Source organism: Staphylococcus sp. FSL W8-0056, assembly GCF_037963075.1.
Taxonomy (GTDB): domain Bacteria; phylum Bacillota; class Bacilli; order Staphylococcales; family Staphylococcaceae; genus Staphylococcus; species Staphylococcus aureus.
In genome coordinates, this window is sequence record NZ_CP150142.1 from 57672 (window position 1) to 115342 (window position 57671).

Sequence of the window (57671 nt, forward strand, 5' to 3'; positions counted from 1 at the left end):
TGTAGTGAACGATTGATTGCTGTAGTAATTTCTTCTTTTGTTGGAATACGTGGACTATGAATATCATATACACCTAGACCGATACCTAAATCATAATTAATATCTTCAAAGTCTTTAATTAAATCACCATGGCTACGAGATGTTTCAATTGAAATAACATCAGCATCTAAGTCATGAATAGCATGAATGATTTGACCGAATTGAGAATAACACATATGTGTATGGATTTGAGTTTCATCACGAACTGAAGACGTTGCAAGTTTAAATGATAAAACAGCATCTTTAAGATATTGTTCGTGATATTCAGAGCGTAATGGTAAGCCTTCACGTAATGCAGGTTCGTCAACTTGGATAACTTTGATTCCTGCAGCTTCAAGTGCTAATACTTCTTCGTTGATTGCTAAAGCAATTTGATCTTGAACGACTTTACGTGGTAAATCAACACGTTCAAATGACCAGTTTAGAATTGTTACAGGTCCAGTTAACATACCTTTAACTGGTTTATCTGTTAAGCTTTGTGCATAAACTGTTTCATCAACAGTTAAAGGCGCTGTCCATTTTACATCACCATAAATGATTGGTGGTTTTACGGCGCGTGAACCATATGATTGCACCCAACCGAATTTAGTTACTAAGAAACCTTGTAATTTTTCTCCGAAGAATTCAACCATGTCATTACGTTCAAATTCACCGTGAACTAATACATCTAAGCCGATGTCTTCTTGAATTTTAATCCATCGAGCAATTTCATTTTTTAAGAATGTTTCATATGTTTCGTCTGTAATGCGTTTGTTCTTCCAATCTGCACGGTATTTTCGAACTTCTCGGCTTTGTGGGAATGATCCAATAGTTGTTGTTGGTAAATCCGGTAAGTTCAAACGTTTTTGTTGTTGTTCAATACGTTGCGCGAATGGTGATTGTCTTGAAGTACGCACGCTTTCGAAATCATAATCTAAGTTTTTGAATGATTGATTTTGGAAACGCTCATAACGTGCTTTTAATTTATCATATTTAACACTATCGTTTTGATTCAATAGGCGACGCAATGCATCTAATTCGTCTAATTTTTCAGTTGCAAAGCTTAAGCCTTCGCCAACACTTGTATCTAATGTTTCATCATCTAAAGATACTGGAACATGTAATAATGAAGATGATGGTTGAATGACAAGCTCATTAGTGTGTGCTAACAATTTGTCGATTAAGACTTTTTTAGCTTCAATATCACTTGCCCATACATTACGACCATCAATAATTCCAGCGTATAATGTTTTTGATTTATCAAAATCTCCTGCTTCAATTTGTTTAAGGTTATAGCCATTATCATGGACAAAGTCTAAACCTAAACCACCAACAGGTAAAGAACTTAAGAATTTAAGATGTGCACGTTCAAAGTATGTTTGAATGACTAATTTTTTAGCAACACCAGCTTTTTCGAAATAGTCATAAGCTTCACGTGTAATATTTTCATAGCTTTCGCTGTCGTCTGTAACTAAGATTGGCTCATCAACTTGAATGTACTCAGCACCTGCATCAATTAATGATTCAAACACTTCTTTATAAAGTGGTAATAACGTTTTAACTTTTTCTTCAAAAGTTTGGTGACCGCCTTTTGATAATTTAACAAAAGTAATCGGACCAACAATGACAGGGTGAGCGTTAACGTTTAAAGATTGGGCATATTTAAAGCGATCTAATAATACATTGCGACTCACTTTAGGCTCAACATTGTCCCATTCAGGTACGATGTAATGATAGTTAGTGTTAAACCATTTTATAAGTGCACTTGCAACATGGTCTTTATTACCGCGAGCAATATCAAATAATAAATCATCATCAATAGTTCTTCCTTGGAAACGTTCAGGGATGATGTTGAATAATAATGACGTATCTAATATATGGTCATATAAAGAGAAATCACCAACTGGGATGCTATCTAAGTGATAGTACTTTTGTAATAATAAATTTTCTTTATGTAGATCAGTTAATGTTTGATCTAATTCTTCTTTAGAAATCTTCTTTGCCCAATAACTTTCGATGGCTTTTTTCCATTCTCTTTTTCTACCTAATCTTGGGAATCCTAAGTTTGATGTTTTAATTGTTGTCATAATATTGCCTCCTTGTGAGCAGTAATAGATTTTGAGTATGCTGCAAGTTCTAATGAATCTTCGACATTTTGAAACGGTGTGATAATGTATAAACCATTAAAATATTCATGAACAGTATCGATTAAATCCTTTGAAAGCTTAAGACTTAGTTCTCGTGTTTTGGCTTTATCATCTTTAACTGCTTCAAATTGTTGTAAAATTTCATCTGACATCTTGATTCCTGGCACTTCATTATGCAAAAAGAGTGCGTTTTTGTAACTTGCGATAGGCATAATGCCTATGAAAAATGGTTTGTTCAAGTGCTTAGTGGCATGGTAAATTTCAATGATTTTCTCTTTGCTGTACACGGGTTGTGTTATAAAATAAGACATTCCGCTTTCTATCTTTTTCTCTAATCTTTTGACGGCACCATCTAATTTACGAACATTAGGGTTAAAGGCGCCAGCGATGTTGAAGTGTGTACGTTTCTTCAGCGCATCACCGTCAGTGTTAATACCTTGATTAAATCTTAGAGCGAGTTCAGTTAATCCTTTAGAATTAACATCATAGACATTGGTTGCACCTGGTAAGTGACCAACTTTTGAAGGATCACCAGTTATGGCTAATATTTCGTTAACGCCAATGAGCGATAATCCAAGTAAATGGGACTGCAAGCCGATTAAGTTTCGGTCTCGACATGTAATATGTACGAGTGGTTCAATATTGTAATATTGCTTAATTAAGCTAGCAGCAGCAATATTGCTAATTCTGACAGTTGCCAATGAATTATCTGCGAGTGTTACCGCATCTACATTAGCTTTATCAAGTTTAGCGATATTTTCAAAAAATCTATCCGTGTCTAAATGTTTCGGTGTATCCAATTCGATAATAACGGTTGGACGTTCTTGAACCTTAGATGTTAATGATTGTCTAACTTTATTTTGAGATGGATTGAAAAGTGCTTTCGTTGGTATCGGAATCACTTTTTTGTCATTAACAGGTTTAAGTGTCTGAATAGATTCTTTAATAAATTTGATGTGCTCTGGCGTTGTACCACAGCAACCACCAATTAAACGAACACCTTCGCGAATTAGATTTTGAGCAACTTGACCGAAATATTGTGCATTGTCACTATACTTAAATTCACTATTTTCAATATCTAATAAGCTGGCATTTGGATAACAAGATAAGAATGCGTGCTCTGGTAATTCAATATGTGTGAAAGACTCTTGCATATGGTGCGGACCATGATGACAATTGAGTCCCACGATGTTTGCACCACATTGAACGAGTTGTTTTAATCCTTCATTGATTGCCTGACCATTAACTAAGTAATTTGTGTTTGAAGCGGTTAATTGAGCAATGATTGGAATGTCGTATTTCTTTCTCGTTCGTGAAATGACATTTGTTAACTCTTCTAGGTCGTAATACGTTTCGAAAAGTAGCGCGTCAACGCCTTCTTCAATTAAGGTGTCTATTTGAATTTCAGTATGATAAAGAATAGTTTGTAAGCTGATATCCTCTTGTTTGATACCTCTAAACCCACCAACTGTGCCTAATATATACGTATCTTTATTTGCTGCTTTTTTTGCGATGCGAACGGCGGCTTGATGTATTGCTTTAACTTTATCTTCAAGACCGAATCGTTTTAACTTTTCAAAATTTGCACCATAAGTATTGGTTTGAATGACATCAGCACCGGCTTCAATATATGAACGATGGATGCGTTCAACTTTATCTGGATGGCTAAGATTATATGCTTCTGGACAGGTGTCTAATCCTTCAGAGTATAAAATGGTTCCAATAGCGCCATCAGCTACTAAAACATTATCTTTCAATTGTGTGAGGAATTGACTCATTGAATGCCTCCTTTAATGCGTATTTGATGTCTGCAATGAGTTCATCAGGATCTTCGAGACCAACACTTAATCGGAATAGACCGAAAGTGATACCACGTTCTTGTCTCACTTCTTCAGGTAGTGCAGCGTGAGACATTGTTGCTGGATGTGAAAGGATCGTTTCAACACCACCCAGACTCACTGAAACGAGTGGTAATGTCAGTGCATCGACAAATTGTTGTGCTTTAGACTCATCAGCTAAACGAAAGCCAATAACGGCACCGCCATTTTTAGCTTGTTCTAAATGAGCAGTAGTGAGTCCCGGATAATAAACTTCTGAAATTTCATCTTGCTTTATTAAAAATGACACGATTTTTTGCGCGTTTTCGACAGATTGTTTAAATCTGATTGGAAATGTTTTTAAATGTTTAGCAAGTGTCCAGCTATCTTGAGCAGATAACATATTGCCTGTACCATTTTGTATTAAATAAAGAGCTTCACTAATTGCCTCATTATTAGTAATGACAGCACCAGCAATTAAATCGCTATGTCCACTTAAAAATTTTGTAGCACTATGAATGACAATATCAGCGCCAAGTAATAAAGGTGATTGGCCTAACGGTGTCATAAATGTATTGTCCACAGCTACCAGTAGTTCATGCTTTTCGGCTATTTTAGAAACAGCTTTGATATCAGTAATTTTAAAACAGGGATTCGATGGTGTTTCGATATAAATTAATTTTGTGTTTGATTGAATGGCACCCTCGATTTGTTCGAGCTTGGTAGTATCTACGGTTGTAAATTCAATATTAAATCGATTCAAAATTTGCTCAGTGAGGCGAAAAGTACCGCCATATACATCATCGGGTAAGATGACATGATCACCAGATTTGAAAGTCAAAAGTACTGCTGAAATAGCAGCAATACCTGATGCAAAAGCAAAAGCGAATTTTCCCTGTTCTAATCGTGCTAACTTCTCTTCTAAAAGTTCACGGTTAGGGTTGCCACTTCGTGCATAATCATATTTAACATCGCCACCAAGACTTGTTTGATGGAATGTTGAAGAATCATAGAGTGGTGGGTTAGCTGAATGATATTCCACACCTCTACGCCAATCGAATATCACTTCTGTCTCTTTTGAAAGTGTCATACAATCTCTCCAATCTGAGCTTTATCTAATGCTTGGATGATATCGCGTTCGATGTCTTCATAATTTTCAACACCTAGTGATAAGCGGATTAAATACTCATCAATGCCACGTTTATCTTTTTCAGCATCTGGCATATCAACATGTGTTTGGGTGTAAGGGAAGGTCACTAATGTTTCAGTACCTCCTAAACTTTCTGCAAAAATACAAATGTCTAAATTTTCTAATAATTTAGCGACGCTATAGGCCTTGTTAAGTCTTAAACTAAGCATGCCAGTTTGCCCGCTATATAGTACTTCGTCAATTGCTTGAAGTGACTGACATTTTTTAGCAAGTTTTCTAGCGTTTGATTGCGCACGCTCAATGCGTAAATGCAAAGTTTTAAGTCCACGTAACAACAAATAACTATCTATTGGTGAAAGTGTTGCGCCAGTCATGTTGTGAAAATCAAACAACTGTTGCGCGAGTGATTCATCTTTGACGGTTACGACACCTGCTAGTACATCGTTATGTCCACCAATATATTTCGTAGCTGAATGTAAGACTATATCAGCACCTTCTGCTAATGGTGTTGAAAGATAAGGTGTTAAAAAAGTATTGTCGATAATTGACAATAAGCCTTTAGCTTTACAAAGTTGATAGTACGGCTTTACATCAATAGCAATCATTTGTGGGTTAGATATTGGTTCAATGAATAATGCAACTGTTTTATCAGTGATTTCTTTTTCAACTTGTTCATAATCTGTAAAATCAACGTACTTAAATTTGATATCGTATTGTTGCTCGTAAAATTCAAATAATCTAAATGTGCCACCATATAAATCGAATGAAACTAAAATTTCATCATGAGGTTTAAATAGATTACATATTAATTGAATGGCTGACATTCCACTTGATGTAGCGAATGATGCAATACCATGCTCAAGTTTGGCAAAACAGGTTTCAAATGTTGAGCGTGTAGGATTTTTAGTACGTGTATAATCAAATCCTGTCGATTGTCCTAGTTTTGGATGTTTGTAGGCAGTAGATAAATGGATTGGATTCGCTATAGCACCGGTTGAATCATCAGTTAATGTGATTTGGGCTAACTGTGTATCCTTCATATTAAGACCCTCCTATAAGAAAAAATAAAAAGCTTCCGTCCTTCGTACCCGAATGAATCGGATAAAAAGGACGAAAGCTTATGTTTCGCGGTACCACCTTTATTTGTTATTCCATCGCTGAAATAACCTTATTCAGTACGCATTAAAAGTAAATATGCTTACTGAACAATTATCACAATTAAAGTCAGTAAGTAAGGATATAGTAATGTGCTATCCCATACTTATTAACAAAAAATCGTGCGTAAAGAATCCAGTACGCCATTTAACATCAATGTTAATACTGTATCGCTATAACGGGCGAACCCGTAGACACCTCATATTGGCATCAACACTCCAAGGCCATTTTCAAACACGCTTTCAAAATCTTCTCTCAGCTACTAAAGACTCTCTGTATAAGCAGGGTGTGTTTTACTTTCCTCTTTATTGTGTTTACGTTTCATTAAACTATTATAAGATATTAATTAGCTTACAGAGTAAAAAAAGATTTGTCAACAATTATTCAGAAAATTTTGATTTAAAAGTTAATTTGTTTGTGAAATTGTAATTGGTATCTTGAAGTTGAAAAATGAATTATTTTTTAAATAAAGTGTGGTTAATGGTTGTCTGACTCATTTAGAATACATAAAATATATTTAACTGTTGTTATCAAATAAAAAGTGATGTGAGTGAATTGTCAAAAAGTGAAGATCAACGTATTACTAAAACAAAAGATGAACAAATTAAGCAAATAGATATATCGGATATCAAACCGAATCCGTATCAGCCCCGAAAAACTTTCGATGAAAATCATTTAAATGATTTGGCAGATTCAATTAAGCAATATGGAATTTTGCAACCAATTGTGCTTAGAAAAACAGTTCAAGGTTATTACATTGTAGTTGGTGAAAGAAGGTTTAGAGCTTCGAAAATTGCTGGTCTAAAATACGTATCAGCGATTATCAAAGATGTAACAGATGAAGATATGATGGAACTGGCGGTCATCGAAAATTTACAACGAGAAGACTTAAATGCGATTGAAGAAGCTGAAAGTTATCAACGTTTGATGACAGATTTGAAAATTACACAACAAGAAGTAGCGAAGCGATTGAGTAAGTCGCGCCCGTATATAGCGAATATGTTGAGGTTATTACATTTGCCGAAAAAGATTGCTGACATGGTAAAAGATGGGCGACTGACAAGTGCACATGGACGAACGTTATTGGCAATTAAAGATGAACAACAAATGCTTAGGTTAGCGAAACGGGTTGTTAAAGAAAAGTGGAGTGTTAGATATTTAGAAAACCATGTTAATGAATTAAAAAATGTTTCGTCAAAGTCGGAAACAGACAAAGTAGATATAACTAAGCCTAAATTTATAAAGCAACAAGAACGACAGTTGCGAGAACAGTATGGTACCAAAGTAGATATATCAATAAAAAAATCGGTTGGTAAAATCTCATTTGAGTTTGATTCACAAGATGACTTTGTGAGAATAATTGAACAATTAAATCGTAGGTATGGTAAATAGTTACACAATTTTATATAATAACTCTTTGTGAATCTATAGATATATTGATAGTTATCTATATTCTTTGAAGATGATGCGACTTCAGTAGGTTGGAAGAATACAACAATATTAATAAAATTATTTGAGACTATATAGAAGGGAGTAACGCTAATTATGGATCAAGTTATGAGTATTATTTCATCGCTATTCGAACCATTAACTAAAATTGAAACATATGAAAATATTGCAACTAAAATCGCTATGATTGTTATTTATATTATCGTAGCCCTCATAGTTATTAAAATACTGAATAAAATGATTGAACAGGGATTTAAGATTCAAAATAAAAGTAAAAAGAGTAACAAAAAGCGCTCTAAAACTTTAATATCTCTTGTTCAAAATGTAGTGAAGTATATCGTTTGGTTTATAGTTATTACGACGATTTTAAGTAAATTTGGCATTAGTGTTGAAGGTGTTATTGCAAGTGCTGGTGTCGTAGGTTTAGCAGTAGGTTTTGGTGCGCAGACCATTGTTAAAGACGTTATTACTGGATTTTTCATTATATTTGAAAGCCAATTTGATGTAGGTGATTATGTTAAGATAAACAACGGTGGTACAACTGTAGCAGAGGGAACAGTTAAATCAATTGGACTCCGTTCAACACGTATTAATACAATATCTGGAGAACTTACAATCTTGCCAAATAGTAGCATGGGTGAAATAACGAATTACTCAATTACGAATGGAACAGCAATTGTTAAAATTCCAGTATCTGTAGATGAAAATATTGATAATGTTGAGAAGAAATTAAACAAATTATTTACATCTCTGCGTAGTAAATATTATTTATTTGTAAGTGATCCTGTTGTGATTGGTATTGATGCCTTTGAAGATACTAGAGTAATATTAAGGGTTTCAGCAGAAACAATACCAGGTGAAGGTTTCTCTGGTGCGCGTATTATTCGTAAAGAAGTACAAAAAATGTTTTTACAAGAAGGTATCAAGACACCACAACCAATAATGACACCTTTTAATCATAGTGAAAACGGTGTTTAGTAGTTTATAATACATGGAGGTCATATTTAATGGCGTCAAAATATGGAATAAATGATATAGTAGAAATGAAAAAACAACATGCGTGTGGAACCAATCGTTTTAAAATTATTAGAATGGGTGCTGACATTAGAATTAAGTGTGAAAATTGTCAACGAAGCATTATGATTCCACGTCAAACGTTTGATAAAAAACTAAAAAAAATCATCGTATCTCAGGATGATACACAAAGATAGGAGAATGATTCATGGCTTTAACAGCAGGTATCGTTGGCTTACCAAACGTTGGTAAATCAACATTATTTAATGCAATTACAAAGGCGGGTGCCTTGGCAGCAAACTATCCGTTCGCAACTATAGACCCAAATGTGGGTATTGTAGAAGTGCCAGATGCAAGACTACTTAAATTAGAAGAAATGGTTCAACCTAAAAAAACATTACCTACTACATTTGAATTTACAGATATTGCCGGAATTGTTAAAGGTGCTTCTAAAGGTGAAGGTTTAGGTAATAAATTCTTATCACATATTAGAGAAGTAGATGCAATTTGTCAGGTTGTTCGTGCTTTTGACGATGATAATGTAACACATGTAGCTGGTCGAGTTGATCCAATTGATGACATCGAAGTTATCAATATGGAATTAGTACTTGCAGACTTAGAATCAGTTGAAAAACGCTTACCTAGAATTGAAAAATTGGCACGTCAAAAAGATAAGACTGCTGAAATGGAAGTGCGTATTTTAACAACTATTAAAGAAGCTTTAGAAAATGGTAAACCCGCTCGTAGTATTGACTTTAATGAAGAAGACCAAAAATGGGTGAATCAAGCGCAATTACTGACTTCTAAAAAAATGCTTTATATCGCTAATGTTGGTGAAGATGAAATTGGTGATGATGATAATGATAAAGTAAAAGCGATTCGTGAATATGCAGCGCAAGAAGACTCTGAAGTGATTGTTATTAGTGCAAAAATTGAAGAAGAAATTGCTACATTAGATGATGAAGATAAAGAAATGTTCTTAGAAGATTTAGGTATCGAAGAACCAGGATTAGATCGATTAATTAGAACAACTTATGAATTATTAGGATTATCAACATATTTTACTGCTGGTGTGCAAGAAGTACGTGCTTGGACATTTAAACAAGGTATGACTGCACCTCAATGTGCTGGTATCATTCATACTGATTTTGAACGTGGATTTATCCGTGCCGAAGTAACAAGTTATGATGACTATGTACAATATGGCGGCGAAAGTGGCGCTAAAGAAGCGGGCAGACAACGATTAGAAGGTAAAGAATATATTATGCAAGATGGCGATATCGTTCATTTCAGGTTTAATGTATAAACGATAGAGTGAAGTTAATTAAATAGTATATATGTAGAAGAGGCGGAATCAATTGTTCGCCTCTTTTAATTATGCGTATAATTTATTAAAAGAATGGAATGATTTTACTCGCGTAAATAATATCTTGAGTGCTGAAAAATTGTTTGCCTTCGCCAGTATAAGCAGGCTCTAAAACAAGATTAGCCTTTGCACAATAAAGCCATTCAGGATGAATGCCACTATTAAGTATCTCTTGGAATTCTTGAAAATCTTTAGACCAATCAATATTTAAATTCATTCCTTACCACCTCACAACCATTATAGAACATGCGTTCGCTTTTGTGAAGTGTATTTTTAAAAATATCATAGAAAATTTCAAATGAATTAATGTCAAAAATGATATGAAGAGTAGTTTGAATTATTATTGTAAAAAGTAATGGCGCATGATATAATTCTTTATTGTGAGTAATGAAAATTATTCCTTGCTTATCTGTTTTAAGATTGATAAGCCGTATAGACCACAAGGAGGTGCAAATATAAAATGAGAACATATGAAGTTATGTACATCGTACGCCCAAACATTGAGGAAGATGCTAAAAAAGCGTTAGTTGAACGTTTCAACGGTATCTTAGCTACTGAAGGTGCAGAAGTTTTAGAAGCAAAAGACTGGGGTAAACGTCGCCTAGCTTATGAAATCAATGATTTCAAAGATGGCTTCTACAACATCGTACGTGTTAAATCTGATAACAACAAAGCTACTGACGAATTCCAACGTCTAGCTAAAATCAGTGACGATATCATTCGTTACATGGTTATTCGTGAAGACGAAGACAAGTAATAATTAGAGGGGGCGTTTAAATGCTAAATAGAGTTGTATTAGTAGGTCGTTTAACGAAAGATCCGGAATACAGAACCACTCCCTCAGGTGTGAGTGTAGCGACATTCACTCTTGCAGTAAATCGTACGTTCACGAATGCTCAAGGGGAGCGCGAAGCAGATTTTATTAACTGTGTTGTTTTTAGAAGACAAGCAGATAATGTAAATAACTATTTATCTAAAGGTAGTTTAGCTGGTGTAGATGGTCGCTTACAATCCCGTAATTATGAAAATCAAGAAGGTCGTCGTGTGTTTGTTACTGAAGTTGTGTGTGATAGCGTTCAATTCCTTGAACCTAAAAATGCGCAACAAAATGGTGGCCAACGTCAACAAAATGAATTCCAAGATTACGGTCAAGGATTCGGTGGTCAACAATCAGGACAAAACAATTCGTACAATAATTCATCAAACACGAAACAATCTGATAATCCATTTGCAAATGCAAACGGACCGATTGATATAAGTGATGATGACTTACCATTCTAATAAAAATTAACGAAATTAAAGCGAAAAAATTATCAAAGGAGGCACACAATCATGGCAGGTGGACCAAGAAGAGGCGGACGTCGTCGTAAAAAAGTATGCTATTTCACAGCAAATGGTATTACACATATCGACTACAAAGACACTGAATTATTAAAACGTTTTATCTCAGAACGCGGTAAAATTTTACCACGTCGTGTAACTGGTACTTCAGCTAAATATCAACGTATGTTGACTACAGCTATCAAACGTTCTCGTCATATGGCATTATTACCATATGTTAAAGAAGAACAATAATATTTAATATATTATAACCCTCGTAGGCATAGGCTTATGGGGGATTTTTTTATGTTTGGGATATAGAAAAGGGACAGAAAAGGGCAAAAAAGGATGATGTGAATGTTTTGTGTTCGGAATTTGCACAAAGATATGTTTATATTGCAAAAATAATATGAATTTAGATGCATAAAAAAAGAACTACGCATTTTAAATAAAATGCATAGCTCTTCTTTTTCTTGCATACGAATTAAAATAACTCGCGAGACCTATAAGTCTCTTTCCTCACTAGATAGTTTATACTTTTGGTCTGTTGAAGTCAATAATTTTATCTAAAGCTATAAAAAATCTTTTGATAGCTAATGCATTATTATAATAGCTTTCGTTTCTTTTATATCGCTTTTGAAGTTGGTCCAAATCGTGATATCTTGCTTGGATAATTGCATTACTACAAACTTGATTATGTAATTCTAGCGTAGCGAAAGTATCTATGAAATTTTTTATTCCGAACATGTTTCTAGATATGCCTATATTATTCCCTTTTTCAAATAAATATTGAGGAGATCTACTGTCATAATTTAGATTTGCTATGATGGGTTGGTTATGAGCTGATTTGTTTCTTATATTTTTAACTAAAGGCATTAAAATATTAGCAACTCTCAATTCTTCGTCATTGTACTTCTTGTAATAGAAGTTGAGAAACGAAACGAATTGACCTAGTTGCATGAATTCAATGCAAACCCATGCGGGTGGATTTTGATAGTATTTATTCAACTTCTCGGGTAGTTGTCCTCGTTTATTCATATGCTTGAATATTTCGTTTTTATTTTTGATTTTGGTTTCCATAACTTCTTCTGGTGTTCTTGAATTTGTGTCAAAATTTGAATTGCTATATGATTTATCAATACATAAGAACTCATCTATTATTTTATAACCATCTTCTTGGTTATTTTCTGTTATTAGTTTTAAGACTAGACACTTTAAACTATGTTCAATATCTAAAGTTAAATGCAACATTGTGTATCTTAATTTCATATCTATAGTTGCTAAATCTGATAAATAAGCAAATTCTATGAAATAGCCGCCATTCTTTTTTTCGAAATTTTTTCGGAAATAAGCTAGTTTGAAGAAGTAATTATTTTTTCTAAGAATTTCATTTGCTTTTTCGGTGTCAATAATATTAAAAAATATATTCATCTGTTTTAATTTCGCTATTTGCTCATCAAAATTGAGCATAGGCTTAATTTCTGCTAGTATATCATCTTTTTCCAATTTTAACTCCCCAATCGTTCAAATTTATTCATCATATCTTTCGCCATCTGATTAGTAACATGTGTGTATATCTCTAGATTTTTTATAATCTGAATGACCTACATGCTCTTGCATTGCTTTTAAGTTAATTCCTAATTGAGCAAGTGTAGATATATGCGAATGATGTAATGTATGCGTCGTTACAGGTTTCTTAATAGAACTAATCTCAGTTGTCTCTTTGATAGTGCCCCCTTTAATAATGTTGCTAATTTTGTTCGAGTCGATAGGGCCACCAGCTGCATTTGTGAATATGTACCCTATATTAATAAACTTATCATTACAAGCATAAGTGTTCTTAGTAAGTCGATGCTATGGATAGTGAGGCCTATAGCCCTATAGCTGTTACTTGTTCTAGTTGTCTCTTTTACTCCGGATGCTCCCGTCATTTTTCAGTTATCCAATTAACTTTACCGTCGATATCTAGCGTTTTATCTTCATAGTTTATATTTACTCTCTTTATTGCAAGTAGCTCACCGATACGCATGTCATTAGCAATTTGAAACTGTACCATAGCTTTTACCATTTTATAATTACGTTTTGTCGTTGGATATTTTTATACTTAATTACATAGTCGAAACAATCCAGTAACTCCTTAACTTCATTATCTTCTAATGTGTTACTATGTTTAGCTAGTAACGCATCACTATAGGGATATCTATTTTATCTATTACACATATAACTTTGAATTGCTTGCTATTTTAAATTAACAAATTTTATTCTCTTAGATTTTGTCCAATTATGTGTAGACGATTTATAGTTATTAAATTCAGAGTGGTAGCAAATTAAAGTTAATCAAGAGTTAAGATGAATTTAATTCATGAACACGTCTATTATTTTTATAATTGTAGCAAATAAAGCTTTACATCAAGGAGGTAATTAAATATGTTCAAAAAATATGACTCAAAAAATTCAATCGTATTAAAATCTATTCTATCGCTAGGTATCATCTATGGGGGAACATTTGGAATATATCCAAAAGCAGACGCGTCAACACAAAATTCCTCAAGTGTACAAGATAAACAATTACAAAAAGTTGAAGAAGTACCAAATAATTCAGAAAAAGCTTTGGTTAAAAAACTTTACGATAGATACAGCAAGGATACAATAAATGGAAAATCTAATAAATCTAGGAATTGGGTTTATTCAGAGAGACCTTTAAATGAAAACCAAGTTCGTATACATTTAGAAGGAACATACACAGTTGCTGATAGAGTATATACACCTAAGAGAAATATTACTCTTAATAAAGAAGTTGTCACTTTAAAGGAATTGGATCATATCATAAGATTTGCTCATATTTCTTATGGCTTATATATGGGAGAACATTTGCCTAAAGGTAACATCGTCATAAATACAAAAGATGGCGGTAAATATACATTAGAGTCGCATAAAGAGCTACAAAAAGATAGGGAAAATGTAAAAATTAATACAGCCGATATAAAAAATGTAACTTTCAAACTTGTGAAAAGTGTTAATGACATTGAACAAGTTTGAAATTAAGTTGAATTAGTATATACAGTGTTTTATTGCTAATACTTTGAAAGTTAGGTATCTAAAGGTGCCTAGCTTTCTTTGTTATGATTAGCACTATCATATAGAAAATTCTTTAATGACGTTTATGCCGAAATCTACAAATATAATTTCTCTTTTATGGTTAATCAATATGTTTTTACATTCGACAACCTTAAAATTAACTTCTTTCAATTCCATAATAAAGTCTCTATAAAATAACTTAGTTTAAAAACGATTCGTATCTTTCAGGTTCAAATACCATCATTTTCTCCTAATACTTACACTTTAATTACAATTATGTAAGTTGTTTTCAGAGGCATCCTATTTTATATTTTGTCAGAGGTGATCTTTTGAAAACGATTTTAAAAACAATAACATATCTTGCACTTACTATCATTGGCGCTTATGCTGCTTTATTCATTTTAAAAACAATAGACTCTCATGGTATAACAGATCAATTTAACCCATTAGTAAAGGAAGATGATTCTTATGTTAAAACGACAGAGGTGTCTACTAGAATGGATGATCAACTCCGAAGTTATACTCAAAGTGCTTTTAATAAAGAAGGGAAAGAGACGCAATTAATGTATACTGCTACATTTGATGTTAAACCGCATAGATACTTGAAAATTACACATAAAGGTCATCATGTAGAAACTTTTGAAGAAGTTGAAAAGGAAGAAGTACCAAAGAAAGCATTAGACAAACTGAGTCGATAATAGCATGCTTATATTACATGGTTCATTTATAAAAGGAGTACGAACGAAAGTAACGCATGACGATTAATTTAAAAATATTTGTAATAATTATGAATAAAATTAAAAACAAGGGGTAATACAATCTATATAGCATATAAGCTTTTGTTATGAGTTTCAAAAATAGGAAGAGAGAGTGATATTATGAAATTAAAATCATTAGCAGTGTTATCAATGTCAGCGGTGGTGCTTACTGCATGTGGCAATGATACTCCAAAAGATGAAACAAAATCAACAGAGTCAAATACTAATCAAGACACTAATACAACAAAAGATGTTATTGCTTTAAAAGATGTTAAAACAAGCCCAGAAGATGCTGTGAAAAAAGCTGAAGAAACATACAAAGGCCAAAAGTTGAAAGGAATTTCATTTGAAAATTCTAATGGTGAATGGGCTTATAAAGTGACGCAACAAAAATCTGGTGAAGAGTCAGAAGTACTTGTTGCTGATAAAAATAAAAAAGTGATTAACAAAAAGACTGAAAAAGAAGATACAGTGAATGAAAATGATAACTTTAAATATAGCGATGCTATAGATTACAAAAAAGCCATTAAAGAAGGACAAAAAGAATTTGATGGTGATATTAAAGAATGGTCACTTGAAAAAGATGATGGCAAACTTGTTTACAATATCGATTTGAAAAAAGGTAATAAAAAACAAGAAGTTACTGTTGATGCTAAGAACGGTAAAGTATTAAAGAGTGAGCAAGATCACTAAAAAGATTCGTTGCATTAACGCTTGTAAAATGTCTTAATTCATATTAATTAATAAAATACCCTCACAATACTTATGCATAAGTCCTGTTTGACGTGAAAGGATATATGCCAAACGTGTTGTGAGGGTTTAATTGCATCTATTTATCCATGCGAATATCGACTTCTTCTAAATGTTTCTGATATTCTTTAACCTTACTTTCTAAAAACATTTCATATGGTGCATCAAAGAAGTCAGCTAAATGCATGGCATCTTTAAATTTAGGTTCATGATGATGATTCTCCCATTCCCAAATTTGATGTGCTTCATATTTAGTACCATATTTCTCATTTAATTGCTGTGCTAATTCGTCAATTTCTAAATTATGTTTAGTTCGTAAGTTATATAAAATATGCATATTCATTGTTCATTAACCTCGCTTCTTGATTTAAAATTCAAAGATGCTCTAATAATATGTGTATATTCTAGTCCTATAACATAAAATAATCAAGCTATGAATTCGGCAGAAAAAATAATGTAAATGTATATGATATTGCCAGTACAGAGACTTTAAATAACGATAGCTACATTGAATAAAATTGATATTCAATTACTACTTTTAAAAATATTTGGATAAAAATAATTTGAATTTGTTTTAGAATTGTAAATAAGGGGTACTACTTAGAATAACGCAAAATAAATAGAAAAAGGAGACTGAAAATTATGTTTGGATTTATTGGAATGTTAATTGTCGGTGGCTTAATTGGATGGGCTGCTGGTGCTATTATGGGTAAAGATATCCCAGGTGGTATTTTAGGCAATATTATCGCAGGTATTATTGGATCATGGGTAGGTGGCAAACTATTCGGACAATGGGGTCCTGAATTAGGAAGTATTTACATCTTGCCAGCATTAATTGGTTCAATTATCTTAATTGCAATCGTAACGTTAATTTTAAGAGCTATGCGTAAATAATAAAAAAATTCAATTGGAAATTGAAATAAAGATGGCATTCAGTTGTCATCTTTTTTATTTGCGTGAAAATGGTCAATATGTATTATAATATTTGAAAATGTAGATAAGATAGGATAAAAAAGTAATAAATTAATATGAGGAAATTTTGGAAATAAAAAAGCGAGTATTTGACAAATAAAAAAAGGATGACGTTGGGTTGCGCCATCCAGGAGTATTATGTTCATGAATATAAAAGACTGTGTAGTCATTTAAGAACTACACCCATATAGTAACACATCACTTGATTAAAGACAATACTATTTTTAGAGTCATTAATTTAAAATATGAATTAATTCTTTTTTTAGAATAGAATATTAAGATTGATATCGAATTAGTAGTCAAAGTGTTATGGTAGATATGAAATACATAAGGTAAGGAGTAATATTATGACGATTTATTTAGTTAGACATGGCGAATCAAAATCGAATTATGATAATAAACATTTTCGATCTTATTTTTGTGGACAATTAGATGTGCCGTTAACGGATACTGGCACAAAAAGTGCAGACGATTTATGTGATTATTTTAAAGAGAAACAGATTAAACATGTATATGTTTCAGACTTATTAAGAACACAGCAAACGTTTGAACATATTTTTCCATATGACATTGCATCAACGACTACCCCTCTATTAAGAGAACGTTCACTTGGCGTATTTGAGGGTGAATATAAAGATGAAATCAGTGCGAATCCGAAATATGAAAAATATTTCAATGATCCAAACTTTAAAGACTTTCGTCATAGTTTTTCACAAAAAGCGCCTGAAGGAGAAAGTTATGAAGATGTATATCAACGCGTAGAACATTTTATGAATCATGTTGTCAATGAAGATACACAAAAAGATGATATTGTCATTGTTGCACATCAAGTTGTCATTCGTTGTTTGATGGTTTATTTTAACAAAGTTTCAAGGGAAGAAGCTGTGGATTTAAAGGTAGAAAATTGCAAACCATATATCATTGAATAGAAGTATAGAGGTTCTGAAAAGCTGTGTTTTATAGTGGCCTTCAGAACCTTTTTGGCATTTGGAATTTAATGGGAATCATTCTTATCAACAGACTTACCACCAATAGCTAATGTGATAATTGCGCTTATGAACAAAATAATTGAAGTTATAAATGACGCTAATGTAAAAGGTGTAAATTGTGTGAGCGATAATATCAATGATAAAAAGAACCAAGAGATAGCCCCTAGAAATTGTAAAATAGCAGAAGAAATTCTAAAACTCATATAATCATATATAGCTAAAACAAGTGAAGGTAATGCGACTAATACCATTAAAATGATGTTGAGGGTGAATAAATATGGCTGTTCAAAAGTTACTGTGTTTGGTCCTGTTGGATGCATTGCTGCTAAGAACAAGCAAACAATCGTCGATAAAATTGCTAAAATAATAAAAGTAATTCGAACTTTCATCATGACCATCCTTTGTTTATAGAGTCAATATAAGTATGAAATATGTTAGGGATATAGTCAAATGCGTCAACTAATGGGTGATTTTGGCATAGATAGAGAATTTAAGGCAATTAAAAAAGCATCAAACAGTAATATGCTGCTTGATGCAAAATGGTAAGGTATTGGTTAAATTGTATTGTCTCAAAGATTAGTCACTTTTAAAGATAAAGAATTGTCATGAATTAAAGCTCATGTAATGATGTGTTACATGTCGCAATGATGGCTTTCAGTTATTTATCGATAACATCACTCTTGATACCTTTAGATTTTAAGAAATCTTTAATTTTATCTTGTTGCTTTTTATTAACATCACCGGCATATTTTGTTGGCACGTCGACTACATTGATTTTATTTTGCGGTTGATAGCTAAGCTTTTCAATATCTTCATCAACATTGGCGATTGTACTATTTAAAGCTTTGAAGTAATTCATCATTAATTCAACGGGTTTCTTATATTCTTTAGGAATATTGTTTTCAGTGACAAATTTCTTGAAATGCAAATCGTTTTTAACAGCTAAGTTAGATAAGTGGCTAAGTGTTTCTGCTTGTTTTTCAGTCACTTTTGTTTGACTGTCAATTTGTTTATCTAGTTTATGTTGCATAATATATTTGTTATCAAGTATATCGCTATTTACAGACAAATACTTTTCTATAGCTTGCTTCATCTCTGCATCACTAATATCACTATTTTTCTTATCTGAGTTAAAGATATCTTTTGTTTCTAATTTTTTAGCGCTTTTAGGTGCATGGATGCCAGTACTTGTGTGATGATCTTCGTTATCAGATTGATCGGACGCGCAACCTGTAAGAATTAATGCAGATGCTAAAAATGTACTTAGTAGTAATCTCTTTTTCATAATGTAATATAACTCCTTAGTTTATCTTTAATTGAAAAAATATGTATTCATGTTTAATAGAGTAACATTGAATTAGTTTGGAATGTCACGATGACCTTGCAATGACCATAGACGCAAATGATTACGTGCATGAGTTGCTTTTTCTATCAATAATGCGTCGTTTTGAACAATGTTAAGGATAGCATTATCTATAAATAACTGCATAATTGGTTGTATCAATTTAGATGTAGGTATCGTACGTAAAAGCATAATGATTTCGTTCACATACTTTTCCTTCTCAATATCATTTTCATATTGATTTGTTTGCGAGAGGTACATACTTTAAGCATTATCGCACATCTCGTTGTATATATTAAGTTTATCATAACATGATTTTATGTCGGGATAAAAAAATAACAGCATCTTAACAAATGTAAGATACTGTCAGTGAAACTGTGAAAACTTTAGTTTCTGATAATATAGTCAAAGGCATTTAATGCTGCATTTGCACCAGCGCCCATTGAAATGATAATTTGTTTGTTCTTCTGATCTGTGACATCGCCAGCAGCAAATATTCCAGGTACGTTAGTATTATTGTTACGATCAATAACAATTTCACCACGTTCGTTTAATTCAACAGCATCTTTTAACCATGATGTGTTTGGAAGTAAACCAATTTGAACAAAGATACCATCTAAGTTAAGTAGATGTTCTTCGCCGGTGCTCATGTCTTCGTAACGTATACCTGTAACATGGTCTTCTCCGACAACTTCAGTAGTTTTGGCATTTGTTTTGATATCAACATTTGATAAAGAACGTAAACGATCTTGTAACACGTTGTCTGCTTTTAATTCGCTAGCGAATTCGAATAATGTAACATGATTAACGATACCAGCAAGGTCAATTGCTGCTTCAACCCCAGAGTTACCGCCACCGATAACTGCTACGTCTTTATTTTCGAATAGAGGTCCGTCACAGTGAGGGCAGAATGCAACACCTTTATTAATCAATTGCTCTTCACCTGGAATGTTTAGCTTACGCCAACCTGCACCAGTAGCAATAATGACTGTTTTACTTTCTAAGACAGCACCGTTTTCTAACGTAACTTTAATTGCTTCGTCAGTCTTTTCGATATCTGTAGCACGTATACCTGTCATTGCATCAATGTCATATTGATCAATGTGCGCTGCTAAGTTAGAAGAAAATTCAGAACCAGTTGTTTCTTTAACAGTAATGAAGTTCTCAATACCAGCAGTATCATTAACTTGGCCACCGATACGATCAGCAACTATACCAGTACGTAAACCTTTACGTGCTGTGTAAATCGCTGCACTACCACTAGCAGGACCACCACCAACGATTAAGACATCATAAGGTTCTTTATTTTCAAACTCAGATGCATCTGCCGTACTGCCTAGTTTCGAAAGAATATCTTGGATTGTCATACGACCATTGCCAAATTCTTCGCCGTTTAAAAAGACAGCAGGGACTGCCATGATGTTTTCAGATTCTTCACGGAACACTGCACCATCAATCATAGAATGCGTGATGTTAGGGTTGATCACACTCATTAAGTTAAGTGCTTGAACGACATCAGGACATTTTTGACACGTTAAACTAATGAATGTTTCAAAATGGAATGAACCTTCTAAGTTTTTAATTTGGTCAATAATTGACTGTTTTTCTTTAGGTGCACGACCACTAACCTGTAAAATTGCTAAAACAAGTGAGTTAAACTCGTGACCTAATGGAATTCCTGCAAATGTTACACCTGTTTCTTCGCCAGGACGGTTGACTGAGAAACTTGGTGTACGTTTTAAAGACTTTTCAGAAAGTGAAAGTCTAGGTGACATATCAGAAATTTCTGTTAATAATTCTTTGAGTTCCTTAGATTTTTCATCTGAACCAAGGCTGGCAACGAATTCAACGTTGCCCTCCATTAGTTCTAATAATTGTTTAAGTTGTTGTTTTAAATCAGCATTAAGCATGGTTGTAATGCCTCCTTAGATTTTACCTACTAAATCTAAACCAGGTTGCAATGTTTTAGCGCCTTCTTCCCATTTAGCTGGGCATACTTCGCCAGGGTTTTTACGAACATATTGAGCTGCTTTGATTTTGTGAGCTAATGTACTAGCGTCACGGCCAATTCCGTCAGCGTTAATTTCAGATGCTTGTACAACACCGTCTGGGTCGATAATGAATGTACCACGTTGAGCTAAACCAGTAGCTTCATCTAATACATCAAAATTACGAGTGATTGTTTGTGATGGGTCACCAATCATAGTGTAAGTGATTTTGCTAATTGCATCTGAATGGTCATGCCATGCTTTGTGTACGAAGTGAGTATCAGTTGATACTGAGAATACATTTACGCCTAATTTTTGTAATTCTTCATATTGGTTTTGTAAGTCTTCTAATTCAGTTGGACAAACGAATGAGAAGTCAGCAGGATAGAAGCATACTACGCTCCAAGAACCTTTTAAATCTTCTTGTGTAACTTCTTTAAATTGATCTTTTTTTGGATCGAAAGCTTGCGCTGTAAATGGTAAGATTTCTTTGTTAATTAATGACATAAATATCTTCCTCCTAAGAATTTAAGTATGAATTAGAACTATCAATTGATTGTGCTTAATTATAATAATTCTAATCTCTTAGTTAGCATTATTACATTTTGATCCAGAATAGTCAACTGGATAACTTTGTAAAGTGAACGATTACTTTTAAAATAAAGAAAGATAATATAAAGTGCTTTGATAATGGATTTTGTAGTTGATGATTTAAAAGGTTGTGTCTATATTTAATATCTTGATTTTAATGTAAAAAATGTAAAAAAAGAAGATTTGTATTCTCAACTAAGTCAACCTTATTGATAATGGTGTGAGAATATTTGTTCGAGATGGATGAAGGTGATTAGTGAGAAACTGGAATTTTCAAGTACGAGACAATATTTTTAAAAGTTCAATTATTAACTTATAAGCAAATAATTGCTATAAAAAAGTTTGGACGTGTACAATTGCAATATGAAGATTTTTAATTAACTGTAAAGTATCGAGGAGTGGGTAACGTGTCAGATTATGTATATAATCTTGTGAAAAAGCATCATTCTGTTAGAAAATTTAAGAATAAACCTTTAAGTGAAGACGTTGTTAAGAAATTGGTAGAAGCTGGACAAAGCGCTTCGACGTCAAGTTTCCTACAAGCATACTCAATTATTGGTATCGACGATGAGAAGATTAAAGAAAATTTACGAGAAGTTTCTGGACAACCTTATGTTGTAGAAAATGGCTATTTATTCGTCTTTGTTATTGATTATTATCGTCATCATTTAGTTGATCAACATGCTGAAACTGATATGGAAAATGCATATGGTTCAACGGAAGGTTTGCTAGTAGGTGCAATCGATGCAGCATTAGTTGCTGAAAATATTGCGGTAACTGCTGAAGATATGGGGTATGGCATTGTCTTTTTAGGATCATTAAGAAATGATGTTGAACGAGTTCGAGAAATTTTAGACTTACCTGACTATGTCTTCCCGGTATTTGGTATGGCAGTAGGGGAACCCGCAGATGATGAAAATGGTGCAGCCAAGCCACGCTTACCATTTGACCATGTCTTCCATCATAATAAGTATCATGCTGATAAGGAAACACAGTATGCACAAATGGCAGATTACGACCAGACAATCAGCGAGTACTATGATCAACGTACAAACGGGAATCGCAAAGAAACATGGTCGCAGCAAATTGAGATGTTCCTAGGAAACAAAGCAAGATTAGATATGTTAGAACAATTGCAAAAATCAGGCTTAATACAGCGATAGCAAGATACCAAAATAACCCGCCCCCTCTAGCTTAAAATGATAAGTATAGCTAGAGGGGGCGGGTATTTCTTGCAATGAATTAGTGTGAAGTTAATGCAGCATTATCATTTGATTCGAAAGTATCTTTGTCCCAATGTTTTGTTAACTTGGCGGTACCTGTACCAGCTAGCATTGAATCGTTCACGTTTAATGCTGTTCTACCCATGTCAATCAATGGTTCAACGGAGATGAGCACGCCGGCTAAAGCGACTGGCAAGTTTAACGTTGACAACACCAATATGGATGCAAATGTAGCCCCGCCACCGACGCCAGCAACGCCGAATGAACTAATAATCACGACAGCGATTAACGTTACAATAAATTGTAAATCAATTTCTACATTAGCGACGGGTGCGACCATAATTGCAAGCATGGCAGGGTAAATGCCTGCACAACCATTTTGTCCAATCGACAATCCAAATGTCGCAGCGAAATTGGCAATACCTTCTGGCACGCCTAGACGTCTTGTTTGTGTTTGTACATTCAATGGTAAGGCACCCGCGCTTGAGCGTGATGTGAATGCAAAGATTAATACTTCCAAAGTCTTTTTAACATAGCGAATTGGGCTAATACCTAACAGGCTTAAAATAATTAAGTGAATGATATACATCGTAATTAATGCAGCGTACGATGCGATTAAGAATTTTCCTAAAGTCCAAATGGCGCCAAAGTCACTTGTCGATAATGTGTTGGCCATAATTGCTAATACACCGTATGGCGTTAAACGTAAGACGAACGTCACAATCGCCATTACTAGTGAATAGATAGCGTCAATCGCACGCTTAAGCAATTCACCATGATCAGGTTGTTTGCGTGCTACGCGTAAATAAGCAAATCCTATAAACGAAGCAAATATCACGACAGCAATCGTGGAAGTTGCACGTTGTCCAGTGAAATCTAAGAATGGATTTTTAGGCAATAATTCCAAAATTTGTTGTGGTAACGTATGTGCTGTTAAATCTTTCGCTTGTTTAGCAATTTCGCTTCCACGTGCTTGTTCAGCGTTACCAAGATTAATTGTTGATGCATCTAAACCAAACACCAAGGCATACACAACACCAACAATTGCAGCAATGGTGACAGTGCCAATTAAAAAGATAAAAATGAGACTACCAATTTTAGCAAACTTTTCTCCGATTTGAATTTTAGTGAATGCAGCGACAATAGAAATGAAAATTAAAGGCATCACAATCATTTGCAACAATGCAACGTAACCTTGTCCGACAATGTTGAACCAGTCACTTGTTGATGTAATAACATTCGAATGTGTTCCATAGACAAGATGTAATAACACGCCAAATACAATGCCGATACCTAAAGCTGTAAACACACGTTTCGCAAAAGATATATGTTTGCGAGCCATCATGTGCAATATTACGATGAAAATCACCAATACAATAATATTAATCAGTGTAAGAAAAGCATTCATGAACGTCACTCCTCAAATTTTTGAATATAATTCCGACTAGTATGCTAAGAATAATATTAATTTTAAAATATTTCAAGAGGGCATTTGCAATTAAATGTAAACATGATGAAATTCGACCGTTGGCATAAGGGAATTTGTAAACAAATCGTTTTGAATTTAGTAGAGAAAGGTGAAAAGGGTTAATAGTGTTATGACCTAGTCGATTAAAGTTGATATTTGAAAATGAAGCAGGGCATTAAATGCAATAAATTAAATAAGTTGTCATTACAGCGTTAATAATAGAAATGATTTTAACAGGAAAAAAGTGATGAATATTTGGAAAAGATATATATCGTGCACTGTCATAAGAGATAAGATATGAGAAAACAAATGCATCCTTGAATCGAGAAGTGGCTATGACGGTTTGATAAAAATTGCTAACCTCATATTTATTGAATAAAAAGATAATAAATGATCAACCTTGAAAAGACGCTTCGAACAAACACGTTGTAAAAAATTCTGTCGAATCAAAATTAGCATCTTTTGAGGGTTCGTGTGTGCAGGTGGTAGTTCAAAAGCTACCGTAAACAAATATTTTTGTTTGAGAAAAAAGGCGTTTGTAGTAAATGTGAATATGAGTGTGCCCTTGTGTGATTCGTCATTTACTAACACAGCCAAACATTTAAATTGAATGGGCTTATTAAGATGAATCTATTTAGGAATACACAGGAGCCATCCCATTTAAAAGTAACATACTATAAAAATTTATTCAAAATTCAATATTAATCATAATGAATAATTAAAAAACCTGAAACAAATTAGTTTGATATGCTCTCTTCAAAGTAGATATTGAATGGAGTATATCAGCTTGTTTCAGGTTTTATGAATTGAGTATTAAATTTGAAAGTAAATTACAGTTCTATAGGTTTATAAAAAATCAGTTTTTAAATCAAAGCTATATATGAATTGAGTATTAAATTTGTGTTCAAATCACAAGTTTACAGGTTGAATAAACGTGCGAAGAAACCTTTTTTCTCTTCTTGAGGTTTTGGTTCTGACATTTCTGACTGTGAAGCTGTGCTGTCATTTTCTGCTTTCGCTTCCAATGAATCGTTCGAAGTAGCTTGTTTAGAAGCTTCTGCATGGGCTTCTGCTACTTGTTGTTCAGCATCATGTTGCGCGTCTGCATCTACTGTAGCTTCTTTATTTGAAGTCTCAGCTGCATTTTCATTTTTAGACTGCTCAACGCTGGCTTTTTCAATTGCTTCAGTTGCAGAAATTTGATCCTCTTTATCTACTTTAGTAGCAGTGCCATCGCCTGCATTTTCTGCTTTAGTATCCGTCTTAGCGTCTGTTGATGTATTCACTCCAGCAACCTTCGAATCTTTACTGTCAGCTTTATCTTCAGTAACAGCATTCTTTTCAACTTTATTTGTTGATTCAGCCAATACTTTAGCTTGAGATGCTTGTGCTTCTTGGATAGCCTCTTGTGATGTTTGGATGGCTTTTAAGGATTCGCTATTTGAATCGATTTTAGATGTAAGTTGATTTTGAAGTTCTTTTAATTCTTGTTGTTGCTGATGTACTTGATTCATCATTTGACCAAGTAGGTGACGTTCTTCGCGCATTTTCTGGATTTCTAGGCGTAAATCTTCTACTAGTTGAGCGACATTTTGATTAGTAGGTAAGTTTTTGTCATCGTTTTTGACAATGACTTGCAGGAAGTCTTTTTCTTTTTCTAATTCATCAAACGCTAGATCATAACTATTTGTTTGTTTTACTTTGTCGGCAATGTCTTTGAAAAGCTCGATATCTTCTTCTTTGAAATCAGTTGCTTCACGACCACGATATTCAGTCTTGCTTAGTTGGTAACCACGTTCTTCTAAATGTTGAACAATTTTACGGACTTGCTTCTCACTTAGTTCTACGCGTTGTGCAAATTCTTTAGTTAACATACTTTAAAGTCCTTTCTGCATATACTTTATGTATACTGACGTTTGTCTACGGGCAGTGAAACGTCAGTCTTGCTTCATACATAGTTTAAACGTTATTGTTAGTGATTTCAAGTTTGTTTAAAATGGTTTACGTAAATCCATTTCTTCTAATAAAGCATAAATAATTTCACGTGCGATACCATTGGCAAATACATACTTCAAAATATAATTTGATTTAACACTTGTACCGTAGATATCCTTTGTCAGTTTAATATTTTTCTTTAAAAATAAGTCCACTTTTTTAGTGTGACCATCATTAGTTGGATGAATGTAATCAATTTCAGTTTGTCTTTCAAATTGATGTTCGTATAAAAACTGTCTACGGTGTTCAATAATAAGTCCGTTATCTTGTGTTAAATCTGCAGGTTCTTTAGGGACTTCCATCATTAAAAAGTTAATACTTCTAGAATGAACAAGGTTTGATAATAAGTTTAGTTCATGTTCAATTTGATGTAATGTTTGTGTCATTAACTCATCATGGTTGGGTAGGTCTTTTGCGAATAAATAAATTAAAAATGCTGAATTGGTTGTGGCTTCATAATGTGCAGTTGCTAGACTGACAACAACATCGTTTTCTAAGCCTACGATAAAGACATAATCGTTTTCGGTTTTGTTGTTTTCTAATGAGCGTTTGATGATACGTTTATCTTCAGTTAAAGATAAATTTAACTTAGTATCGTAAAGTTTAAGTGCTTCGTTGTAATGTGGATCTTTGACAGATTGAATGGTTTTAAATTCCATAAGAACACCTCCCCAATTTAAATAATATTATAGCATAATCGCCTGCTGTAAAAGATTGTTCATAAACTTTTAAATGGTATAAAAAACTGTACTATCTTAAATTAGACAGTACAGTAATCTCATTTTGAATTCAGTGTGATAACTAAGCTTTGGGACCTTTAGATGCTTCAGCAAAATGAGTAATATCAATTTCTTCATATGCTGAGTTATGTTCTTGAACTTCTTTATGTGATGATTTGTCACGAACCGCTACAACTAACATTTTATCGTCTAAAATAAGTTGTTTATATTTTTCTAATTCATCAGGCGCTAAGTTGTAGCGTGATAAAACTGCATGTTCACCATCTTCTCCTGTTAACAGTTTAGTCATTCTATCACTAAATGTTCCACTTGTTGAGATAAGGGAGATTTCAGAGTCGTGTAAGTCATTTAGGTGTAATTTACTTTTACTAATAATTGTTAGCTCTGATTCTAAATAACCTTCAGATTTCTTTTGATTGATTACGTTGTATAATTCGCCAGTGTCATTTACTACAGTAATATCTGCCATAGTTGTCGCCCCTTTAAAAATTTGTTTATTTAATCTTTTACCCTTCTTATTATAAAGTAAAACCCTTACATTATTAAGTTATAAGTCTTCATTCGCATTAAACGTCTCTGTACATTTATAAAACTATTAAAAGATTACCTAAGCAGTTATTGAAAAAATGCCGAAAATTTGCTATTATCGTTAAATAATTTACATAAACTCATATAATCTAAAGAATATGGCTTTAGAAGTTTCTACCATGTTGCCTTGAACGACATGACTATGAGTAACAACACAATACTAGGAGTAGCTTCAGCCATTAAATTGTAACCATGGTGGGTGATTTATATCATTTTATATGATGGTCACAGTTTATTTGATGAAACTTCTTTTACATTGATTGCATGACAAATTCGTTATGCATGTTCGTTCACTCATAAACCCTGAAACTATTATTTAGTTTGGGGATTTTTTTGTATCTAGCACCAATTTAAGAGCAAAATGTTTCACACAAATCTGAGGAGGTTTTAAGAGTGGAGTTACTAGGACAAAAAGTAAAGGAAGACGGCGTTGTCATTGATGAGAAGATTTTAAAAGTCGATGGATTTTTAAATCATCAAATTGATGCAAAGTTAATGAATGAAGTTGGTCGCACTTTTTACGAGCAATTTAAAGATAAAGGGATTACTAAAATCTTAACCATTGAAGCTTCCGGTATCGCACCTGCAATCATGGCTGCACTGCATTTTGATGTGCCATGTTTATTTGCGAAAAAAGCAAAACCTAGCACTTTGACGGATGGTTATTATGAAACATCTATTCATTCATTTACTAAAAATAAAACAAGTACGGTCATTGTTTCAAAAGAATTTTTATCAGAAGAAGATACTGTACTCATCATCGATGACTTTTTAGCAAATGGTGATGCTTCATTAGGATTATACGATATCGCACAGCAAGCGAATGCTAAGACAGCTGGTATTGGTATTGTTGTTGAAAAGAGTTTCCAAAATGGGCATCAACGTTTAGAAGAAGCAGGTTTAACAGTTTCTTCTCTCTGCAAGGTTGCTTCACTAGAAGGAAACAAAGTGACATTGGTGGGAGAAGAATAATGAAAAATTTAATCCTAAGTGTTCAACATCTTTTAGCTATGTACGCAGGTGCCATCTTAGTTCCAATCATTGTTGGTACAAGTTTGAAGTTTACACCTGAACAAATCGCTTACTTAGTTACAGTAGATATATTTATGTGTGGGGTTGCCACATTTTTACAAGCCAATAAAGTAACAGGAACAGGATTACCAATCGTTCTTGGATGTACATTCACGGCTGTTGCGCCCATGATTTTAATTGGTCAAACGAAAGGAATAGATGTACTTTACGGTTCGCTATTTTTATCAGGGATATTAGTTATTATCATCGCGCCTTTCTTTTCACATCTTGTAAAATTCTTCCCACCAGTAGTAACGGGTAGTGTTGTTACTATCATTGGTATCAATTTAATGCCAGTAGCAATGAATTACTTAGCTGGAGGTCAAGGTGCAAAGGACTATGGAGATGTTAAGAACATTTTGTTAGGTTTAATGACATTAATCATTATTCTTGTTTTACAAAGATTCACAACTGGATTTATTAAGAGTATTGCCATATTAATTGGACTCGTTTTAGGAACGATAGGTGCTGGCTTACTTGGGATGGTCGATATTAATCAAGTCAATCATGCCGGTTGGTTAGGCATCCCAGTGCCGTTTAGATTCTCAGGATTTAGCTTTGATGTGACATCGACGTTAGTGTTCTTTATTGTAGCTATCGTTAGTTTAATTGAGTCGACAGGTGTCTATCATGCGTTAAGTGAAATTACCGGTAAGAAGTTAGAAAGAAAAGATTTTCGTAAAGGTTATACTGCGGAAGGTCTAGCGATAGTGTTAGGTTCTATATTCAATTCATTTCCGTATACAGCCTATTCGCAAAATGTAGGACTTGTTTCTTTATCCGGCGCTAAGAAAAATAATGTTATATACGGCATGGTCGTGTTATTACTTATATGTGGTTGTATACCTAAGCTTGGTGCATTAGCAAATATCATACCGCTACCTGTGTTAGGTGGTGCGATGATAGCTATGTTTGGCATGGTAATGGCATATGGTGTTAGTATATTAGGACATATCGATTTTAAAAATCAAAACAATTTATTAATTATTGCTGTATCAGTAGGATTAGGTACTGGTATAAGCGCTGTACCACAAGCATTTAAAGGTTTAGGTGAACAATTTGCATGGTTGACTCAAAACGGAATTGTTTTAGGCGCAATCTCTGCAATTATTCTTAATTTCTTTTTTAATGGAATAAAGTATAAACAAACGGAAGAAAATGTGAAATAATATAACTAATTAATTTGAAAAATGGAGGCTGTTTTTAATGTGGGAAAGTAAATTTGCAAAAGAATCATTAACGTTTGATGATGTGTTATTAATTCCAGCACAATCTGATATTTTACCGAAAGACGTTGATTTAAGCGTACAATTATCAGACAAAGTTAAATTAAATATTCCAGTTATTTCTGCTGGTATGGATACAGTAACTGAATCTAAAATGGCGATTGCTATGGCTCGTCAAGGTGGTTTAGGTGTTATTCATAAAAATATGGGCGTTGAAGAACAAGCGGACGAAGTTCAAAAAGTAAAACGCTCAGAAAATGGTGTCATTTCAAACCCATTTTTCTTAACACCAGAAGAAAGTGTTTATGAAGCGGAAGCATTAATGGGTAAATACCGTATTTCAGGTGTACCAATTGTTGATAATAAAGAAGATCGCAACTTAGTAGGTATTTTAACAAACCGCGACTTACGTTTTATTGAAGACTTCTCAATTAAAATTGTAGATGTAATGACGCAAGAAAATTTAATTACAGCTCCAGTGAATACAACACTTGAAGAAGCAGAAAAAATTCTCCAAAAACATAAGATTGAAAAGTTACCATTAGTTAAAGACGGACGTCTAGAAGGTCTTATTACTATTAAAGATATTGAAAAAGTTATCGAATTCCCTAATGCAGCAAAAGATGAACATGGTCGTCTACTTGTAGCCGCAGCAATTGGTATTTCAAAAGATACTGATATTCGTGCTCAAAAATTAGTCGAAGCAGGTGTGGATGTCTTAGTTATCGATACAGCACATGGTCACTCTAAAGGCGTTATCGATCAAGTGAAACATATTAAGAAGACTTACCCAGAAATCACATTAGTAGCTGGTAACGTAGCAACTGCAGAAGCAACAAAAGATTTATTTGAAGCGGGTGCAGATATTGTTAAAGTTGGTATTGGCCCAGGTTCAATTTGTACGACGCGTGTTGTAGCAGGTGTTGGTGTACCACAAATTACAGCAATTTATGATTGTGCAACTGAAGCACGCAAACATGGTAAAGCTATCATTGCTGATGGTGGTATTAAATTCTCAGGAGATATCATTAAAGCATTAGCTGCTGGTGGACATGCGGTTATGTTAGGTAGCTTATTAGCAGGTACTGAAGAAAGTCCAGGTGCTACAGAAATTTTCCAAGGTAGACAATATAAAGTATACCGTGGTATGGGCTCTTTAGGTGCGATGGAAAAAGGTTCAAACGACCGTTACTTCCAAGAGGACAAAGCGCCTAAGAAATTTGTTCCTGAAGGTATCGAAGGACGTACGGCTTATAAAGGTGCGTTACAAGATACAATTTACCAATTAATGGGCGGTGTGCGTGCTGGTATGGGTTATACTGGTTCACACGATTTAAGAGAATTACGCGAAGAAGCACAATTTACACGTATGGGTCCTGCTGGTTTAGCAGAAAGCCATCCACATAATATTCAAATTACGAAAGAATCACCGAACTACTCATTCTAATTAAGATAAAGGAGAACGACAAATATGGAAATGGCAAAAGAACAAGAGTTAATCCTTGTCTTAGACTTTGGTAGCCAATACAACCAATTAATTACACGCCGAATTCGTGAAATGGGCGTTTATAGTGAATTACACGATCATGAAATTTCAATTGAAGAAATTAAGAAAATGAATCCAAAAGGTATCATCTTATCAGGTGGTCCAAATTCAGTTTATGAAGAAGGTTCATTTACAATTGATCCGGAAATATATAATTTAGGAATTCCAGTACTTGGTATTTGTTACGGCATGCAATTAACTACTAAATTATTAGGTGGTAAAGTTGAACGTGCCAATGAACGTGAATACGGTAAAGCAATCATTAATGCGAAGTCAGATGAGTTATTCGCTGGCTTACCAGCAGAACAAACTGTTTGGATGAGTCATTCTGATAAAGTTATTGAAATTCCAGAAGGCTTTGAAGTTATCGCTGATAGCCCAAGCACAGACTATGCAGCAATTGAAGATAAGAAACGTCGCATTTATGGTGTGCAATTCCATCCAGAAGTACGTCATACAGAATATGGTAATGATTTATTAAACAACTTCGTACGTCGTGTTTGTGATTGTAAAGGACAATGGACGATGGAAAACTTTATCGAAATTGAAATTGAAAAGATTCGTCAACGCGTAGGCGACCGTCGTGTATTATGTGCGATGAGTGGTGGCGTAGATTCATCTGTTGTTGCTGTATTATTGCATAAAGCAATTGGGGATCAACTAACATGTATCTTTGTAGACCATGGCTTACTTCGTAAAGGTGAAGGCGACATGGTTATGGAACAATTCGGTGAAGGGTTCAACATGAATATTATTCGTGTTAATGCGAAAGATCGTTTTATGAATAAATTAAAAGGTGTTTCAGATCCTGAACAAAAACGTAAAATCATTGGTAATGAATTTGTATATGTATTTGATGATGAAGCATCAAAACTTAAAGGTGTAGACTTCCTTGCGCAAGGAACACTATATACAGACGTCATCGAATCAGGTACTAAGACAGCACAAACAATCAAATCACACCACAATGTTGGTGGATTACCAGAAGACATGGAATTCGAATTAATCGAACCAATCAATACATTGTTTAAAGATGAAGTACGTAAATTAGGTATTGAATTAGGTATTCCAGAACATTTAGTGTGGAGACAACCATTCCCAGGACCTGGTCTTGGTATTCGTGTACTTGGAGAAATTACTGAAGATAAACTAGAAATCGTTAGAGAATCAGACGCGATTTTACGCCAAGTGATTAGAGAAGAAGGTCTTGAAAGAGAAATTTGGCAATACTTCACAGTGTTACCAAACATTCAATCAGTAGGTGTTATGGGAGACTACCGTACGTATGATCACACAGTAGGTATCCGTGCAGTAACATCTATCGACGGCATGACAAGTGACTTCGCACGCATCGATTGGGAAGTCTTACAAAAGATTTCAAGTCGTATCGTAAACGAAGTAGACCACGTCAATCGCGTAGTCTATGACATTACATCAAAACCACCAAGCACAATTGAGTGGGAATAATTATATATAATAAAACCACCTGTTTGCACGGGTGGTTTTTAATTTGAGTAGTTGGAAAATTACAATAAGGACGGAAAAGGGGTAAGGTGTTCTAAGTTTGCGTTTTAATTCATCAATAAGGCAATTTTCCGTGTTTATTTTTATATAAAATTTCATATTGTTTAGGATCTTCTTGTTTTAAATCATAAATTATAGTTTCGTCTACTATTTTTTCTAATTCAAGTGTATTAAAGCTCCAGTCATTTGTTGTTATTATAAATATTTTTTGGACTGGGTTGTTATTTATATGATTAATTAGCCTAGGAGTATCTGTTTCTATTATTAGAGCAGATTCTACAGGATAGTAAATAGCAAAGTCTCCGTGATAAATTGTGTTTCTTTCATAGAGGTTAACCTCTAAGGTTAAATTACTCAATTTGAAGATTTTGTTTTGAGTTATATTTTTAGGAATAATTCGATTATCTACTATTTGTTTTAGGTTGCCTATTGAACGAGTGTGTATCGTCCCTTTTGTGTAATCGGAATTATTTAAAGCTCTTAAAACAGTTGTTAATTTATACTCGTTAATATAACCCTTTACTAAAGCCATCCGTTTATCGCTACCTATAAAATCTTTCAGTTTTTTGTTGAATTCATTTTTGTTGTGCATAATATTTTATCCTTTCCATTAGTTGATTGTTTTCATTTGTTCAAATCTCTATTCATTTACTCGGATACAGGGCTGTGTATTTGCAGAGTAATATTATGATTGGAATAACCAACGCGTTCCGTATTCGTTTTGAGTGACGCAGCTAGCTACGATAATAATGACATGTGGCTTATAACACATTGTGTAATTTATTGTGTGTTTTGTGATGTCTATATTGGTTGCAGATTGTTGTATATTTCACTTAAAGGGCATTTATATAAAAAAAGAGGCCAGATGACGTATCATCTGACCTTCAGCTAAAACGCTGAGAATATGTCATTCTTCAAGAGAATGAAGCCGGAATGGTTACCGGGAATTTGTAAATCAATTATATCAGATGTAATATTACAATTCAATTAGAAAAGAACTTTATCTTTAATTGCTTTTCGATTTCATTCATGTCATCTTCTGAAATTATTATCGTTCCAGTAGGATCAGAATCATTTATTTTGCTTATACGTCTTTTGCTTATTGTTGTAATTGCTGATATATTAACGTATGTATCTTTCCCTTTGTGCTTGGAATAAACACCTATCACTCTATACAGTTCATTAGCTTTTTGATTTAAGTTAGACAAAAGCTTTTTATCTTCTGTGCTAAGTTTAATGTCAATATCTCTATATTTTTGGGTTAATGCTTGTACTTTACTACTGATATCGATAATCTGTTTTTTTAAATCTGTTGCTGTTAGATTTAGCACCGATTCGTTTAACTTCAAATAATTTTTATTACCTTTGGAAGAAAGTGGAACTATTGTAACTGTTTCTTTTCCTTTATTGTCTTTGTTATCTAATATTACACAAAAATGATTACCAGAAAACTCACTTCCAATATTACTCCCTAGTTTTACATATACCACTGTTCCTCTACTAAATGATTTATAATATCTTTTTTTATTGCTTGTAACATCGCTATGTATAGCAATTGAATAAAACTCTAGCCAATGAGGCATGTATATAACTTTCATGTTTTTACTATCGGATTTTGAATAAGCTTGTTTTAGTTTTTTGTTTGACGTATTTAATTTACTATTTGCTTGATTGATATTTTTAGACATTAAATAGTGTTCTCCTAATCAATTTATTCTTCTTTATATCAGCATTATTAGCACTGAAATTAACATGAATGGTACGAAAATAGATGTTACTATAAAACCAACAATTTTTATTAGGTGGAACTCATCAATTTTGTATTTAGCAAATTTCGCAATGACCTTCTATTTATTCGCTTTTTATAGTTCATGTATGTGTAAAAAAGTCTATATTGAACATCTAATTATAAGCGAATTCCTAATGCTAAAAGCAATCTAACTTACTTAAATATTATTATGAGTTTTTATTGAAATTAAATAAATTTAAACTATTTCTTAGTCTCTCCATATCGTTGGAAGTTGGTTCTTTATATAATCAGATAAATTAGAATCTTCAAGTAATGTATCTTTAAAAAGTTCAGTTTCTAAATCAACTTTAAAATTTGCTTTAAAACATCATGTTCCATTTTTAAATGTTGAACTTCTTTGCGTAATTTTATTAACTCTTTTTCATCACTTTTTAAATTATCTTGATGATTGAAGGGTCCAGTATTTTGGTGTTGTTTTATCGAATTTGAGATAATTGAGGGTTTTAAATCATACTTTCGTATAATTTCATTCTTAAGCTTACCATTTTTATATAATCTAACCATTTGTAACTTAAACTCTGAACTAAATGTTCTTCTTTCTTTTGTCATAATAAGATTGACTACTTTCTTAATTTAACAATATCTATTCTCATAGAATTTGTTCAATTAAGTGTAGACGATTCACTGACACATCATAAGTACGTAAGGAATTTTGATCGTTCATTGTTATTGCTTTATGTTTTAGGGAATGTGCTATTGAAGGGTTTAAAGATGTTTGAAATGTCTTGGTTTCTTGACTTATATAGTTATGAAAGAGGGCGTTGTCCTTTATAGCATTTCTGAGATTAGAAATGCTATAAATAAAGTTATTAAGATTTTTTGTTTTCATGTAATTTAAGAAATGGATTTGTTTTTAGTGGGTTATTTTTAATTCTGTTCTTAAATGGTTTGAATTTTGCGGTTGCAAATATGATAGCAGCTTCTTTTGACAAAGTAATAGAACCTTTTTCTTCTGGTACCATGATATTCACTCCTTGTACAATTGGATTTAAATCTTATAAAATAATTTTACTATACAAAATAGGTTGTGTAAATAGTTTCTTATTGTTACCAAATAATATGTTTGGAAGCGTTATGTAATGCCAATCAACACCGAAGTTCTCATGTCCTCTTTCCTTTTACGACTACATATATTGTTAATAATATTGAAATAATAAACTTATAGTGATAATTTATTTAATAGATCCATGAGAGTAGGAACCCCACCATACGGGAATTTCGAAATCATGGGTTTTTTGTTTTAAAGGATTGATGCAATAGATAAAGTAGCCATTCTAATATATGGAGTATTTATCAGCTAAAAATTAAAACAGATATGGGTTTTCTTCATTAAATCATTTTTCTATAAGGAAACAGAGGAAACGCTACTGTCACCTCTGCTTGAAATAATTAGGATGAAATACTCTGAGTTTATGAACGTCCACACCCAAAACACTCAAATCCTCCAAACTCTCAACCCCAGACTACATCTCCAAACCCCCAAACACCAATACTTACCAAAGCATTGATATGAGTGCCAATACTGGCAATGTGCCTTGTTTGAAAAAGATACTAATATTGCTTGAAAGGCCACCATAAATAGCAACGCCAATGATATACACTAAAATAGCTGTGCATATTTCTTTTGGATTACTGCTGATAAACAAACCGTATATTAGCAAAACTCCGATTAAACCGTTATATACGCCTTGGTTCTTCAAAAGTAGGTTAATATTTTTGTCTTTCAATTTATCGACGCTTATATTAAATGTCTCGCTAGTCTTTTTGGAAGTTGTAGCAATCGTTTCAAGGTACATAATATAGAAAAACTCTAATGCCATAAATATGATTAAAATTGTTGAGATGATATTCACTGTAACGCTCCTTTATTATTAAATATTTTCTTGTAAAAATGATTGCAGTGTCTGTGGTTGATCATTGACTAATTGTTTGAAATCATTGGATTCTTGGTCTAATAGTCCTCTTGCTCCTGCGTGGTACATTGATGCCAATAATGCACCAAAGCCTTTAGGTTCATCGTACATTTCTGCAAATGTCTCTAATGAAACGGGTTCATATTTAATTTCTGTGCCTGATGCCTCAGATAAAATAGCAGCAAGTTCTTTCATATCATAACTATAGCCTGATAATAAATAGCGTTTGCCCCAAGTATCTGGATTTTTAATAATAGCAATGACACCTCTAGCAATATCATTTCTAGTAATATAATTAATACGACCATCACCAGCTGGATAAATCAGTTTATGCATATTCATCAATTCTGGTAAATAGGGTTTAAGTGGATCCATGTACATTGCCATTCTTACATACGTATAATCAATGCCACTTGTTGACAATAAACGTGATGCATATCCGAAATAAGGGCTCATATGGAATGGATTATTATGCTGATCTGCGTAATAACCTATGAAAATGATATGAGCAACGCCGCTCTGCTTTGCCGCATATACTAAATTTTCCACTTCAGGAATACGTTTGAATGATGGATGGATAATACTTGGAATAAACACAACGGTATCCATTCCTTTAAATGCTTCTACCATGCTTTCTTGATTAAAATAATCTAATTGTCGAACAGAAACTTTTCCACGCCAATCATCTGGAACTTTCTCAACATTTCTAACACCAATGTGAAAATGATCTATGTGATTTGCAATGGCTTGATTTGTAATATGTGTGCCTAAATGACCTGTAGCACCTGTTAACATAATATTCATTCACTTCATCTCCTAATCTTTATATACATAACATAATACTTATTCGATTGTTTTCAAAACATTTGATTTTATAAAAAATTGTAATCTGTATTTATTATCGCTGTGTATAGTAAATACGTATATGTTATTAATGTTGAAAATACCGTAATGACGCGTTTTAGTTGATGTGTATCACTAATATCTTTGAAAATTTTAATCAGGTACTACGACAATATGATGTCTGTTTTGTGTCTGAAAGTTTTACAGTTTTTAAAATAAAAATGGTATAAAGTGTGATTTGTATAAAAAAGAGTCTCGACGGATAAGAATTGATTAATAACAGTTAGCATTTTATTAATTACCTTAACAATGATTCAAGTTTAGTTAAATGAGGTTTAATTTGAAAGGGGATAGCGCCTCAATATAATGTAGGTAGATTGTTCATATTACGTAATTGAAAAATCAAATTTAAATAGATTGGGGCTAAAAATTATGAAATTTAAAGCGATAGCAAAAGCAAGTTTAGCATTGGGAATGTTAGCAACAGGTGTAATTACATCGAATGTACAATCAGTACAAGCGAAAACAGAAGTTAAACAACAAAGTGAATCAGAGTTGAAACACTATTATAATAAACCGGTTTTAGAGCGTAAAAATGTTACTGGATATAAATATACTGAAAAAGGTAAAGATTATATAGATGTTATAGTAGACAATCAATATTCTCAAATTTCTTTAGTTGGATCTGATAAAGACAAATTTAAAGATGGAGACAACTCGAATATAGATGTGTTTATCCTTAGAGAAGGTGACAGTAGACAAGCAACAAATTACTCAATTGGTGGCGTAACAAAAACAAACAGTCAACCTTTTATTGACTATATACACACACCAATCCTTGAAATCAAGAAAGGTAAAGAAGAACCACAAAGTAGTTTATACCAAATTTATAAAGAAGACATCTCATTGAAAGAACTTGATTATAGATTAAGAGAACGTGCAATCAAACAACACGGCTTGTATTCAAATGGTCTTAAACAAGGTCAAATTACAATTACAATGAAAGATGGCAAATCACATACTATCGATTTAAGTCAAAAACTTGAAAAAGAACGTATGGGTGATTCTATCGACGGCAGACAAATACAAAAAATTCTAGTAGAAATGAAATAATACTTTCTAACAACAAAGCGCTATGTTGAATAGTGCTTGTTATGGAAATATATGGAAGTTAAGCGACGTACTGTTGCTTAGCTTCTTTTTTTGAGGGGAAAAGTTACAAAACTCACACAAACAGTCGCACCACGCATTATCTTTTGCTTAAATAGCTTAATCATATTTTATGAATAGTTAAAAACAGGTTAATGTGAATATCCGAATACAGCTCCTATAATATGGGTGTATGGTTCAAATTACGTAATAAAACAATCTAATTATAATAGATTGGAGCATACAACTATGAAAATGAAAAATATTGCAAAAATAAGTTTGTTATTAGGAATATTAGCAACAGGTGTAAACACTACAACGGAAAAACCAGTTCATGCCGAAAAGAAACCTATTGTAATAAGTGAAAATAGCAAAAAATTAAAAGCTTATTATACTCAACCTAGTATTGAATATAAAAATGTGACAGGTTATATCAGTTTCATTCAACCAAGTATTAAATTTATGAATATCATAGATGGTAATTCTGTTAATAACCTTGCTTTAATTGGCAAAGATAAGCAACATTATCATACGGGTGTACATCGTAATCTTAATATATTTTACGTTAATGAGGATAAGAGATTTGAAGGTGCAAAGTACTCTATTGGGGGTATCACTAGTGCAAACGATAAAGCTGTCGACCTAATAGCAGAAGCAAGAGTTATTAAAGCAGATCATATTGGTGAATATGATTATGACTTTTTCCCATTTAAAATAGATAAAGAAGCGATGTCATTGAAAGAGATTGATTTTAAATTAAGAAAATACCTTATTGATAATTATGGTCTTTACGGTGAAATGAGTACAGGGAAAATTACCGTCAAAAAGAAATACTATGGAAAGTATACATTTGAATTGGATAAAAAGTTACAAGAAGACCGTATGTCCGATGTTATCAATGTCACAGATATTGATAGAATTGAAATCAAAGTTAGAAAAGCTTAATACACATACTTGACGACGAAATAATTTGAAATTGAAATAGAGAGGTTAAGTGACGATCAAACGTTGCTTAACTTCTTTTTAATGCTTAAAAATCATTTCAAAGGCACATAGAAACGCTATATTAACCTCATAATCACTCATTATTTTTTGCTTAAATTACTTAATAATACTTCAATAATTGTTAAAAAGGGTTTAATGTGATTATCTTAGAACGCCATCTATAATGATGTTGTATGATTCAAATTACGTAAAAAGACAATCGAATATAATATAGATTGGAGTATACAATTATGAATATGAAAACAATTGCTAAAACCAGTTTAGCACTAGGGCTTTTAACAACAGGCGCAATTACAGTAACGACGCAATCGGTCAAAGCAGAAAAAATACAATCAACTAAAGTTGACAAAGTACCAACGCTTAAAGCAGAGCGATTAGCAATGATAAACATAACAGCAGGTGCAAATTCAGCGACAACACAAGCAGCTAACACAAGACAAGAACGCACGCCTAAACTCGAAAAGGCACCAAATACTAATGAGGAAAAAAACCTCAGCTTCCAAAATAGAAAAAATATCACAACCTAAACAAGAAGAGCAGAAATCGCTTAATATATCAGCAACGCCAGCGCCTAAACAAGAACAATCACAAACGACAACCGAATCCACAACGCCGAAAACTAAAGTGACAACACCTCCATCAACAAACACGCCACAACCAATGCAATCTACTAAATCAGACACACCACAATCTCCAACCATAAAACAAGCACAAACAGATATGACTCCTAAATATGAAGATTTAAGAGCGTATTACACGAAACCGAGTTTTGAATTTGAAAAGCAGTTTGGATTTTTGCTCAAACCATGGACGACGGTTAGGTTTATGAATGTTATTCCAAATAGGTTCATCTATAAAATAGCTTTAGTTGGAAAAGATGAGAAAAAATATAAAGATGGACCTTACGATAATATCGATGTATTTATCGTTTTAGAAGACAATAAATATCAATTAAAAAAATATTCTGTCGGTGGCATCACGAAGACTAATAGTAAAAAAGTTGATCACAAAGCAGAATTAAGCGTTACTAAAAAAGATAATCAAGGTATGATTTCACGCGATGTTTCAGAATACATGATTACTAAGGAAGAGATTTCCTTGAAAGAGCTTGATTTTAAATTGAGAAAACAACTTATTGAAAAACATAATCTTTACGGTAACATGGGTTCAGGAACAATCGTTATTAAAATGAAAAACGGTGGGAAGTATACGTTTGAATTACACAAAAAACTGCAAGAGCATCGTATGGCAGATGTCATAGAAGGTACAAACATTGATAAAATTGAAGTGAATATAAAATAATCATGACGTTCTCTAAATAGAAGCTGACATCGGTAAAACAAGAAGTTAAGTGACAACGGTTTACATGTTGCTTAGCTTCTTTTATTATGCGTAATGATGTAAAAGACGAATATTCATTTGTTTGTAAAAGTGGCATTTCTATGTCTTAAAAGTGACGAATCCTCAAATGTGCCAAGTGTTGAATCACATCAAAATCAGTTTTATTTAACGAACATTATGGATTTCTTAATTTACTTAACGATGATTCAAATATAGTTAAACAAGGTTTAATGTGAATGGAGCAATACGCCATCTATAATAAAGCTGTATGATTCAATGAATGTAATCGAACAAATCTAATAATTACGAATGGAGCATACAACTATGAAAATAACAACAATTGCTAAAACAAGTTTAGCACTAGGCCTTTTAACAACGGGTGTAATCACAACGACAACGCAAGAAGCAAACGCGACAACACCATCTTCCACTAAAGTGGAAGCACCACAATCAACACCGCCCTCAACTAAAGTAGAAGCACCGCAATCAAAACCAAACGCGACAACACCGCCTTCAACTAAAGTGGAAACACCGCAACAAACACCGAACGCGACAACACCATCTTCAACTAAAGTGGAAACACCACAATCGCCAACCACAAAACAAGTACCAACAGAAATAAATCCTAAATTTAAAGATTTAAGAGCGTATTATACGAAACCAAGTTTAGAATTTAAAAATGAGATTGGTATTATTTTAAAAAAATGGACGACAATAAGATTTATGAATATTGTTCCAGATTATTTCATATATAAAATAGCTTTAGTTGGAAAAGACGATAAAAAATATGATGAAGGAGTACATAGGAATGTCGATGTATTTGTCGTTTTAGAAGAAAAAAATAAATATGGAGTGGAAAGATACTCGGTCGGTGGTATCACAAAGAGTAATAGTAAAAAAGTTGATCACAAAGCAGGAGTAAGAATTACTAAAGAAGATAATAAAGGTACAATCTCTCATGATGTTTCAGAATTCAAGATTACTAAAGAGCAGATTTCCTTGAAAGAACTTGATTTTAAATTGAGAAAACAACTTATTGAAAATCATAATCTGTACGGTAACGTTGGTTCAGGTAAAATTGTTATTAACATGAAAAACGGTGGAAAGTACACGTTTGAATTACACAAAAAATTACAAGAAAATCGCATGGCAGACGTCATAGATGGCACTAATATTGATAACATTGAAGTGAATATAAAATAATCATGACATTCTCTAAATAGAAGCTGTCATCGGAAAAACAAGAAGTTCAGTGACAACGGCCTACATGTTGCTTAGCTTCTTTTGTTATGTTCGATGATTTGAGAACCCGAATTTTCGATGGGTCCAAATATGACGTGGAAGAGTCCTGAATTTATCTGTAAATCCCTATCTATCGGGTGTGAAGCACAACGGAATCAGTTTTATTTAACGAACATTATAGATTCCTTAATTTACTTAATAATGATTCAATGATTATTAAAGATGGTTTAATGTGAAAGGTCAAATACGCCAATTATAATAAAGCTGTATGATTCAATAGACGTAAGCGAACAAATCTAATAATTACGAATGGAGCATACAACTATGAAAATGGCAGCAATTGCGAAAGCAAGTTTAGCATTAGGTATTTTAGCAACAGGAACAATAACGTCATTGCATCAAACTGTAAATGCGAGTGAACATGAAGCAAAATATGAAAATGTGACAAAAGATATCTTTGACTTAAGAGATTACTATAGTGGCGCAAGTAAGGAACTTAAAAATGTTACTGGTTATCGTTATAGCAAAGGTGGCAAGCATTACCTTATCTTTGATAAAAATAGAAAATTCACAAGAGTACAGATATTTGGTAAAGATATTGAAAGATTTAAAGCACGCAAAAATCCGGGATTAGACATATTTGTTGTTAAAGAAGCAGAAAATCGCAACGGCACAGTGTTTTCATATGGTGGTGTCACTAAGAAAAATCAAGACGCTTATTATGATTATATAAACGCACCAAGATTTCAAATCAAGAGAGATGAAGGTGACGGTATTGCTACGTACGGTAGAGTACACTACATTTATAAAGAAGAGATTTCACTTAAAGAACTCGACTTTAAATTGAGACAGTATTTAATTCAAAATTTTGATCTGTATAAAAAGTTTCCTAAAGATAGTAAGATAAAAGTGATAATGAAAGATGGCGGCTATTATACGTTTGAACTTAATAAAAAATTACAAACAAATCGCATGAGTGATGTCATTGACGGTAGAAATATTGAAAAAATAGAAGCCAACATTAGATAATTCAATGAAATATGGATAATAGTAAAATATGGATAGTATAGAGGAGTTAGGCAACATAAGTTGCTTAGCTTCTTTTTTGTGTTGGCGAGATGAAAATGAAGCGTATCGATGAATAATAAAAACACCAATAAAACTTGTGGAAATAGTTGATACTTATAGATGCGTGATGTCGCTTTAGTGACATGAAACAATGTGGAAAACATAATTAAATTGAGGGAAAGTGTGAATAGTTAAAAAATTAGCATTGTGTTATAAAAAATAATTAATACTGTTAGGATTTCATTAACTAACTTAACGTTGGTTCAAAAATAGTTAAAAAGAGGTTAATTCATAGCGCAGTATCTCGCTTATATAATGATAGTAGATTGTTCGTATTACGTAATTGAATTAATCATATAAAAATATATTAAGACAAAATTTATAAATAGATTGGGAGAATAGTACTATGAAATTAAAAACGTTAGCTAAAGCAACATTGGCATTAGGCTTATTAACTACTGGTGTGATTACATCAGAAGGCCAAGCAGTCCACGCAAAAGAAAAGCAAGAGAGAGTACAACATTTATATGATATTAAAGACTTATATCGATACTACTCATCAGAAAGTTTTGAATTCAGTAATATTAGTGGTAAGGTTGAAAACTATAACGGTTCTAACGTTGTACGCTTTAACCAAGAAAAACAAAATCACCAATTATTCTTATTAGGAAAAGATAAAGATAAATATAAAAAAGGCCTTGAAGGCCAGAATGTCTTTGTGGTAAAAGAATTAATTGATCCAAACGGTAGACTATCTACTGTTGGTGGTGTGACTAAGAAAAATAACAAATCTTCTGAAACTAATACACATTTATTTGTTAATAAAGTGTATGGCGGAAATTTAGATGCATCAATTGACTCATTTTTAATTAATAAAGAAGAAGTTTCACTGAAAGAACTTGATTTCAAAATTAGAAAGCAATTAGTTGAAAAATATGGTTTATATAAAGGTACGACTAAATACGGTAAGATCACTATCAATTTGAAAGACGAGAAAAAGGAAGTAATTGATTTAGGTGATAAACTGCAATTCGAGCGCATGGGTGATGTGTTGAATAGTAAGGATATTCAAAATATAGCAGTGACTATTAATCAAATTTAAATTAAACAATCAATGACTTTAAAGTAATAAATTTGAAGCAGCTTAACGATGAAATGTTGAATAAATACGTACATCCTCCAAAAAGGGGCGTATCTAAATCAACAGTGTCGTTAGGCTGTTTTTATGTTTTATAACGCAGGGTATGAGCGTACTAAAAATTCACATTACTTCTGAAAGTGATGTCCATTGAATATTAATTAGTTCTTCATTAACCATGATTTAATTTTAATTAAACGAGTGTTAATGTCAGTCTGTCTCAATGCCCTTTATAATAAATGTGTATTATTCAAATTACGTAATAAAAGCAATCCAATATATTAAGATTGGAGCATATGAATATGAAATTTACAGCGATAGCTAAAGCGATATTTGTATTAGGAATATTAACAACAAGTGTAATGATAACAGAAAATCAATCGGTTAATGCAAAAGGAAAGTATGAAAAAATGAACCGTTTATATGATACAAACAAGTTACATCAATACTATTCAGGACCTAGTTATGAGTTAACAAATGTTAGTGGCCAAAGTCAAGGTTATTATGACTCTAACGTTTTGCTTTTTAACCAACAAAATCAAAAGTTCCAAGTATTTTTATTGGGAAAAGATGAAAATAAATACAAAGAAAAAACACATGGTTTAGATGTCTTTGCGGTACCAGAATTAGTAGATTTAGATGGAAGAATATTTAGTGTTAGTGGTGTAACGAAGAAAAACGTAAAATCAATATTTGAGTCTCTAAGAACGCCGAACTTACTAGTTAAAAAAATAGACGATAAAGACGGTTTTTCTATTGATGAATTTTTCTTTATTCAAAAGGAAGAAGTGTCATTGAAGGAACTTGATTTTAAAATAAGAAAACTGTTGATTAAAAAATACAAACTGTATGAAGGGTCAGCTGATAAAGGTAGAATTGTTATTAATATGAAAGATGAAAATAAGTATGAAATTGATTTAAGTGATAAATTAGATTTCGAGCGTATGGCAGATGTCATTAATAGTGAACAAATTAAGAACATCGAAGTGAATTTGAAATAATCAATGATATATAGAATAAAAGCTTAAGAAGCGGTTTAATAATCCCATGTTTAATGATTTTGATACGTGTTTTAATAATAAAAACATATCGAACATTGACTACGTTATTAAGCTGCTTTTTTGTACACTTTGTATCGAATAACTTAAGATCTAAAACTAATCGGAAAGAACAATGATTCCCCCAAAAAAATTTATGTTGCTATTAAAAATCAGTTAATACGAATGTTAAAATACGTTTGATTTTCATTAATAATGATTCAAGTTTATTTAAATGAGCGTTAATGTCAGTCTGTTTTGATGCACCTTATAATAAAGACAGATAGTTCAAATTACGTAATCATAACAATCCAATATATCAAGATTGGAGCAAATAAATATGAAATTGACTGCATTAGCAAAAGCAACATTAGCATTAGGAATATTAACTACAGGTGTGTTTACAGCAGAAAGTAAAGCTGTTCACGCGAAAGTAGAACTTGATGAGACACAACGCAAATATTATATCAATATGCTACATCAATACTATTCTGAAGAAAGTTTTGAATCAACAAACATTAGCGTTAAAAGTGAAGATTACTATGGTTCTAACGTTTTAAACTTTAACCAACGAAATAAAACTTTCAAAGTGTTTCTGCTTGGTGACGATAAAAATAAATATAAAGAAAAAACACATGGCCTTGATGTCTTTGCAGTACCTGAATTAATAGATATAAAAGGTGGCATATATAGCGTTGGCGGTATAACAAAGAAAAATGTGAGATCAGTGTTTGGATTTGTAAGTAATCCAAGTCTACAAGTTAAAAAAGTTGATGCTAAACATGGCTTTTCGATAAATGAGTTGTTCTTTATTCAAAAGGAAGAAGTATCGTTGAAGGAACTGGATTTTAAAATAAGAAAAATGTTAGTCGAAAAATATAGATTGTATAAAGGCGCGTCAGATAAAGGTAGAATCGTTATTAATATGAAAGACGAAAAGAAATATGTAATTGATTTAAGTGAAAAATTAAGTTTTGATCGTATGTTTGATGTAATGGATAGTAAGCAAATTAAAAATATTGAAGTGAATTTGAATTAGTTTGAGTTAATAGCATAATAGCTTAAGAAGCGACTTAACGACAAAATGTGAATTGACATCTGTGTCCTTATATAAGGAACTGTGTTAAATACATTACTGTTGTTAAGTTGTTTTTGTAATTCAAAGAGCAGAACAGAGTAACATCATCAGTTGTAGTAAACGATAATCCAGTAAAACAACTAAATGAAATAATGAAAGTCATTTAACCTGAACATTAAAATATATTTGTTTTTCATTAAGAATAATTCAAGTATATTTAAATCGAGGTTAATTATCGTATGAAACGATGCACGTTATAATAAAAATGTATGATTCAAATTACGTAATGAAAACAATCCAATATATTAAGATTGGAGCAAATAAATATGAAATTTACAGCATTAGCAAAAGCAACATTAGCTTTAGGAATTTTAACAACAGGAACTTTAACAACAGAAGTTCATTCAGGTCATGCAAAACAAAATCAAAAGTCAGTAAATAAACATGACAAGGAGGCACTATACCGATACTACACTGGAAAGACTATGGAAATGAAAAATATTAGTGCTTTGAAACATGGTAAAAATAACTTGCGTTTTAAGTTTAGAGGTATTAAGATTCAAGTTTTACTGCCTGGAAATGATAAAAGTAAATTTCAACAGCGTAGTTATGAGGGGTTAGATGTGTTTTTTGTTCAAGAAAAAAGAGATAAGCACGATATATTTTATACTGTTGGTGGTGTAATACAGAATAATAAAACATCTGGAGTTGTCAGTGCACCAATATTAAATATTTCAAAAGAAAAGGGTGAAGATGCTTTTGTGAAAGGTTACCCTTATTACATTAAAAAAGAAAAAATAACACTAAAAGAGCTGGATTATAAGTTGAGAAAGCATCTAATTGAAAAATACGGACTTTATAAAACAATCTCAAAAGATGGTAGGGTCAAAATTAGCTTGAAAGATGGCAGTTTTTATAACCTTGATTTAAGATCTAAATTAAAATTTAAATATATGGGGGAAGTCATAGAAAGCAAACAAATTAAAGATATTGAAGTTAACTTAAAGTAAATAATTACGAATAATAAAAAGTAATTGAAGCGGCTTAACGGTGAAATGTAAATTGGTGCGCATAGCTTATACAAAAAGGATGCATCAATCGATATCGTCGTTAAGCCGTTTTTGTTTGTGTGTCATGAATCCTATCCCAATCTCCATGAATATAAAAATTCCACCACCAACATCAAAATTCTCCACATCGCAACATAACCAAATGTTATAATAAATCTATTACACAAAGAGATAAATTACTTATTCAAAGGCGGAGGAATCACATGTCTATTACTGAAAAACAACGTCAGCAACAAGCTGAATTACATAAAAAATTATGGTCGATTGCGAATGATTTAAGAGGGAACATGGATGCGAGTGAATTCCGTAATTACATTTTAGGCTTGATTTTCTATCGCTTCTTATCTGAAAAAGCCGAACAAGAATATGCAGATGCCTTGTCAGGTGAAGACATCACGTATCAAGAAGCATGGGCAGATGAAGAATATCGTGAAGACTTAAAAGCAGAATTAATTGATCAAGTCGGTTACTTCATTGAGCCACAAGATTTATTCAGTGCGATGATTCGTGAAATTGAAACGCAAGATTTCGATATAGAACATCTAGCGACGGCGATTCGCAAAGTTGAAACATCTACATTAGGTGAAGAAAGTGAAAATGACTTTATCGGGCTGTTCAGCGATATGGATTTGAGTTCAACGCGACTAGGTAACAATGTCAAAGAACGTACTGCTTTAATCTCTAAAGTCATGGTTAATCTTGACGACTTACCATTCGTTCACAGTGACATGGAAATTGATATGTTAGGTGATGCATATGAATTCCTAATCGGGCGCTTTGCGGCGACAGCGGGTAAAAAAGCAGGCGAGTTCTATACACCACAACAAGTATCTAAGATACTGGCGAAGATTGTCACAGACGGTAAAGATAAATTACGTCACGTGTACGACCCAACATGTGGTTCCGGTTCATTGTTGTTACGTGTTGGTAAAGAAACGCAAGTGTATCGTTATTTCGGACAAGAACGTAACAATACTACATACAACTTAGCACGCATGAATATGTTATTACATGATGTGCGTTATGAGAACTTCGAGATCCGTAATGATGACACATTGGAAAATCCAGCCTTTTTAGGCAATACATTTGATGCGGTTATTGCGAACCCACCATACAGTGCGAAATGGACAGCAGATTCAAAATTTGAAAATGATGAACGATTCAGTGGTTACGGCAAGCTTGCGCCAAAATCCAAAGCAGACTTTGCCTTTATTCAACACATGGTACATTACCTAGACGATGAAGGTACCATGGCAGTCGTACTCCCACATGGTGTATTATTCCGTGGTGCCGCAGAAGGTGTGATTCGTCGCTATTTAATAGAAGAAAAGAACTACTTAGAAGCCGTGATTGGGTTACCAGCCAATATTTTCTATGGGACAAGTATTCCAACATGTATTTTAGTATTTAAAAAATGTCGCCAACAAGACGACAACGTACTATTTATCGATGCATCCAATGATTTTGAAAAAGGAAAAAATCAAAACCATTTAAGCGATGCCCAAGTCGAACGTATTATAGACACATATAAGCGTAAAGCAACGATTGATAAATATAGCTACAGCGCGACATTACAAGAGATCGCCGATAACGATTACAACTTAAACATACCGCGATATGTTGATACATTCGAAGAAGAAGCACCAATTGATTTAGATCAAGTCCAACAAGATTTGAAAAATATCGACAAAGAAATCGCAGAAATTGAACAAGAAATCAATGCATACCTGAAAGAACTTGGGGTGTTGAAAGATGAGTAATACACAAACGAAAAATGTGCCAGAGTTGAGATTCCCAGGATTTGAGGGCGAATGGGAAGAGAAGAAGTTAGGGAATCTTACTACCAAAATAGGTAGTGGAAAGACTCCCAAAGGTGGAAGTGAAAACTATACAAACAAAGGCATACCATTTTTAAGGAGTCAAAATATTAGAAATGGTAAATTAAATCTTAATGACTTAGTTTATATTAGTAAAGATATAGATGATGAGATGAAAAATAGTAGAACGTACTATGGTGATGTTCTTTTAAATATTACAGGAGCATCAATAGGTAGAACAGCCATTAATTCGATAGTTGAAACGCATGCTAATTTAAATCAACATGTATGTATTATTAGATTAAAAAAAGAGTATTATTATAATTTTTTTGGACAGTATCTATTATCAAGAAAAGGTAAAAGAAAAATTTTCCTTGCACAAAGTGGAGGTAGTCGAGAAGGACTAAACTTCAAAGAAATTGCTAATTTAAAAATCTTCACCCCAACTATATTTGAAGAACAACAAAAAATAGGACAATTCTTCAGCAAACTCGACCGACAAATTGAATTAGAAGAACAAAAGCTTGAATTACTTCAACAACAGAAAAAAGGCTATATGCAGAAAATTTTCTCACAGGAACTGCGATTCAAAGATGAGAATGGTGAAGATTATCCAGATTGGGAAAATAGCAAAATAGAAAAATATTTAAAAGAGAGAAACGAACGTTCTGACAAAGGGCAAATGCTTTCAGTAACTATAAATAGTGGCATTATAAAATTTAGTGAATTGGATAGAAAAGATAATTCAAGTAAAGATAAAAGTAATTATAAAGTAGTTAGGAAAAATGATATTGCATATAATTCTATGAGAATGTGGCAAGGGGCTAGTGGTAAATCAAATTATAATAGGATTGTTAGCCCTGCATATACTGTGCTTTATCCAACACAAAATACTAGCTCATTATTTATTGGATATAAGTTTAAAACACATAGAATGATTCATAAATTTAAAATTAATTCACAAGGATTAACATCAGATACATGGAACTTAAAATATAAACAATTAAAAAATATAAATATAGATATACCTGTATTGGAGGAACAAGAAAAGATAGGTGATTTCTTTAAAAAAATGGATATATTGATAAGTAAACAGAAAATGAAAATTGAAATATTAGAAAAAGAGAAACAATCCTTTTTACAAAAAATGTTCTTATAACTTTGATAAATACATAGATTGCATAAGAATAAAATTTGTATAATTTAACATAAAAGTTGTAAAAGTAAAGTGAATTAAAAACGAACATTAAATTTAGGCACTGTGAAAGCGCAGTGTCTTTTTTGTGTCGAAATTGTGTACAGAATAAGTAGTTAAATAAAGATTAAGTTGAGATAAAGTGTTATTCGTAAATAAAAGAGAGTAGATCGATAGGAATTGAATGATATTAGTTAACTATTTATTAAATTACTTAATAATGATTAATTTTTAGTTAAAGTAAGTTTAATGTGAAGCACGACCATTGCTCATTATAATGAATGAGGATTGTTCGTATTGCGTAATAGAATAAATCAAATAGACTAAAAATTGGGAGCATAGAATTATGAAATTAAAAAATATTGCTAAAGCAAGTTTAGCACTAGGGATTTTAACAACAGGTATGATTACAACTACTGCTCAGCCAGTAAAAGCAAGTACATTAGAGGTTAGATCACAAGCTACTCAAGACTTGAGTGAATATTATAAAGGGAGAGGATTTGAATTAACAAATGTAACAGGATATAAATACGGAAATAAAGTTACATTTATAGATAATTCTCAACAAATTGATGTTACATTGACAGGAAATGAAAAATTAACTGTTAAAGATGATGACGAAGTTTCTAATGTTGACGTGTTTGTAGTAAGAGAAGGTAGTGACAAATCAGCTATCACAACATCGATTGGTGGAATTACAAAGACAAATGGGACTCAACATAAAGATACTGTTCAAAACGTTAATTTGTCAGTTTCTAAGAGTACAGGTCAACACACTACTTCTGTGACTTCAGAATACTATAGCATCTATAAAGAAGAAATCTCATTAAAAGAACTTGATTTTAAATTAAGAAAGCATTTAATTGATAAACATGATCTTTATAAGACAGAACCTAAAGACAGTAAAATTAGAATTACTATGAAAAACGGTGGCTATTATACATTTGAATTAAATAAAAAATTACAGCCTCATCGCATGGGTGATACGATTGATAGTAGAAATATAGAGAAAATTGAAGTGAATTTATAATAATATTCGAGGGAGTATATCATGAGAGAAAATTTTAAATTACGTAAAATGAAAGTCGGTTTAGTATCAGTTGCAATTACTATGTTATATATCATGACAAACGGACAAGCTGAAGCATCTGAAACTAATCAGAAGGTAAGTACAAATCAAGAATCAAAAGCTGTTTCGCAGACTGAACAAAATTCCAAAGAAACAAAAGCGGCAGAGTCTTCTAAAAACTTTGTAAATTTAGATCCTATCAAACCAGGAGCTCAAAAAGTAACAGGTACTACATTACCGAATCATATTATTTTACTTAATATAGATGGTAAAAGTGCTGATTCAGTTGAAGGAGGATATGGTGATTTTATAACTGCAAATGACAAAGGAGAGTTTGAGTATCCTTTAAATAATCGTAAAATTGTCCATAACCAAGAAATTGAGGTATCATCATCAAGCCCTGATTTAGGTGACGATGAAGAGGATGAAGAAGTAGAAGAATCTTCAACTGAAAAAGCTGGTGCTGAGGAAGAAAGTACAGATGCTAAAGCTACATATACAACACCACGATATGAAAAAGCGTATGAAATACCGAAAGAACAACTAAAAGAAAAAGATGGACACCACCAAGTTTTCATCGAACCAATTACTGAAGGTTCAGGTATTATTAAAGGTCATACGTCTGTAAAAGGTAAAGTTGCTCTATCTATTAATAATAAATTTATTAATTTTGAAGAAAGAGCTAAAGGTGGAATTAGTAAAGAAGATACTAAAGCTAGTTCCGATGGTGTTTGGATGCCTATTAATGAAAAAGGATATTTTGATTTTGATTTCAAAAAAAATCCTTTTGATAACTTAGAGTTAAAGAAAAATGATGAAATCTCATTAACATTTGCACCTGATGATGAAGATGAAGCATTGAAGTCATTAATTTTCAAAACTAAAGTAACGAGCTTAGAAGATATCGATAAAGCAGAAACAAAATATGACCATACTAAAGTGGAAAAAGTAAAAGTATTGAAAGATGTTAAAGAAGATATACATGTAGATGAAATTTACGGAAGCTTATATCATACAGAAAAAGGTAAAGGTATTCTTGATAAACAAGGAACTAAAGAGATTACAGGGAAGACTAAATTCGCGAATGCAGTAGTGAAAGTATATTCTGACTTAGGTGATGCGCAATTGTTCCCTGATATTCAAGTAGATGAAAATGGTAAATTTAGCTTTGATGCTGAAAAAGCTGGTTTCAGATTGCAAAATGGAGAAACATTGAATTTTGCAGTAGTTAAACCTATTACTGGTGACCTATTACATCAAGGATTTGTCTCTAAATATATTGATGTATATGAATCTCCGGAAGAAAAGAAAGAACGTGAATTTGAAGAAAAACTTGAAAACACGCCTGCATATCATAAATTACATGGTGATAAAATTGTAGGATATGATGTTCAAGGTAATCCATCAACTTGGTTCTATCCATTAGGTGAAAAGAAAGTTGAACGTACAACACCTAAATTAGAAAAATAATTAATAAAATAAAACAGCTTAATGATGTAATGAAATTAGTGAGTTAATCACTGACTTCAACGTCATTGAGCTGTTTTTTATTTGCTTCGTTACAAAGCATTATTGAATTTATTTTACGTGTTCATATTTTGAAACATCAAAGCCGTCTTGCTTAGCTTTGTTGATAATGTCTTTGATTGAATGTAGTCCTTTATCGGCGAAGTATGATCTTAAGTTGTCTTTTGTAGCTTGGTCAGCATTCTTATCTAATAACACATCGATATAGCTTAATTCATGTTCTAAGAAGTTTGCGTCATCATGTAGTACGAGTCCATTTTGAGAATAAACTTTCGCATCTGCTTGATTACCATATCCAACAACGCCAGTTGCTAATACACCTACCATTGCCGTAGCTACTAAAACCTTTTTAAATTTCATATCTATCACTCCTCTAAAAATTGTAACTCTATCATAACACTGAATATTAAGAAAATTACGTTTATTAAGTCGATTTAATAATTTTTAATAAATAGTTAAACTGACAAATATTGCTCAAATGCAATTAATCTTTAAAACGGTGTTTATGGATTTTTCCTACTAAAACCTTGATTTCAAAAAGGGTTTAAATCAAATGAAACAATAATAAAAAATAATGCAACATAATAATAAGTACAAATTTAATTAAGAAATTAAATTGATTGTATATGTATATTTTGGTAACGTAAAAGAGAAATATACAAAATAATTAATTATTTATATGAAAAGAGAATATAAATGAAGTATAAAACAAAGAGACGTGAAACGATGCGATATTTAAAAAGACTTTCATGGTACATAAGCATCTTAATTTTAATAGTTGTTATAGCTGGTTGTGGCAAAGGTAATGAAACAAAAGAAGGTTCAAAAGAAGAACAAATCAAAAAGAGCTTTGCGAAAACGTTAGATATGTATCCAATCAAAAATCTCGAGGATTTATACGACAAAGAAGGATATCGAGATAGCGAATTTAAAAAAAGTGATAAAGGGACATGGACGATATACACAGATTTCGCTAAAAGTAATAAACCGGGTGAATTGGATGATGAAGGTATGGTTTTAAATCTGGATAGGAATACTAGAACCGCTAAAGGCCATTATTTTGTTACTACATTTTACCGGAATGGTAAACTACCAGATGAAAAGAATTATAAAATTGAAATGAAAAATAATAAGATTATTTTATTAGATGAAGTAAAAGATGATAAGCTCAAGCAGAAAATAGAAAACTTTAAATTTTTCGGTCAATATGCAAATCTTAAAGAATTGAGAAAATATAATAATGGTGATGTTTCAATTAATGAAAATGTTCCTAGTTATGATGTTGAATACAAAATGAGCAATAAAGATGAAATAGTTAAGGAATTAAGAAGTCGTTATAATATTTCGACTGAAAAATCACCTATATTAAAAATGCATATTGATGGGGACCTGAAAGGCAGTTCTGTAGGTTATAGAAAGTTAGAAATTGACTTTTCAAAACGTGAAAACAGCAAATTATCAGTCATTGAATTTTTAAGTTATAAACCAGCGAAAAAATAGTATTGATAAGGAATATTAGGATGTGAAAAAATGGGATATCTAAAAAAGCTTGCACTGTTCATAAGTGTTATTATTTTGGGCATTTTTATAATAGGTTGTGATAGTTCAAGCGATACTGCGGAAAAAGCAAAAGAAGATTCAAAAGAAGAACAAATCAAAAAGAGCTTTGCGAAAACGTTAGATATGTATCCAATTAAGAATCTCGAGGATTTATACGACAAAGAAGGATATAGAGATGGTGAATTTAAAAAGGGCGATAAGGGGACTTGGACTTTACTCACAAGTTTTTCAAAAAGTAACAAACCGGGTGAAATAGATGACGAAGGCATGGTTTTATATCTAAATAGAAATACCAAAAAGGCAACAGGTTATTATTTTGTAAATAAAATTTATGATGATATTAGCAAAAATCAGAATGAGAAAAAATACCGTGTTGAACTTAAAAATAATAAGATTATTCTTTTGGATAATGTAGAAGACGAAAAACTTAAACAAAAAATTGAAAATTTTAAATTTTTTAGTCAGTATGCCGATTTTAAAGATTTAAAAAATTATCAAGATGGAAGTATAACAACTAATGAAAATGTACCGAGATATGAAGCAGAATACAAATTGAATAATAGTGATACAAATGTAAAAAAACTTAGAGATATTTATCCAATTACAACGAAAAAGGCTCCAATATTAAAGTTACATATAGATGGTGATATAAAAGGAAGTTCAGTTGGATACAAAAAAATAGAATATAAATTTTCAAAAGTTAAAGATCAAGAGACAACATTAAGAGATTATTTAAATTTTGGGCCGTCTGATGAAGATAGCTAAAGTTTATTAGATGTAGAAATAATTCTAAAGCAGAGAGACGTGAAATGATGGGATATTCAAAAAGGTTTGCATTGTACATAAGCGTTATGATTTTAATATTTGCGATAGCAGGTTGTGGCAAAAGTGATGAAACAAAAGAAGGTTCCAAAGAAGAACAAATTAAAAAGAGCTTTGCGAAAACGTTAGATATGTACCCAATTAAGAATCTCGAGGACTTATATGACAAAGAAGGATATCGAGATGGCGAATTTAAAAAGGGTGACAAAGGGACATGGGTTATCAGTTCAGTAATGGTTAAACAGCCAAAAGGTGAAATTATGAAATCAAGAGGGATGTATCTATTTTTAAATAGAAATACAAGAACCGCAAAAGGATATTTTATTGTAGATGAAACAAGTAATGATACTTTAAAAAAAACAGAGGATAAAGAAAAACGTTATCCAGTAAAGATGGTGAATAATAAAATAGTACCTATTGATCCAATTAATGATAAAGGTGTAAAAAAAGAAATAGAAAATTTTAAGTTTTTCTCACAATATGGTGATTTTAAAGAATTAAAAAATTATAAAAATGGAGAGGTTTCATACAATTCTGAAGCCCCTATCTACTCAGCAAAATATCAACTGAAAAATAATGATTATAATGTAAAGCAATTACGTAAAAGATATGATATATCAACAGAAAAGGCTCCCAAATTGTTGTTGAAAGGTACTGGAGATTTAAAAGGTTCATCAATCGGACATAAGGACATTGAGTTTACATTCGTGGAGAATCAAGAAGAGAATATATTTTTTACTGATAGTTTGGAGTTTACCTCAAGTGAGAACTATTAGCTATGATAAAAAAGGGGATACGGAACAATGAATAATTTTAGAAAATGTGCGTTGTGTATAGGACGTCAGTCTTAATTCTATTAGCATCAGGTTGCAGTGGCGTATTTGACACTCCTGAAGATTCAAAAGAAACACAAATCAAAAAGAGCTTTGCGAAAACGTTAGATATGTATCCAATTAAAAATCTTGAGGATTTATACGATAAAGAAGGATATCGAGATGGAGAATTTAAAAAGGGAGACAAAGGGACGTGGGTTGTTAGATCTGAAATGATAATTCAACCAAAAGGTAAAAGTTTAACTTCAAGAGGCATGATATTATACATGAATAGAAATACTAGGACCACAACCGGTTATTTTTCAATAGAAGAAATAGATTCAAGAAAAAGCCTTGATGAAAGAGAAACAGAAAAAAAGTATCCTGTGAAAATGATAAACAATAAAATTATTCCAACTGAGGAGATAAAAGATGAAAAGTTGAAAAAGGAAATTGAAAACTTTAAGTTTTTTGTGCAATATGGCAGTTTTAAAGGAATAGAGAATTATGAAAATGGTGACATTTCCTATAATTCTGAAGCTCCTATTTATTCAGCGAAATATAAACTGAAAAATGATGATTATAATGTTAAAGAATTACGAAAAAGATATAATATTCCAACAGAAAAGGCGCCTAAATTGTTGTTGAAAGGTTCGGGGGATTTGAAAGGGTCTTCAGTTGGATATAAGGAAATTGAATTTATATTTATAGAAAATAAAAAAGAAAATATATATTTTTCAGATGGATTAAACTTAATTCCAAGTGACTAAAAATAACACAAAGGTTGATAGTACTCAACAAATATTAACATGATAGAGAGAAGTGAAAAAATGAGGGATTCAAAAAGAGTAGTATTGTACATAAGCATTATGGTGTTGAGTATTTTTATA

General features: G+C 32.4%; 60 protein-coding genes, 3 pseudogenes, 1 riboswitch and 1 other annotated feature (2 of these 65 cut by a window edge). Of the genes and pseudogenes, 37 read left to right on the forward strand and 26 right to left on the reverse strand.

What is annotated here, in order from left to right; translation table 11 throughout:
• The 4 genes in view from metE to NSS86_RS00320 are tightly spaced (each overlapping or abutting the next) and all read right to left on the reverse strand, a layout consistent with a single transcriptional unit that may run on beyond the window.
• On the reverse strand, positions 1–2105 hold the 5' portion of the coding sequence (gene metE, locus NSS86_RS00305) for a 5-methyltetrahydropteroyltriglutamate--homocysteine S-methyltransferase (protein WP_000207625.1). It extends 124 nt beyond the left edge of the window; only the first 2105 of its 2229 coding nucleotides appear in the window; it begins with the start codon at positions 2103–2105; its stop codon lies off the left edge, out of view.
• Positions 2102–3943, reverse strand: coding sequence for a bifunctional homocysteine S-methyltransferase/methylenetetrahydrofolate reductase (locus tag NSS86_RS00310; RefSeq protein ID WP_000077317.1), 1842 nt, complete (start codon positions 3941–3943; stop codon positions 2102–2104). The genes metE and NSS86_RS00310 overlap by 4 nt, the downstream gene beginning before the upstream one ends.
• The gene (gene metC, locus NSS86_RS00315) at positions 3912–5072 is read right to left on the reverse strand and encodes a cystathionine beta-lyase MetC (protein ID WP_000175854.1); all 1161 of its coding nucleotides are present in this window, start codon (positions 5070–5072) and stop codon (positions 3912–3914) included. The genes NSS86_RS00310 and metC overlap by 32 nt, the downstream gene beginning before the upstream one ends.
• Positions 5069–6172: a PLP-dependent transferase gene (locus NSS86_RS00320; protein WP_000655692.1), complete on the reverse strand. Its 1104-nt coding sequence runs from the start codon at positions 6170–6172 to the stop codon at positions 5069–5071. The genes metC and NSS86_RS00320 overlap by 4 nt, the downstream gene beginning before the upstream one ends.
• A gap of 63 nt (positions 6173–6235) precedes the next feature.
• Positions 6236–6605, reverse strand: a binding site (T-box leader).
• 228 nt (positions 6606–6833) lie between these two features.
• On the opposite strand from NSS86_RS00320, the gene NSS86_RS00325 reads away from it, so the two are divergent.
• From NSS86_RS00325 to ychF, 4 genes are all read left to right on the forward strand, one after another.
• On the forward strand, positions 6834–7679 hold the full coding sequence (locus NSS86_RS00325) for a ParB/RepB/Spo0J family partition protein (protein WP_025175140.1): 846 nt from the start codon (positions 6834–6836) through the stop codon (positions 7677–7679).
• A gap of 153 nt (positions 7680–7832) precedes the next feature.
• Positions 7833–8714 carry a mechanosensitive ion channel family protein gene (locus NSS86_RS00330; RefSeq protein WP_000373073.1) on the forward strand — a complete coding sequence of 294 codons (882 nt, stop codon included), beginning with the start codon at positions 7833–7835 and terminating at the stop codon, positions 8712–8714.
• A 29-nt stretch (positions 8715–8743) separates the two neighbouring features.
• The gene (locus NSS86_RS00335) at positions 8744–8947 is read left to right on the forward strand and encodes a DUF951 domain-containing protein (protein ID WP_000157348.1); all 204 of its coding nucleotides are present in this window, start codon (positions 8744–8746) and stop codon (positions 8945–8947) included.
• Between the two features lie 11 nt (positions 8948–8958).
• Positions 8959–10056 carry a redox-regulated ATPase YchF gene (gene ychF, locus NSS86_RS00340; RefSeq protein WP_001218732.1) on the forward strand — a complete coding sequence of 366 codons (1098 nt, stop codon included), beginning with the start codon at positions 8959–8961 and terminating at the stop codon, positions 10054–10056.
• A gap of 85 nt (positions 10057–10141) precedes the next feature.
• Here ychF and NSS86_RS00345 read toward each other — a convergent pair whose 3' ends face one another.
• Positions 10142–10333 (reverse strand): hypothetical protein, encoded by a 192-nt coding sequence (locus tag NSS86_RS00345; protein WP_001052484.1) that lies wholly within the window; start codon positions 10331–10333, stop codon positions 10142–10144.
• A 243-nt stretch (positions 10334–10576) separates the two neighbouring features.
• On the opposite strand from NSS86_RS00345, the gene rpsF reads away from it, so the two are divergent.
• Genes rpsF through rpsR form a run of 3 tightly spaced genes read left to right on the forward strand, consistent with a single transcriptional unit; the run spans position 10577 to position 11691 of the window.
• Positions 10577–10873, forward strand: a complete 297-nt coding sequence (gene rpsF, locus NSS86_RS00350) for a 30S ribosomal protein S6 (RefSeq protein ID WP_001261460.1) — start codon at positions 10577–10579, stop codon at positions 10871–10873.
• 20 nt (positions 10874–10893) lie between these two features.
• Entirely contained in the window at positions 10894–11397 is a 504-nt protein-coding gene (gene ssb / locus NSS86_RS00355; RefSeq protein WP_000934799.1) for a single-stranded DNA-binding protein, read from the forward strand.
• Between the two features lie 51 nt (positions 11398–11448).
• Positions 11449–11691 carry a 30S ribosomal protein S18 gene (gene rpsR / locus NSS86_RS00360; RefSeq protein ID WP_000897044.1) on the forward strand — a complete coding sequence of 81 codons (243 nt, stop codon included), beginning with the start codon at positions 11449–11451 and terminating at the stop codon, positions 11689–11691.
• Between the two features lie 276 nt (positions 11692–11967).
• Here the strand turns inward: rpsR and NSS86_RS00365 are convergent, their stop codons facing one another.
• On the reverse strand, positions 11968–12906 hold the full coding sequence (locus NSS86_RS00365; RefSeq protein WP_001817700.1) for an Abi family protein: 939 nt from the start codon (positions 12904–12906) through the stop codon (positions 11968–11970).
• A gap of 38 nt (positions 12907–12944) precedes the next feature.
• A pseudogene (locus tag NSS86_RS00370) lies at positions 12945–13658 on the reverse strand (tyrosine-type recombinase/integrase); the annotation flags it as partial.
• A gap of 205 nt (positions 13659–13863) precedes the next feature.
• Between NSS86_RS00370 and selX the strand changes: the two are divergent.
• The 3 genes from selX to NSS86_RS00385 all read left to right on the forward strand — a co-directional run bounded on the left by selX (position 13864) and on the right by NSS86_RS00385 (position 15965).
• Complete coding sequence (gene selX, locus NSS86_RS00375) at positions 13864–14475, forward strand: staphylococcal enterotoxin-like toxin X (RefSeq protein ID WP_000475325.1); 612 nt, start codon at positions 13864–13866, stop codon at positions 14473–14475.
• Between the two features lie 368 nt (positions 14476–14843).
• Positions 14844–15212 carry a YxeA family protein gene (locus NSS86_RS00380; protein ID WP_000849163.1) on the forward strand — a complete coding sequence of 123 codons (369 nt, stop codon included), beginning with the start codon at positions 14844–14846 and terminating at the stop codon, positions 15210–15212.
• A 180-nt stretch (positions 15213–15392) separates the two neighbouring features.
• Entirely contained in the window at positions 15393–15965 is a 573-nt protein-coding gene (locus tag NSS86_RS00385) for a PepSY domain-containing protein (protein WP_000769722.1), read from the forward strand.
• Between the two features lie 136 nt (positions 15966–16101).
• On the opposite strand, the gene NSS86_RS00390 is transcribed toward NSS86_RS00385, so the two are convergent.
• Entirely contained in the window at positions 16102–16365 is a 264-nt protein-coding gene (locus tag NSS86_RS00390; RefSeq protein ID WP_001055897.1) for a helix-turn-helix transcriptional regulator, read from the reverse strand.
• 299 nt (positions 16366–16664) lie between these two features.
• Between NSS86_RS00390 and NSS86_RS00395 the strand changes: the two genes are divergently transcribed.
• Positions 16665–16916 carry a GlsB/YeaQ/YmgE family stress response membrane protein gene (locus NSS86_RS00395; RefSeq protein WP_000466748.1) on the forward strand — a complete coding sequence of 84 codons (252 nt, stop codon included), beginning with the start codon at positions 16665–16667 and terminating at the stop codon, positions 16914–16916.
• A gap of 38 nt (positions 16917–16954) precedes the next feature.
• Here the strand turns inward: NSS86_RS00395 and NSS86_RS00400 are convergent, their stop codons facing one another.
• The gene (locus tag NSS86_RS00400) at positions 16955–17164 is read right to left on the reverse strand and encodes a hypothetical protein (protein WP_000211677.1); all 210 of its coding nucleotides are present in this window, start codon (positions 17162–17164) and stop codon (positions 16955–16957) included.
• 177 nt (positions 17165–17341) lie between these two features.
• Between NSS86_RS00400 and NSS86_RS00405 the strand changes: the two genes are divergently transcribed.
• Complete coding sequence (locus NSS86_RS00405) at positions 17342–17923, forward strand: histidine phosphatase family protein (RefSeq protein ID WP_000158375.1); 582 nt, start codon at positions 17342–17344, stop codon at positions 17921–17923.
• Positions 17924–17988: 65 nt separating this feature from the next.
• Here the strand turns inward: NSS86_RS00405 and NSS86_RS00410 are convergent, their stop codons facing one another.
• The 5 genes and pseudogenes from NSS86_RS00410 to ahpC form a co-directional block, all read right to left on the reverse strand.
• The gene (locus NSS86_RS00410; protein WP_000868256.1) at positions 17989–18372 is read right to left on the reverse strand and encodes a hypothetical protein; all 384 of its coding nucleotides are present in this window, start codon (positions 18370–18372) and stop codon (positions 17989–17991) included.
• A gap of 269 nt (positions 18373–18641) precedes the next feature.
• On the reverse strand, positions 18642–19268 hold the full coding sequence (locus NSS86_RS00415; RefSeq protein WP_000746679.1) for an NDxxF motif lipoprotein: 627 nt from the start codon (positions 19266–19268) through the stop codon (positions 18642–18644).
• A 72-nt stretch (positions 19269–19340) separates the two neighbouring features.
• A pseudogene (locus NSS86_RS00420) lies at positions 19341–19559 on the reverse strand (hypothetical protein); the annotation flags it as partial.
• A gap of 152 nt (positions 19560–19711) precedes the next feature.
• Positions 19712–21235 carry an alkyl hydroperoxide reductase subunit F gene (gene ahpF / locus NSS86_RS00425; protein ID WP_000930514.1) on the reverse strand — a complete coding sequence of 508 codons (1524 nt, stop codon included), beginning with the start codon at positions 21233–21235 and terminating at the stop codon, positions 19712–19714.
• 15 nt (positions 21236–21250) lie between these two features.
• Positions 21251–21820, reverse strand: coding sequence for an alkyl hydroperoxide reductase subunit C (gene ahpC / locus NSS86_RS00430; protein WP_000052781.1), 570 nt, complete (start codon positions 21818–21820; stop codon positions 21251–21253).
• Between the two features lie 491 nt (positions 21821–22311).
• Here ahpC and nfsA point away from each other — a divergent pair, with 491 nt between their 5' ends.
• The gene (gene nfsA / locus NSS86_RS00435) at positions 22312–23067 is read left to right on the forward strand and encodes an oxygen-insensitive NADPH nitroreductase (RefSeq protein WP_001287099.1); all 756 of its coding nucleotides are present in this window, start codon (positions 22312–22314) and stop codon (positions 23065–23067) included.
• Positions 23068–23146: 79 nt separating this feature from the next.
• On the opposite strand, the gene NSS86_RS00440 is transcribed toward nfsA, so the two are convergent.
• Positions 23147–24535: an L-cystine transporter gene (locus NSS86_RS00440; protein ID WP_000991018.1), complete on the reverse strand. Its 1389-nt coding sequence runs from the start codon at positions 24533–24535 to the stop codon at positions 23147–23149.
• An 84-nt stretch (positions 24536–24619) separates the two neighbouring features.
• Between NSS86_RS00440 and NSS86_RS00445 the strand changes: the two genes are divergently transcribed.
• Positions 24620–24718, forward strand: a complete 99-nt coding sequence (locus tag NSS86_RS00445) for a hypothetical protein (protein WP_001792089.1) — start codon at positions 24620–24622, stop codon at positions 24716–24718.
• 794 nt (positions 24719–25512) lie between these two features.
• Here NSS86_RS00445 and NSS86_RS00450 read toward each other — a convergent pair.
• From NSS86_RS00450 to NSS86_RS00460, 3 genes are all read right to left on the reverse strand, one after another.
• Positions 25513–26469 carry a hypothetical protein gene (locus tag NSS86_RS00450; RefSeq protein WP_000956137.1) on the reverse strand — a complete coding sequence of 319 codons (957 nt, stop codon included), beginning with the start codon at positions 26467–26469 and terminating at the stop codon, positions 25513–25515.
• Positions 26470–26586: 117 nt separating this feature from the next.
• Positions 26587–27249: a hypothetical protein gene (locus NSS86_RS00455; RefSeq protein ID WP_000394698.1), complete on the reverse strand. Its 663-nt coding sequence runs from the start codon at positions 27247–27249 to the stop codon at positions 26587–26589.
• A 142-nt stretch (positions 27250–27391) separates the two neighbouring features.
• Positions 27392–27799, reverse strand: a complete 408-nt coding sequence (locus NSS86_RS00460) for a general stress protein (RefSeq protein WP_000763767.1) — start codon at positions 27797–27799, stop codon at positions 27392–27394.
• Positions 27800–27978: 179 nt separating this feature from the next.
• Positions 27979–28081, forward strand: a riboswitch (purine riboswitch).
• A gap of 230 nt (positions 28082–28311) precedes the next feature.
• On the opposite strand from NSS86_RS00460, the gene xpt reads away from it, so the two are divergent.
• The 4 genes from xpt to guaA are packed head-to-tail and all read left to right on the forward strand — an operon-like array spanning position 28312 to position 33228.
• Positions 28312–28890, forward strand: coding sequence for a xanthine phosphoribosyltransferase (xpt, locus tag NSS86_RS00465; protein ID WP_000421410.1), 579 nt, complete (start codon positions 28312–28314; stop codon positions 28888–28890).
• Positions 28890–30158, forward strand: coding sequence for a xanthine permease PbuX (gene pbuX / locus NSS86_RS00470; protein WP_000793023.1), 1269 nt, complete (start codon positions 28890–28892; stop codon positions 30156–30158). Before xpt ends, pbuX begins: the two co-directional genes overlap by 1 nt.
• Before the next feature lie 37 nt (positions 30159–30195).
• Positions 30196–31662, forward strand: a complete 1467-nt coding sequence (gene guaB / locus NSS86_RS00475) for an IMP dehydrogenase (protein WP_000264071.1) — start codon at positions 30196–30198, stop codon at positions 31660–31662.
• A 24-nt stretch (positions 31663–31686) separates the two neighbouring features.
• Entirely contained in the window at positions 31687–33228 is a 1542-nt protein-coding gene (gene guaA / locus NSS86_RS00480) for a glutamine-hydrolyzing GMP synthase (protein ID WP_000424963.1), read from the forward strand.
• 112 nt (positions 33229–33340) lie between these two features.
• Here the strand turns inward: guaA and NSS86_RS00485 are convergent, their stop codons facing one another.
• From NSS86_RS00485 to NSS86_RS00510, 6 genes are all read right to left on the reverse strand, one after another.
• Positions 33341–33877, reverse strand: coding sequence for a hypothetical protein (locus tag NSS86_RS00485; RefSeq protein WP_000551643.1), 537 nt, complete (start codon positions 33875–33877; stop codon positions 33341–33343).
• A 391-nt stretch (positions 33878–34268) separates the two neighbouring features.
• On the reverse strand, positions 34269–34973 hold the full coding sequence (locus NSS86_RS00490) for a type II toxin-antitoxin system PemK/MazF family toxin (RefSeq protein WP_000041880.1): 705 nt from the start codon (positions 34971–34973) through the stop codon (positions 34269–34271).
• 398 nt (positions 34974–35371) lie between these two features.
• A complete protein-coding gene (locus NSS86_RS00495; RefSeq protein WP_000159787.1) occupies positions 35372–35644 on the reverse strand; it encodes a transposase in 273 nt (90 codons plus the stop codon).
• A gap of 260 nt (positions 35645–35904) precedes the next feature.
• Positions 35905–36057, reverse strand: coding sequence for a hypothetical protein (locus NSS86_RS00500; protein ID WP_000248844.1), 153 nt, complete (start codon positions 36055–36057; stop codon positions 35905–35907).
• A gap of 531 nt (positions 36058–36588) precedes the next feature.
• Positions 36589–36948: a DUF1304 domain-containing protein gene (locus NSS86_RS00505; protein ID WP_001021613.1), complete on the reverse strand. Its 360-nt coding sequence runs from the start codon at positions 36946–36948 to the stop codon at positions 36589–36591.
• Between the two features lie 18 nt (positions 36949–36966).
• Positions 36967–37812 carry an SDR family oxidoreductase gene (locus tag NSS86_RS00510; protein WP_001024371.1) on the reverse strand — a complete coding sequence of 282 codons (846 nt, stop codon included), beginning with the start codon at positions 37810–37812 and terminating at the stop codon, positions 36967–36969.
• Between the two features lie 471 nt (positions 37813–38283).
• Between NSS86_RS00510 and NSS86_RS00515 the strand changes: the two genes are divergently transcribed.
• From NSS86_RS00515 to NSS86_RS00560, 10 genes and pseudogenes are all read left to right on the forward strand, one after another.
• Positions 38284–38964, forward strand: coding sequence for a superantigen-like protein SSL1 (locus NSS86_RS00515; protein ID WP_000669014.1), 681 nt, complete (start codon positions 38284–38286; stop codon positions 38962–38964).
• A 285-nt stretch (positions 38965–39249) separates the two neighbouring features.
• The gene (locus tag NSS86_RS00520) at positions 39250–39945 is read left to right on the forward strand and encodes a superantigen-like protein SSL2 (protein WP_000782622.1); all 696 of its coding nucleotides are present in this window, start codon (positions 39250–39252) and stop codon (positions 39943–39945) included.
• Between the two features lie 290 nt (positions 39946–40235).
• A pseudogene (locus NSS86_RS00525) lies at positions 40236–41307 on the forward strand (superantigen-like protein SSL3).
• 117 nt (positions 41308–41424) lie between these two features.
• Positions 41425–41562: a hypothetical protein gene (locus NSS86_RS00530; protein ID WP_001792090.1), complete on the forward strand. Its 138-nt coding sequence runs from the start codon at positions 41425–41427 to the stop codon at positions 41560–41562.
• A 108-nt stretch (positions 41563–41670) separates the two neighbouring features.
• Positions 41671–42549 (forward strand): superantigen-like protein SSL4, encoded by an 879-nt coding sequence (locus tag NSS86_RS00535; RefSeq protein WP_000705657.1) that lies wholly within the window; start codon positions 41671–41673, stop codon positions 42547–42549.
• Positions 42550–42912: 363 nt separating this feature from the next.
• Positions 42913–43617: a superantigen-like protein SSL5 gene (locus tag NSS86_RS00540; protein ID WP_000781349.1), complete on the forward strand. Its 705-nt coding sequence runs from the start codon at positions 42913–42915 to the stop codon at positions 43615–43617.
• 445 nt (positions 43618–44062) lie between these two features.
• On the forward strand, positions 44063–44758 hold the full coding sequence (locus NSS86_RS00545) for a superantigen-like protein SSL7 (protein WP_000769820.1): 696 nt from the start codon (positions 44063–44065) through the stop codon (positions 44756–44758).
• 338 nt (positions 44759–45096) lie between these two features.
• The gene (locus NSS86_RS00550) at positions 45097–45795 is read left to right on the forward strand and encodes a superantigen-like protein SSL8 (RefSeq protein ID WP_000673034.1); all 699 of its coding nucleotides are present in this window, start codon (positions 45097–45099) and stop codon (positions 45793–45795) included.
• Between the two features lie 376 nt (positions 45796–46171).
• Complete coding sequence (locus NSS86_RS00555) at positions 46172–46870, forward strand: superantigen-like protein SSL9 (RefSeq protein ID WP_000778500.1); 699 nt, start codon at positions 46172–46174, stop codon at positions 46868–46870.
• 365 nt (positions 46871–47235) lie between these two features.
• The gene (locus NSS86_RS00560) at positions 47236–47919 is read left to right on the forward strand and encodes a superantigen-like protein SSL10 (protein WP_000673051.1); all 684 of its coding nucleotides are present in this window, start codon (positions 47236–47238) and stop codon (positions 47917–47919) included.
• Positions 47920–48003: 84 nt separating this feature from the next.
• On the opposite strand, the gene NSS86_RS00565 is transcribed toward NSS86_RS00560, so the two are convergent.
• Positions 48004–48105 carry a hypothetical protein gene (locus NSS86_RS00565; RefSeq protein ID WP_031762269.1) on the reverse strand — a complete coding sequence of 34 codons (102 nt, stop codon included), beginning with the start codon at positions 48103–48105 and terminating at the stop codon, positions 48004–48006.
• A 77-nt stretch (positions 48106–48182) separates the two neighbouring features.
• On the opposite strand from NSS86_RS00565, the gene NSS86_RS00570 reads away from it, so the two are divergent.
• From NSS86_RS00570 to NSS86_RS00585, 4 genes are all read left to right on the forward strand, one after another.
• Positions 48183–49739, forward strand: a complete 1557-nt coding sequence (locus NSS86_RS00570; protein ID WP_000028669.1) for a type I restriction-modification system subunit M — start codon at positions 48183–48185, stop codon at positions 49737–49739.
• Complete coding sequence (locus tag NSS86_RS00575; protein ID WP_339302311.1) at positions 49732–50955, forward strand: restriction endonuclease subunit S; 1224 nt, start codon at positions 49732–49734, stop codon at positions 50953–50955. The genes NSS86_RS00570 and NSS86_RS00575 overlap by 8 nt, the downstream gene beginning before the upstream one ends.
• A gap of 382 nt (positions 50956–51337) precedes the next feature.
• On the forward strand, positions 51338–52021 hold the full coding sequence (locus tag NSS86_RS00580) for a superantigen-like protein SSL11 (protein ID WP_000769160.1): 684 nt from the start codon (positions 51338–51340) through the stop codon (positions 52019–52021).
• A gap of 21 nt (positions 52022–52042) precedes the next feature.
• Complete coding sequence (locus NSS86_RS00585) at positions 52043–53530, forward strand: FKLRK protein (protein ID WP_001208917.1); 1488 nt, start codon at positions 52043–52045, stop codon at positions 53528–53530.
• Between the two features lie 108 nt (positions 53531–53638).
• Here the strand turns inward: NSS86_RS00585 and spn are convergent, their stop codons facing one another.
• Positions 53639–53947, reverse strand: coding sequence for a myeloperoxidase inhibitor SPIN (gene spn / locus NSS86_RS00590; protein WP_000669519.1), 309 nt, complete (start codon positions 53945–53947; stop codon positions 53639–53641).
• 366 nt (positions 53948–54313) lie between these two features.
• Here spn and lpl1 point away from each other — a divergent pair, with 366 nt between their 5' ends.
• The 5 genes from lpl1 to NSS86_RS00615 all read left to right on the forward strand — a co-directional run.
• Positions 54314–55087, forward strand: a complete 774-nt coding sequence (lpl1, locus tag NSS86_RS00595) for a tandem-type lipoprotein Lpl1 (protein ID WP_001802013.1) — start codon at positions 54314–54316, stop codon at positions 55085–55087.
• A 30-nt stretch (positions 55088–55117) separates the two neighbouring features.
• Entirely contained in the window at positions 55118–55912 is a 795-nt protein-coding gene (locus tag NSS86_RS00600) for a tandem-type lipoprotein (protein WP_000540879.1), read from the forward strand.
• 47 nt (positions 55913–55959) lie between these two features.
• Positions 55960–56745 carry a tandem-type lipoprotein gene (locus NSS86_RS00605; RefSeq protein ID WP_000542365.1) on the forward strand — a complete coding sequence of 262 codons (786 nt, stop codon included), beginning with the start codon at positions 55960–55962 and terminating at the stop codon, positions 56743–56745.
• Positions 56746–56819: 74 nt separating this feature from the next.
• Positions 56820–57551 carry a tandem-type lipoprotein gene (locus NSS86_RS00610; RefSeq protein ID WP_223197982.1) on the forward strand — a complete coding sequence of 244 codons (732 nt, stop codon included), beginning with the start codon at positions 56820–56822 and terminating at the stop codon, positions 57549–57551.
• A gap of 60 nt (positions 57552–57611) precedes the next feature.
• Positions 57612–57671: the beginning of a tandem-type lipoprotein gene (locus NSS86_RS00615; RefSeq protein WP_001557594.1), read on the forward strand. The gene runs 726 nt beyond the window's last position; the window shows 60 of its 786 coding nt (coding positions 1–60); its start codon is at positions 57612–57614; its stop codon lies off the right edge, out of view.

Coding starts and splice junctions, on each gene's coding strand:
- guaB (WP_000264071.1), top strand. CDS start 30,196: ATGTGGGAAAGTAAATTTGCAAAAGAATCATTAACGTTTGATGATGTG.
- NSS86_RS00385 (WP_000769722.1), top strand. CDS start 15,393: ATGAAATTAAAATCATTAGCAGTGTTATCAATGTCAGCGGTGGTGCTT.
- NSS86_RS00495 (WP_000159787.1), bottom strand. CDS start 35,644: ATGACAAAAGAAAGAAGAACATTTAGTTCAGAGTTTAAGTTACAAATG.
- NSS86_RS00395 (WP_000466748.1), top strand. CDS start 16,665: ATGTTTGGATTTATTGGAATGTTAATTGTCGGTGGCTTAATTGGATGG.
- NSS86_RS00310 (WP_000077317.1), bottom strand. CDS start 3,943: ATGAGTCAATTCCTCACACAATTGAAAGATAATGTTTTAGTAGCTGAT.
- lpl1 (WP_001802013.1), top strand. CDS start 54,314: ATGCGATATTTAAAAAGACTTTCATGGTACATAAGCATCTTAATTTTA.
- NSS86_RS00455 (WP_000394698.1), bottom strand. CDS start 27,249: ATGGAATTTAAAACCATTCAATCTGTCAAAGATCCACATTACAACGAA.
- NSS86_RS00485 (WP_000551643.1), bottom strand. CDS start 33,877: ATGCACAACAAAAATGAATTCAACAAAAAACTGAAAGATTTTATAGGT.
- NSS86_RS00400 (WP_000211677.1), bottom strand. CDS start 17,164: ATGACTACACAGTCTTTTATATTCATGAACATAATACTCCTGGATGGC.
- NSS86_RS00460 (WP_000763767.1), bottom strand. CDS start 27,799: ATGGCAGATATTACTGTAGTAAATGACACTGGCGAATTATACAACGTA.
- rpsR (WP_000897044.1), top strand. CDS start 11,449: ATGGCAGGTGGACCAAGAAGAGGCGGACGTCGTCGTAAAAAAGTATGC.
- NSS86_RS00390 (WP_001055897.1), bottom strand. CDS start 16,365: ATGAATATGCATATTTTATATAACTTACGAACTAAACATAATTTAGAA.
- NSS86_RS00410 (WP_000868256.1), bottom strand. CDS start 18,372: ATGAAAGTTCGAATTACTTTTATTATTTTAGCAATTTTATCGACGATT.
- NSS86_RS00345 (WP_001052484.1), bottom strand. CDS start 10,333: ATGAATTTAAATATTGATTGGTCTAAAGATTTTCAAGAATTCCAAGAG.
- NSS86_RS00365 (WP_001817700.1), bottom strand. CDS start 12,906: ATGCTCAATTTTGATGAGCAAATAGCGAAATTAAAACAGATGAATATA.
- ahpC (WP_000052781.1), bottom strand. CDS start 21,820: ATGTCATTAATTAACAAAGAAATCTTACCATTTACAGCGCAAGCTTTC.
- ssb (WP_000934799.1), top strand. CDS start 10,894: ATGCTAAATAGAGTTGTATTAGTAGGTCGTTTAACGAAAGATCCGGAA.
- guaA (WP_000424963.1), top strand. CDS start 31,687: ATGGAAATGGCAAAAGAACAAGAGTTAATCCTTGTCTTAGACTTTGGT.
- NSS86_RS00545 (WP_000769820.1), top strand. CDS start 44,063: ATGAAATTAAAAACGTTAGCTAAAGCAACATTGGCATTAGGCTTATTA.
- ahpF (WP_000930514.1), bottom strand. CDS start 21,235: ATGCTTAATGCTGATTTAAAACAACAACTTAAACAATTATTAGAACTA.
- NSS86_RS00605 (WP_000542365.1), top strand. CDS start 55,960: ATGGGATATTCAAAAAGGTTTGCATTGTACATAAGCGTTATGATTTTA.
- NSS86_RS00520 (WP_000782622.1), top strand. CDS start 39,250: ATGAAAATGAAAAATATTGCAAAAATAAGTTTGTTATTAGGAATATTA.
- NSS86_RS00500 (WP_000248844.1), bottom strand. CDS start 36,057: ATGGTACCAGAAGAAAAAGGTTCTATTACTTTGTCAAAAGAAGCTGCT.
- metC (WP_000175854.1), bottom strand. CDS start 5,072: ATGACACTTTCAAAAGAGACAGAAGTGATATTCGATTGGCGTAGAGGT.
- pbuX (WP_000793023.1), top strand. CDS start 28,890: ATGAAAAATTTAATCCTAAGTGTTCAACATCTTTTAGCTATGTACGCA.
- NSS86_RS00405 (WP_000158375.1), top strand. CDS start 17,342: ATGACGATTTATTTAGTTAGACATGGCGAATCAAAATCGAATTATGAT.
- NSS86_RS00335 (WP_000157348.1), top strand. CDS start 8,744: ATGGCGTCAAAATATGGAATAAATGATATAGTAGAAATGAAAAAACAA.
- NSS86_RS00580 (WP_000769160.1), top strand. CDS start 51,338: ATGAAATTAAAAAATATTGCTAAAGCAAGTTTAGCACTAGGGATTTTA.
- NSS86_RS00535 (WP_000705657.1), top strand. CDS start 41,671: ATGAAAATAACAACAATTGCTAAAACAAGTTTAGCACTAGGCCTTTTA.
- NSS86_RS00320 (WP_000655692.1), bottom strand. CDS start 6,172: ATGAAGGATACACAGTTAGCCCAAATCACATTAACTGATGATTCAACC.
- NSS86_RS00570 (WP_000028669.1), top strand. CDS start 48,183: ATGTCTATTACTGAAAAACAACGTCAGCAACAAGCTGAATTACATAAA.
- rpsF (WP_001261460.1), top strand. CDS start 10,577: ATGAGAACATATGAAGTTATGTACATCGTACGCCCAAACATTGAGGAA.
- ychF (WP_001218732.1), top strand. CDS start 8,959: ATGGCTTTAACAGCAGGTATCGTTGGCTTACCAAACGTTGGTAAATCA.
- NSS86_RS00555 (WP_000778500.1), top strand. CDS start 46,172: ATGAAATTGACTGCATTAGCAAAAGCAACATTAGCATTAGGAATATTA.
- NSS86_RS00560 (WP_000673051.1), top strand. CDS start 47,236: ATGAAATTTACAGCATTAGCAAAAGCAACATTAGCTTTAGGAATTTTA.
- NSS86_RS00330 (WP_000373073.1), top strand. CDS start 7,833: ATGGATCAAGTTATGAGTATTATTTCATCGCTATTCGAACCATTAACT.
- NSS86_RS00515 (WP_000669014.1), top strand. CDS start 38,284: ATGAAATTTAAAGCGATAGCAAAAGCAAGTTTAGCATTGGGAATGTTA.
- NSS86_RS00415 (WP_000746679.1), bottom strand. CDS start 19,268: ATGAAAAAGAGATTACTACTAAGTACATTTTTAGCATCTGCATTAATT.
- NSS86_RS00490 (WP_000041880.1), bottom strand. CDS start 34,973: ATGTCTAAAAATATCAATCAAGCAAATAGTAAATTAAATACGTCAAAC.
- NSS86_RS00600 (WP_000540879.1), top strand. CDS start 55,118: ATGGGATATCTAAAAAAGCTTGCACTGTTCATAAGTGTTATTATTTTG.
- NSS86_RS00550 (WP_000673034.1), top strand. CDS start 45,097: ATGAAATTTACAGCGATAGCTAAAGCGATATTTGTATTAGGAATATTA.
- selX (WP_000475325.1), top strand. CDS start 13,864: ATGTTCAAAAAATATGACTCAAAAAATTCAATCGTATTAAAATCTATT.
- NSS86_RS00440 (WP_000991018.1), bottom strand. CDS start 24,535: ATGAATGCTTTTCTTACACTGATTAATATTATTGTATTGGTGATTTTC.
- NSS86_RS00510 (WP_001024371.1), bottom strand. CDS start 37,812: ATGAATATTATGTTAACAGGTGCTACAGGTCATTTAGGCACACATATT.
- spn (WP_000669519.1), bottom strand. CDS start 53,947: ATGAAATTTAAAAAGGTTTTAGTAGCTACGGCAATGGTAGGTGTATTA.
- NSS86_RS00540 (WP_000781349.1), top strand. CDS start 42,913: ATGAAAATGGCAGCAATTGCGAAAGCAAGTTTAGCATTAGGTATTTTA.
- NSS86_RS00450 (WP_000956137.1), bottom strand. CDS start 26,469: ATGTTAACTAAAGAATTTGCACAACGCGTAGAACTAAGTGAGAAGCAA.
- NSS86_RS00585 (WP_001208917.1), top strand. CDS start 52,043: ATGAGAGAAAATTTTAAATTACGTAAAATGAAAGTCGGTTTAGTATCA.
- NSS86_RS00575 (WP_339302311.1), top strand. CDS start 49,732: ATGAGTAATACACAAACGAAAAATGTGCCAGAGTTGAGATTCCCAGGA.